This window comes from Nocardioides sp. R-C-SC26, assembly GCF_021246465.1.
Taxonomy (GTDB): domain Bacteria; phylum Actinomycetota; class Actinomycetes; order Propionibacteriales; family Nocardioidaceae; genus Nocardioides.
Window position 1 is genome coordinate 117,319 of record NZ_JAHRHK010000007.1, and the last position, 57,671, is coordinate 174,989.

The 57,671-nt window shown below is 71.3% G+C and carries 50 protein-coding genes and 1 pseudogene (1 of these 51 running past the window's edge); 20 read left to right on the forward strand and 31 right to left on the reverse strand.

Annotated elements, in window-relative coordinates:
- The 3 genes and pseudogenes from KSO97_RS08610 to KSO97_RS08620 form a co-directional block, all read right to left on the reverse strand.
- A pseudogene (locus KSO97_RS08610) lies at positions 1-613 on the reverse strand (CPBP family intramembrane glutamate endopeptidase); the annotation flags it as partial.
- Positions 600-2,093 carry a glutamate--tRNA ligase gene (gene gltX, locus KSO97_RS08615; RefSeq protein WP_232677921.1) on the reverse strand — a complete coding sequence of 498 codons (1,494 nt, stop codon included), beginning with the start codon at positions 2,091-2,093 and terminating at the stop codon, positions 600-602. The pseudogene KSO97_RS08610 and the gene gltX, both read right to left, overlap by 14 nt.
- A complete protein-coding gene (locus KSO97_RS08620; RefSeq protein WP_232677924.1) occupies positions 2,090-2,899 on the reverse strand; it encodes a fumarylacetoacetate hydrolase family protein in 810 nt (269 codons plus the stop codon). The genes gltX and KSO97_RS08620 overlap by 4 nt, the downstream gene beginning before the upstream one ends.
- Before the next feature lie 36 nt (positions 2,900-2,935).
- Between KSO97_RS08620 and KSO97_RS08625 the strand changes: the two genes are divergently transcribed.
- Positions 2,936-3,304, forward strand: a complete 369-nt coding sequence (locus tag KSO97_RS08625) for a YdeI family protein (protein ID WP_232677927.1) — start codon at positions 2,936-2,938, stop codon at positions 3,302-3,304.
- Positions 3,305-3,319: 15 nt separating this feature from the next.
- Here the strand turns inward: KSO97_RS08625 and KSO97_RS08630 are convergent, their stop codons facing one another.
- Positions 3,320-4,213, reverse strand: a complete 894-nt coding sequence (locus KSO97_RS08630) for a sulfite exporter TauE/SafE family protein (protein ID WP_232677933.1) — start codon at positions 4,211-4,213, stop codon at positions 3,320-3,322.
- Positions 4,214-4,346: 133 nt separating this feature from the next.
- Between KSO97_RS08630 and KSO97_RS08635 the strand changes: the two genes are divergently transcribed.
- Positions 4,347-5,222, forward strand: coding sequence for a 3-methyladenine DNA glycosylase (locus KSO97_RS08635; RefSeq protein ID WP_232677934.1), 876 nt, complete (start codon positions 4,347-4,349; stop codon positions 5,220-5,222).
- 174 nt (positions 5,223-5,396) lie between these two features.
- Here KSO97_RS08635 and KSO97_RS08640 read toward each other — a convergent pair whose 3' ends face one another.
- The 3 genes from KSO97_RS08640 to KSO97_RS08650 form a co-directional block, all read right to left on the reverse strand.
- Positions 5,397-6,335, reverse strand: coding sequence for a MetQ/NlpA family ABC transporter substrate-binding protein (locus KSO97_RS08640; RefSeq protein ID WP_232677938.1), 939 nt, complete (start codon positions 6,333-6,335; stop codon positions 5,397-5,399).
- Between the two features lie 81 nt (positions 6,336-6,416).
- A complete protein-coding gene (locus tag KSO97_RS08645) occupies positions 6,417-7,088 on the reverse strand; it encodes a methionine ABC transporter permease (RefSeq protein ID WP_232677941.1) in 672 nt (223 codons plus the stop codon).
- On the reverse strand, positions 7,085-8,107 hold the full coding sequence (locus KSO97_RS08650; RefSeq protein ID WP_232677943.1) for a methionine ABC transporter ATP-binding protein: 1,023 nt from the start codon (positions 8,105-8,107) through the stop codon (positions 7,085-7,087). The genes KSO97_RS08645 and KSO97_RS08650 overlap by 4 nt, the downstream gene beginning before the upstream one ends.
- A 163-nt stretch (positions 8,108-8,270) precedes the next feature.
- Here KSO97_RS08650 and KSO97_RS08655 point away from each other — a divergent pair, with 163 nt between their 5' ends.
- From KSO97_RS08655 to KSO97_RS08700, 10 genes are all read left to right on the forward strand, one after another.
- Positions 8,271-9,731: an aspartate aminotransferase family protein gene (locus KSO97_RS08655; RefSeq protein WP_232677945.1), complete on the forward strand. Its 1,461-nt coding sequence runs from the start codon at positions 8,271-8,273 to the stop codon at positions 9,729-9,731.
- Complete coding sequence (locus KSO97_RS08660) at positions 9,731-11,083, forward strand: lysine N(6)-hydroxylase/L-ornithine N(5)-oxygenase family protein (RefSeq protein WP_232677948.1); 1,353 nt, start codon at positions 9,731-9,733, stop codon at positions 11,081-11,083. The genes KSO97_RS08655 and KSO97_RS08660 overlap by 1 nt, the downstream gene beginning before the upstream one ends.
- Entirely contained in the window at positions 11,080-11,649 is a 570-nt protein-coding gene (locus tag KSO97_RS08665; RefSeq protein WP_232677950.1) for a GNAT family N-acetyltransferase, read from the forward strand. Before KSO97_RS08660 ends, KSO97_RS08665 begins: the two co-directional genes overlap by 4 nt.
- Complete coding sequence (locus KSO97_RS08670) at positions 11,649-13,457, forward strand: IucA/IucC family siderophore biosynthesis protein (RefSeq protein WP_232677953.1); 1,809 nt, start codon at positions 11,649-11,651, stop codon at positions 13,455-13,457. The genes KSO97_RS08665 and KSO97_RS08670 overlap by 1 nt, the downstream gene beginning before the upstream one ends.
- Before the next feature lie 62 nt (positions 13,458-13,519).
- On the forward strand, positions 13,520-14,605 hold the full coding sequence (gene bioB / locus KSO97_RS08675) for a biotin synthase BioB (protein WP_269782196.1): 1,086 nt from the start codon (positions 13,520-13,522) through the stop codon (positions 14,603-14,605).
- 5 nt (positions 14,606-14,610) lie between these two features.
- Positions 14,611-15,921: an adenosylmethionine--8-amino-7-oxononanoate transaminase gene (locus KSO97_RS08680; protein ID WP_232677955.1), complete on the forward strand. Its 1,311-nt coding sequence runs from the start codon at positions 14,611-14,613 to the stop codon at positions 15,919-15,921.
- The gene (locus KSO97_RS08685; RefSeq protein WP_232677956.1) at positions 15,918-17,051 is read left to right on the forward strand and encodes an 8-amino-7-oxononanoate synthase; all 1,134 of its coding nucleotides are present in this window, start codon (positions 15,918-15,920) and stop codon (positions 17,049-17,051) included. Before KSO97_RS08680 ends, KSO97_RS08685 begins: the two co-directional genes overlap by 4 nt.
- Positions 17,048-17,743, forward strand: coding sequence for a dethiobiotin synthase (gene bioD / locus KSO97_RS08690; RefSeq protein ID WP_232677959.1), 696 nt, complete (start codon positions 17,048-17,050; stop codon positions 17,741-17,743). Before KSO97_RS08685 ends, bioD begins: the two co-directional genes overlap by 4 nt.
- A 45-nt stretch (positions 17,744-17,788) precedes the next feature.
- Positions 17,789-18,562 (forward strand): MerR family transcriptional regulator, encoded by a 774-nt coding sequence (locus KSO97_RS08695; RefSeq protein ID WP_232677961.1) that lies wholly within the window; start codon positions 17,789-17,791, stop codon positions 18,560-18,562.
- A 64-nt stretch (positions 18,563-18,626) separates the two neighbouring features.
- Positions 18,627-18,914 (forward strand): hypothetical protein, encoded by a 288-nt coding sequence (locus KSO97_RS08700; protein WP_232677962.1) that lies wholly within the window; start codon positions 18,627-18,629, stop codon positions 18,912-18,914.
- 53 nt (positions 18,915-18,967) lie between these two features.
- On the opposite strand, the gene KSO97_RS08705 is transcribed toward KSO97_RS08700, so the two are convergent.
- From KSO97_RS08705 to KSO97_RS08715, 3 genes are read right to left on the reverse strand one after another with little or no spacing between them, the layout of a single operon-like run.
- Positions 18,968-19,501, reverse strand: a complete 534-nt coding sequence (locus KSO97_RS08705; RefSeq protein ID WP_232677965.1) for a GNAT family N-acetyltransferase — start codon at positions 19,499-19,501, stop codon at positions 18,968-18,970.
- A 20-nt stretch (positions 19,502-19,521) separates the two neighbouring features.
- A complete protein-coding gene (locus KSO97_RS08710; RefSeq protein WP_232677966.1) occupies positions 19,522-20,994 on the reverse strand; it encodes an amidase in 1,473 nt (490 codons plus the stop codon).
- Between the two features lie 58 nt (positions 20,995-21,052).
- Positions 21,053-21,595, reverse strand: coding sequence for an NADPH-dependent FMN reductase (locus tag KSO97_RS08715; RefSeq protein WP_232677967.1), 543 nt, complete (start codon positions 21,593-21,595; stop codon positions 21,053-21,055).
- A gap of 73 nt (positions 21,596-21,668) precedes the next feature.
- Between KSO97_RS08715 and KSO97_RS08720 the strand changes: the two genes are divergently transcribed.
- Positions 21,669-22,262, forward strand: a complete 594-nt coding sequence (locus tag KSO97_RS08720) for a TetR/AcrR family transcriptional regulator (protein WP_232677968.1) — start codon at positions 21,669-21,671, stop codon at positions 22,260-22,262.
- A gap of 74 nt (positions 22,263-22,336) precedes the next feature.
- On the opposite strand, the gene cimA is transcribed toward KSO97_RS08720, so the two are convergent.
- Both cimA and KSO97_RS08730 read right to left on the reverse strand, forming a co-directional pair.
- Positions 22,337-23,977 (reverse strand): citramalate synthase, encoded by a 1,641-nt coding sequence (gene cimA / locus KSO97_RS08725; RefSeq protein WP_269782197.1) that lies wholly within the window; start codon positions 23,975-23,977, stop codon positions 22,337-22,339.
- A 241-nt stretch (positions 23,978-24,218) separates the two neighbouring features.
- Positions 24,219-26,069, reverse strand: coding sequence for a serine/threonine-protein kinase (locus KSO97_RS08730; protein WP_232677973.1), 1,851 nt, complete (start codon positions 26,067-26,069; stop codon positions 24,219-24,221).
- An 83-nt stretch (positions 26,070-26,152) separates the two neighbouring features.
- Here KSO97_RS08730 and KSO97_RS08735 point away from each other — a divergent pair, with 83 nt between their 5' ends.
- From KSO97_RS08735 to KSO97_RS08745, 3 genes are read left to right on the forward strand one after another with little or no spacing between them, the layout of a single operon-like run.
- Positions 26,153-27,265, forward strand: a complete 1,113-nt coding sequence (locus KSO97_RS08735; protein ID WP_232677978.1) for an iron ABC transporter permease — start codon at positions 26,153-26,155, stop codon at positions 27,263-27,265.
- A complete protein-coding gene (locus KSO97_RS08740) occupies positions 27,265-28,374 on the forward strand; it encodes an iron chelate uptake ABC transporter family permease subunit (RefSeq protein WP_232677980.1) in 1,110 nt (369 codons plus the stop codon). The genes KSO97_RS08735 and KSO97_RS08740 overlap by 1 nt, the downstream gene beginning before the upstream one ends.
- Entirely contained in the window at positions 28,371-29,243 is an 873-nt protein-coding gene (locus KSO97_RS08745; protein WP_308188273.1) for an ABC transporter ATP-binding protein, read from the forward strand. The genes KSO97_RS08740 and KSO97_RS08745 overlap by 4 nt, the downstream gene beginning before the upstream one ends.
- 99 nt (positions 29,244-29,342) lie before the next feature.
- On the opposite strand, the gene KSO97_RS08750 is transcribed toward KSO97_RS08745, so the two are convergent.
- The 5 genes from KSO97_RS08750 to KSO97_RS08770 form a co-directional block, all read right to left on the reverse strand.
- Positions 29,343-30,386 (reverse strand): ABC transporter substrate-binding protein, encoded by a 1,044-nt coding sequence (locus KSO97_RS08750; protein WP_232677989.1) that lies wholly within the window; start codon positions 30,384-30,386, stop codon positions 29,343-29,345.
- A gap of 41 nt (positions 30,387-30,427) precedes the next feature.
- Positions 30,428-31,489: an iron-siderophore ABC transporter substrate-binding protein gene (locus tag KSO97_RS08755; protein WP_232677990.1), complete on the reverse strand. Its 1,062-nt coding sequence runs from the start codon at positions 31,487-31,489 to the stop codon at positions 30,428-30,430.
- 123 nt (positions 31,490-31,612) lie between these two features.
- Positions 31,613-32,698: a branched-chain amino acid aminotransferase gene (locus KSO97_RS08760; RefSeq protein WP_232677992.1), complete on the reverse strand. Its 1,086-nt coding sequence runs from the start codon at positions 32,696-32,698 to the stop codon at positions 31,613-31,615.
- Between the two features lie 81 nt (positions 32,699-32,779).
- Positions 32,780-33,844: a 3-isopropylmalate dehydrogenase gene (locus KSO97_RS08765; protein ID WP_232677994.1), complete on the reverse strand. Its 1,065-nt coding sequence runs from the start codon at positions 33,842-33,844 to the stop codon at positions 32,780-32,782.
- 11 nt (positions 33,845-33,855) lie between these two features.
- On the reverse strand, positions 33,856-34,038 hold the full coding sequence (locus KSO97_RS08770) for a hypothetical protein (protein ID WP_232677997.1): 183 nt from the start codon (positions 34,036-34,038) through the stop codon (positions 33,856-33,858).
- Between the two features lie 491 nt (positions 34,039-34,529).
- On the opposite strand from KSO97_RS08770, the gene KSO97_RS08775 reads away from it, so the two are divergent.
- Positions 34,530-35,114, forward strand: coding sequence for a class I SAM-dependent methyltransferase (locus tag KSO97_RS08775; protein WP_232677998.1), 585 nt, complete (start codon positions 34,530-34,532; stop codon positions 35,112-35,114).
- Positions 35,115-35,148: 34 nt separating this feature from the next.
- On the opposite strand, the gene KSO97_RS08780 is transcribed toward KSO97_RS08775, so the two are convergent.
- The 11 genes from KSO97_RS08780 to KSO97_RS08830 all read right to left on the reverse strand — a co-directional run bounded on the left by KSO97_RS08780 (position 35,149) and on the right by KSO97_RS08830 (position 50,523).
- On the reverse strand, positions 35,149-37,812 hold the full coding sequence (locus KSO97_RS08780; protein WP_232677999.1) for a helix-turn-helix transcriptional regulator: 2,664 nt from the start codon (positions 37,810-37,812) through the stop codon (positions 35,149-35,151).
- 65 nt (positions 37,813-37,877) lie between these two features.
- Complete coding sequence (locus tag KSO97_RS08785) at positions 37,878-38,627, reverse strand: FHA domain-containing protein (protein WP_232678003.1); 750 nt, start codon at positions 38,625-38,627, stop codon at positions 37,878-37,880.
- Positions 38,624-39,937, reverse strand: coding sequence for a VWA domain-containing protein (locus tag KSO97_RS08790; RefSeq protein ID WP_232678006.1), 1,314 nt, complete (start codon positions 39,935-39,937; stop codon positions 38,624-38,626). Before KSO97_RS08790 ends, KSO97_RS08785 begins: the two co-directional genes overlap by 4 nt.
- The gene (locus tag KSO97_RS08795; RefSeq protein WP_232678009.1) at positions 39,937-41,091 is read right to left on the reverse strand and encodes a protein phosphatase 2C domain-containing protein; all 1,155 of its coding nucleotides are present in this window, start codon (positions 41,089-41,091) and stop codon (positions 39,937-39,939) included. The genes KSO97_RS08790 and KSO97_RS08795 overlap by 1 nt, the downstream gene beginning before the upstream one ends.
- Positions 41,088-43,451: a serine/threonine-protein kinase gene (locus KSO97_RS08800; RefSeq protein ID WP_232678010.1), complete on the reverse strand. Its 2,364-nt coding sequence runs from the start codon at positions 43,449-43,451 to the stop codon at positions 41,088-41,090. The genes KSO97_RS08795 and KSO97_RS08800 overlap by 4 nt, the downstream gene beginning before the upstream one ends.
- Positions 43,448-44,638: a hypothetical protein gene (locus tag KSO97_RS08805; RefSeq protein ID WP_232678011.1), complete on the reverse strand. Its 1,191-nt coding sequence runs from the start codon at positions 44,636-44,638 to the stop codon at positions 43,448-43,450. The genes KSO97_RS08800 and KSO97_RS08805 overlap by 4 nt, the downstream gene beginning before the upstream one ends.
- A gap of 14 nt (positions 44,639-44,652) precedes the next feature.
- The gene (locus KSO97_RS08810) at positions 44,653-45,450 is read right to left on the reverse strand and encodes a glutamate ABC transporter substrate-binding protein (RefSeq protein WP_232678013.1); all 798 of its coding nucleotides are present in this window, start codon (positions 45,448-45,450) and stop codon (positions 44,653-44,655) included.
- A gap of 242 nt (positions 45,451-45,692) precedes the next feature.
- Positions 45,693-47,024: a hypothetical protein gene (locus KSO97_RS08815; RefSeq protein ID WP_232678015.1), complete on the reverse strand. Its 1,332-nt coding sequence runs from the start codon at positions 47,022-47,024 to the stop codon at positions 45,693-45,695.
- Positions 47,021-48,652, reverse strand: coding sequence for an AAA family ATPase (locus tag KSO97_RS08820; protein WP_232678018.1), 1,632 nt, complete (start codon positions 48,650-48,652; stop codon positions 47,021-47,023). Before KSO97_RS08820 ends, KSO97_RS08815 begins: the two co-directional genes overlap by 4 nt.
- 52 nt (positions 48,653-48,704) lie before the next feature.
- The gene (locus KSO97_RS08825; RefSeq protein WP_232678022.1) at positions 48,705-49,214 is read right to left on the reverse strand and encodes a hypothetical protein; all 510 of its coding nucleotides are present in this window, start codon (positions 49,212-49,214) and stop codon (positions 48,705-48,707) included.
- A 25-nt stretch (positions 49,215-49,239) separates the two neighbouring features.
- The gene (locus tag KSO97_RS08830) at positions 49,240-50,523 is read right to left on the reverse strand and encodes a toxic anion resistance protein (RefSeq protein ID WP_232678023.1); all 1,284 of its coding nucleotides are present in this window, start codon (positions 50,521-50,523) and stop codon (positions 49,240-49,242) included.
- A 108-nt stretch (positions 50,524-50,631) separates the two neighbouring features.
- On the opposite strand from KSO97_RS08830, the gene KSO97_RS08835 reads away from it, so the two are divergent.
- Positions 50,632-51,570, forward strand: coding sequence for an SPFH domain-containing protein (locus KSO97_RS08835; RefSeq protein WP_232678024.1), 939 nt, complete (start codon positions 50,632-50,634; stop codon positions 51,568-51,570).
- A 77-nt stretch (positions 51,571-51,647) separates the two neighbouring features.
- On the opposite strand, the gene KSO97_RS08840 is transcribed toward KSO97_RS08835, so the two are convergent.
- Positions 51,648-52,307 (reverse strand): YitT family protein, encoded by a 660-nt coding sequence (locus KSO97_RS08840; protein WP_232678025.1) that lies wholly within the window; start codon positions 52,305-52,307, stop codon positions 51,648-51,650.
- A 62-nt stretch (positions 52,308-52,369) separates the two neighbouring features.
- Between KSO97_RS08840 and KSO97_RS08845 the strand changes: the two genes are divergently transcribed.
- Positions 52,370-53,827: a PLP-dependent aminotransferase family protein gene (locus KSO97_RS08845; protein ID WP_232678028.1), complete on the forward strand. Its 1,458-nt coding sequence runs from the start codon at positions 52,370-52,372 to the stop codon at positions 53,825-53,827.
- A gap of 73 nt (positions 53,828-53,900) precedes the next feature.
- On the opposite strand, the gene serA is transcribed toward KSO97_RS08845, so the two are convergent.
- Positions 53,901-55,493: a phosphoglycerate dehydrogenase gene (gene serA / locus KSO97_RS08850; RefSeq protein ID WP_232678031.1), complete on the reverse strand. Its 1,593-nt coding sequence runs from the start codon at positions 55,491-55,493 to the stop codon at positions 53,901-53,903.
- A gap of 191 nt (positions 55,494-55,684) precedes the next feature.
- Here serA and KSO97_RS08855 point away from each other — a divergent pair, with 191 nt between their 5' ends.
- The gene (locus KSO97_RS08855) at positions 55,685-57,316 is read left to right on the forward strand and encodes an ABC-F family ATP-binding cassette domain-containing protein (RefSeq protein WP_232678032.1); all 1,632 of its coding nucleotides are present in this window, start codon (positions 55,685-55,687) and stop codon (positions 57,314-57,316) included.
- Positions 57,317-57,326: 10 nt separating this feature from the next.
- On the opposite strand, the gene efeB is transcribed toward KSO97_RS08855, so the two are convergent.
- Positions 57,327-57,671, reverse strand: partial view of an iron uptake transporter deferrochelatase/peroxidase subunit gene (efeB, locus tag KSO97_RS08860; RefSeq protein WP_232678035.1) — the final stretch only. It continues 915 nt past the right edge of the window; only the last 345 of its 1,260 coding nucleotides appear in the window; the start codon falls outside the window, past its right edge — the gene reads right to left on this strand; its stop codon occupies positions 57,327-57,329.

Consider the following 57,671-nt stretch of genomic DNA (forward strand, 5'->3'; position numbering starts at 1 on the left):
CCGCGTTCGGCGCCATCGCGCCGAACGCCTGGGTGAGCAGTCCTCGGAACACGTACTCCTCGGCCGCGGCCTGGAACGGCGTGAAGATCACCAGCACCAGCAGGAAGTCGAACGTGGTGCGCGTGAAGTCGTTGACGCCGCCGAACTCGTCGGCCGTCTGCAGCGGGAGGAACGCCGAGACGAAGATCGTCGCGAACAGCGTGAGGACCGACACGCCGACGCAGACGCCGAACCACGCCCACCGCACCCGTCCGCGCACCGACATCAGCCACCGTGGGCTCTGAGCAGCCACGAGCCGGGCGCCGAGCATCACGAACGGGATGGCAGCGCTGATCGCCACGAGCTGGAACAGCAACGAGCGTGGTCGGAAGTCATCGAGGTCGACCAAGGACGCCAGACCGTCCAGGGGATCCTCGCCCACGATCACGAAGTAGACGAGGAACCCCAGGACGACGAGCACCTGGGCGGCCAGGAAGCCGCCGATCGCCACCACCGCGGCGAGCAGCGACCACCACCCGCCGCGTCGAGTGGCGCGGTGGATGCGGTGATAGGCCCAGCCGTGCGTGCCCTCCGGGTCGCTCAGGGCGGCGGACCCCACTTCAGGCGTCGACACCGGCGAGCCTCGCGAGACTGCGCTCGCGGCCCAGCAGCTCCATCGACTCGAAGAGCGGCGGCGAGACGCGGCGTCCGCTGATCGCCACGCGCACCGGGCCGAAGGCAACCCGTGGCTTCAGGCCCCGCTCGGTGACCAGTGCGTGCTGCAAGGCGTCCTGGATCGCGGCCGTCGACCACTCGTCGAGACCGGCGAGCGCGTCGTGCGAGGCGCGGACGACGTCGCGGCCGGTCTCGTCGAGCAGCTTGGCGACGTCGGCCTCGTCCCGCGTGAAGTCGGCCTCGTCGACGAACAGGAAGTCGAGCATCGCGGGCGCCTCGCCGAGCTTGTTGATCCGTTCGGCGATCAACGGCATGGCGAGTTCCAGCAGCTGAGCGTCCGCGTCGGCGATCGGGTCGCTCACGACTCCGGCTCGCTGGAGGAAGGGCAGCACCCGGCGGGTGATCTCCTCGACCGAGAGGAGCCTCATGTGCGAGGCGTTGATGGCATCGCACTTCTTCAGGTCGAAGCGCGCCGGATTCTGATTCACGTCGGCGATGTCGAAGGCCTCGACCATCTCCTCCATGCTGAAGATGTCGCGGTCGGCAGCGATGGCCCAGCCGAGGAGTGCCAGGTAGTTCAGCAGCCCCTCGGGCAGGTAGCCCTGGTCGCGATAGCCCAGCGCGTCGGCTTCGGGGTCGCGCTTGGACAGCTTCTTGTTGCCCTCGCCCATCACGTACGGCAGGTGGCCGTACGCGGGCGTCGTCTCGGCGACACCGATCTCGCGGAGGGCGTCGAAGAGGGCGATCTGACGCGGCGTCGAGGAGAGCAGGTCCTCACCCCGCAGGACGTGGGTGATGCGCATCGTCGCGTCGTCCACCGGCGCCGTGAGGGTGTAGAGCGGGTCACCGTTGGCGCGGCAGAGCGCGAAGTCGGGCACGAACCGGGTCTCGAAGGTGACGTCGCCGCGCACGAGATCGTTCCAGGTGATGGAGCCCTCGGGCATCTTGAACCGGACGACGCTCGTGCGTCCCTCTGCCTCGAAGGCCGCGCGCTGCACGTCGTCGAGCGTGCGACAGAAGCCGTCGTAGCCCATCACCTTCGAGCCGGAGGCCTTGCGGCGCGCGTCGACCTCCTCGTTGGTGCAGAAGCACGGATACGTCGACGACGTCGCGGCGAGCTTGGCCAGGACGTCGCGATACAGCTCGCCCCTCTCCGACTGGCGGTAGGGACCGTAGGGTCCGCCGACCTCGACGCCCTCGTCCCAGTCCAGGCCGAGCCAGCGGAAGAGCTCGAGGATGCCGCGATAGGACTCCTCGGTGTTGCGGGCGGCGTCGGTGTCCTCGATGCGGAAGACGAACGTGCCACCGTGACGCCGCGCGAACGCCCAGTTGAACAGCGCCGTCCGCACCAGGCCGACGTGCGGGCTACCGGTCGGGCTGGGCGCCATCCGCACGCGGATGTCAGAGCCGGCGTGACCGGGGGCGGTAGGCGTGCTCATCGAGTCGCGATCCTGTTCGTGAGGGAACCGATGCCGGCGACGAAGACCTCGATCTCGTCACCGACCTGCATGGGACCGACACCCTCGGGGGTGCCGGTGAGGATGACGTCGCCGGGCAGCAGCGTCATCACGCTGGAGACGTGCGCCACCAGCGTCGGGATGTCGAAGATCATGTCGGCCGTGCTGCCGTCCTGGACGACGTCGCCGTTGAGGAAGGTCTGCACCCGCACGCCGTCGATGAAGTTCTGGGGATCCAGATCGGTCTCGATCCACGGCCCGAGCGGGCAGAAGGAGTCGAAGCCCTTGGCCCGAGTGAACTGGACGTCGCCGCGCTGCAGGTCGCGCGCGGTGACGTCGTTGGCCACGGTGTAGCCGAAGATGACGTCGGTCGCCTGCTCCGGCGGCACGTCGCGACAGATCCGGCCGATGACGACGGCGAGCTCGCCCTCGTAGTGCAGATCCTGGGTCTGGCGCGGGTAGAAGACCGGATCGTTCGGGCCGACCACGCTGGTGTTCGGCTTGAGGAACATCAGCGGCTCGGGCGGGACGTCCTGTCCGAGCTCGGCGGCGTGCGCGGCGTAGTTGCGCCCGATGCCGACGACCTTGCTGCGCGGCAGCACCGGTGCGAGGAGCCGCACGTCGGGGAGCCGGTACTCGGTGTCGAGCACCTTCATGCCCACGTACAACGGATCACCGGCGAGTGCCACGATCACGGCATCCTCGCTCAGTTGACCGTGCTCGTCCAGATCGCCGGTGACCACGCCGAACTGGGGCTCTTCACCGGTGGTGAATCTCGCGATGCGCACTGCTCGACCCTATCGAGAACTGCCTACGCTGGGCCCATGGCGTCCTTCGACGACAAGCCGGTGGTGTTCTTCGCCGATGCCGATTCCTGGGATGCGTTCCTGGCTGCATCTCCCCCGTCCAACGGCGTCCGACTGCGGCAGCGCAAGAAGTCGTCTGCGGCCCCGGGGCTGACCTACGAGGAGGCGCTCCTGGTGGCGCTGTGCCACGGGTGGATCGACGGGATGATGCGATCCGAGGACGCCGACTACGTGCAGCAGTCCTTCACTCCGCGACGTCGCCGCAGCCCGTGGTCGGCGACGAACAAGGCGCGGGTCGCGACACTGATCGAGACAGGCCGGATGCGGCCGGCCGGCCAGGCCGAGATCGATCGAGCGAAGGCGGATGGCCGGTGGGATGCCGACTGAGGAGCCGGTGTCGGCTCAGCCGGCAACCGCCGGTTCGACCGCGGCAGCCCGCTCGGCGCGCTCTCGCGACCAGGCTCGGCGCGCGATCTGCGCGACGAGGCTCAGCCAGAGGAGGATGAGTGCGGCGTCGAGCCAGCCCGGCAGGTCGGTGATCGAGCCGATGACGGCGACCGCGTTCACCAGGATCACCAGGCCTCCGACCATCGCACCCATGGGGGCGTGCGGGAGCCGTCCGGCGAGTCGAGCGGCGATCGGAGCGACGATCACGCCGCCGACCATCAGGCCGATCACGGGCATCCACGGGATGTCCTGGTGCGCTGCGCCGGTCACGAATCCGGTGGAGACAGAGACGGCGACGGCGAACTCGGCGGCGTTGGTCGTGCCGACGACGTAGCGAGGCTCGTGCTTGGTGACCGTCATCAGGCTCGGCGTCACGACGGGACCCCAGCCGCCGCCGCCGGTCGCGTCCACGAAGCCGCCGAGGAGGCCGATCGGCGAGAGCCACCGGGCGGTGTGACCGTTCTTCGGCGTCGGGATGATCCGCACACCGAAGCCGAAGCGCGCCAGGATCACCACGCCGAAGAAGATCAGCAGGCCGGCCATCGAGCCCTTGGCCGCCTCCAGGCTGATGGAGGTGAGGACCACCGCGCCCAGGAAGCCGCCGACCATGCCGGGGAGCGCGACGCGCACCAGGATCTTGGGGTCGACGTTGCCGGCGCGCCAGTGCGACAGGCCTGAGATCAGCGTCGTCGGCAGCTTCGCGGCATGCGTCGCGGCACTCGCGGTGGCCGGCGCGACGCCGAGCGCGAGCAGGACAGTCGCCGAGGTGACGCCGAAGCCCATGCCCAGCGTGCCGTCGACGAACTGCGCGAGCCCGCCGGCGAGGGCGAAGGCGGCGACGAGCCACATGGTGAGTACCTCCAGTGAGACAGCAACTCCGATAAAGTCTACCTATCACCTACTATAACCTGAAATTATCACCTAGCGCGTCCTACTCGAGCCGCCGGCATGGCGCGCAGGCGGCGACTCCTACGCTGAGCAGGTGCATGGCGAGGTGGAACGTGACGTGTGGACGCGGCGCGCCGCCCTGCACGTCGCGCGGCTCGAGCCGTATGTGGCTCCGCACCTTCGACGTCGCGACGAGGGCATCAAGCACCCGGTGCACGACTTCCTCTTCACCTACTACTCGTTCCGGCCGGCACAGCTGCTGCGGTGGCACCCCGGTTTCGGCGTCCGGTTGATCGACGCTCCGGAGTACGACGACTCGCGCGGGTATCAGGGCGGAACCGTCGCCGCTGCCTACGTCGCGCAGCAGCGCCCGCTGATCGAGTCGCTCCATCGGGTGCTCACGGCGACCGCCGGTCGCACCGCCAACTTCGGCTGCTTCGGCCTCCACGAGTGGGCGATGGTGCACCGCGCCGACGAGACCCGGCACCCGGTCCCGCTTCGGCTCGGCGCCGCCGGCACCGACGCGGTGGTCGAGCAGCACCGGATCGCCTGCTCGCACTTCGACGCCTACCGGTTCTTCACGCCGTCCGCGCGCCCGTTCAACACGCTCAATCCGGGCCGCGACGACCGCGCCGAGTTCGAGCAGCCCGCCTGCCTCCACGCGGGCATGGACCTCTACAAGATGGCGTTCCGGCTCTCACCGCTCATCGACTCCGACCTGGTCGCCGACTGCTTCGAGCTCGCCTGGGACATCCGCATCCTCGACATGCGCGCAGCGCCCTACGACATGACGGGATGGACGCTGGATCCGACCGGCGAACCATGGACGCCGGTGCCGATCGAGACCGCCGACGGCAAGGCCGAGTACGTCGAGGCGCAGCGAGGGTTCGCGGCGCGCGGGGAGCCGCTCCGCCGGCGCCTCATCCGGTCCTGCGAGGCGCTACTCGACCTGCCCGTCGCGGCATCGTGAGGGCGACGAGACCGCACCGCCCCTGGTTCCTCGTTCGACTCACGGGGTTTCGAGACACTCGCTGCGCTCGCTCCTCGACCACCGGCGACGACGGCGCTCGCTGCTCGCCCCCCGGTGGCGCCGAGCCGGCGGCCGACCGGGTGCGCGGCCGCCCGCCGGGGCGGGTGAGCAGGGTCAGTTCGCCGAGACCGGCGCCAGCTGTCCCTGCAGGTTCGGGTCGTCGTTGGTCTCCAGGTACTCCTGCACGCGCGGGTCGAAGAAGATCTCCTTCAGCTTCTCCATCTGCGGGTCGTCGACGTAGTCGGTGCCGATGACGAGCTGGCCGGCGAACTCGAGGGGCGCCGGTGCCGAGTAGATGCGGTACTCCTCGGGCGTCCCGGCGTCCACGAACGACATGTTGTAGTCGATGACGGCGTCCACCGACTCGACCGTGCGGGGACCGGCTCCGTACTCCATGTACTCGAACGTGTAGCCGCCGATGTTGTCGGCGATGTCGTTCTCCGTGGCGGCCCACGGGTCGACGCCGTCCTTGAAGGTCAGCTTCCCGGCACGCTCGAGGATCCACAGTGCCTGGGCGGTGTTGGCCGGGTCGTTGAGGAGCGCGATCGTCGCACCCTTCGGCAGCGCGTCGATGGAGTCGTACTTCGTGGAGTACATCGAGTACGACCACTGGAAGACCGGCCCGAGCGCCGTCAGCTTCATGCCGGTGGAGTCGATCACCTGCTCGAGCCAGTGCTTGTGCTGGTAGATGTTCGCGATGTACTCGCCGTCAGCGGTGGCCTGGTCGAGCTGGTTGCCGTCCTCGATGCCGACGGGCTCGATCTCGACGCCGTGCTCGGGCGCGATCTCGGTGTCGAGGAACTCCAAGAACGCCTGCTCGCTGGCCGAGCTCGCCTGGAAGGCGATCTCGAACGTGTCGGAGAAGTGACTTCCCTCCACCGCCTTCTCCGAGCCGCCCCCGGCACTCACGCACCAGACGACGACGCCCGCGAGCACCAGCGCGAGGCCGATCACGAGGGGCACCCACCACGAGCGGCCCGAGCCGCCGAGAGCGATGTCCGCGTGCCGATCGTCGGATCCTGCCGAGCTGGGGGGCTGCTGGGTGGTGGTCATGAGGGTTCCTTCCGGTTGGTCCCGAGACGAGGGGGTGGCGCGATGCGCGCCGGGCGGGCGGACGTGGGAGACCCGCGTGCGTCAGTGCGTGACGGCGCGGACGGCGCGATCGCCGGTGAACTGGATGGCCTGGACGAGGACGACCAGCAGCACGATGCAGGCGATCATGATGTTGTCGTCGAAGCGTCGGTAGCCGTAGTTGACGGCCAGGTAGCCGACGCCGCCCGAGCCGATCGCCCCGGCGATCGCGGAGTACTCGATCATCGCGATCACGTTGAGCGTCAGCCCGGCGAGCAGGCCCGGCAGGGCCTCGCGCAACTGGATGCCGACGACGATCTGGCGCGTGCTCGCTCCTCCGGCCAACCCGACGTCGAGCAGCTCGCGAGGTACCTCGCGGACGGCGTTCTCGGTCAGCCGGGCGAAGAAGGCCACGCCGGCGATGGACATCGGGATGATGGCGGCCTTGAAGCCGATCGTGGTGCCGAACACCAGCTTGGTCACCGGGATCACGGCGGCCATCAACACCAAGAACGGGAGCGAGCGCCCCAGGTTGGCCACCCAGCTCACCGAGACGTGCACGAGACGGTGCGGCGTCAGCCCCAGGGGCGAGGTGTTGTGGATCAGCAGGCCGAGCGGGCCGCCCAACGCGACGACGATCGCCATCACGACGCCGACCATGCGAGCGGTCTCACCGACGACGGGCAGCATCAGATCCGGGACGTCGGGCCACGGCGTGGCCAGGAGCGCCGTCACGCCGCCGGCTCCGCACGACGCCCGGGCACACCGACGAACCCGACGACTGGCGCCGGGGCAGGCGCGGCGCGCAGGCCGAGGTTGGTGAAGACCTCCGCGACCCGGATGTCGTCGAGATGGGGCGGCAACGCGATCGCGAGCCTGCCGACCGTGGTCGACGACGCGTCCTCGACCGAGGCTGCGAGCAGCGCGATGTCGACGCCGAGCGCCGACGACGCCAGCGAGAGCCACAGCGGCGAGACGTGCGGGCTGTCGTAGCGCACCGTCCACACCCGGAGGCCGTCGACGGTCCCCGCGGAGGGCAGCGGCAGGAGGGCGCGCGAGAGCGCGGAGTCCGACCGCAGCACGACGTCGGCGACCGCACCCTGCTCGACGATGCGGCCCTGGTCCAGGTGCGCGACGTGGTCGGCGATGCTCCGCACGACGTCCATCTCGTGCGTGATCACCACGATGGTGACGCCGAGGTCGTCTCGCAACTCGGTGAGGAGACCCAGGATGGCGCGGGTGGCATCGGGGTCCAGGCCCGAGGTCGCCTCGTCCGAGAGCAGGACGGCGGGCTGCAGCGCGAGACTGCGGGCGATGCCGATCCGCTGCCGCTGACCACCTGAGAGCTGGGCGGGGTAGTGGTTCGCCCGATGCAGCATGTCGACGCGGTCGAGCAGCTCACCCACCCGCGCACGGATCTCTGCGTCGCCGACCCCGGCATTCCGCATCGGCAGGGCGATGTTCTGGGCCGCGGTCAGCCGTCGCAGCAGGTTCGCGGACTGGAAGACGGTGCCGATCTGCCGTCGAGCCCGCTGGAGCTCGCGACCCGAGAGCCCGGCCAGATCGCGGCCGCCGACCCGGATGCTGCCGCTCGTGGGCCGCTCGAGCAGGTTGATGCAGCGGGCCAGCGTGCTCTTGCCGGCTCCGCTGGGCCCCACGACGGCGGCGATGCGCGCGTCGTCGACGCGCAGGTCGATCCCCTCGAGCACGGTGGCGGCGCCGTACGCCTTGGTCAGGCCGGCGATCTCGATCATCGGATGTCGTCTCTCCTCGTCGATGTAACTCGACTGACTTTATTGACTATCGCCGATCGCCCGTGCGGCCTGCGCCACATTCGGCGATCGGACTTGCCGATCACCCCCTTCGGCGTAGATCTTGGATGTAGGTAAGCCTTACCTATCTTTTGGAGGAATCTCGGTGAACCCCACTCCCCCGCTCGACCACCTGTTCCACTCCTCGCAGTCCGGCCGATACGCGCAGGCGATGCATCTGGGGGTCAGCGAGCTGAGCGCGGCCCTCGCCCGGACGGTCGGGCGCCCGGCGACCGGACGTGCCCCGGAGCAGGCATCGAAGCCGATCGCCGACGTCGATCTGGACAACCCGCTGGGCGACATCCCCGCCGCGCTCGCCGAGATGCGCGCCCTCTACCTCGACGACGCCGTCTGGTTCCACGAACCGGCCTACGCAGCCCACCTCAACTGCCCGGTGGTGATCCCTGCACTCCTCGCCGAGCTCTTCGTGAGCGGCGTGAACTCGAGCCTGGACACCTTCGACCAGAGCGTCGGCGGCACCTACATCGAGCGCCACCTGATCGAGTGGACGGCGGGACGCATCGGCTTCGGGACAGGCGCGGACGGCGTCTTCACCAGCGGCGGCACGCAGTCCAACCTGCAGGCGCTCCTCCTGGCCCGAGATCACACCCACCTCGCATGGCCGGGCACGCCGTCGGCCGCGCTGCGGATCTTCGCCTCCACCGACGCGCACTTCAGCGTGCAGAAGTCCGCGCGCCTCCTCGGGCTCGGCGAGGAGGCGGTCGTCGCCGTCCCGGTCGACGAGCACCGACGGCTGGACGCCGTCGCGCTGGCCCGTGCCCTGGCCACCTCGGCCGAGCGTGGCGAGGTGCCGATGGCCATCGTGGCGACCGCCGGCACGACCGACTTCGGCGCGATCGACCCGCTCGCCGACATCGCTGTGCTCGCCCGGGCCTATGACACTTGGATGCACGTCGACGCGGCCTACGGCGGCGGTCTGCTCGCCTCCTCCACGCGACGCGACCGGTTGAGCGGGATCGAGCACGCACGCTCGGTGACCATCGACTTCCACAAGACCTGGTTCCAACCGGTCAGTGCCAGCGCGCTCGTCGTCGCCGACGGCCGGGACCTGGGGCACGTCACCTGGCATGCGGACTACCTGAACCCGCGCGACGCCTTCGACACCGACTCTCCCAACCAGGTCGACAAGAGCCTGCAGACCACGCGGCGCTTCGACGCCCTCAAGCTCTGGTTGACGCTGCGCATCATGGGGCCCGAGCAGATCGGCACCTACGTGGACACCATCGTCGACCTGGCCAACGCGACCGGGTCCACGATCGCCGCCCGCAGTGACGTCGAGCTCGCCGCCGTGCCGCAGCTGAGCACGGTCGTGTTCCGGTTCCGGCCGCCCGCGATGAGCGAGGACGCCGCCGACGATCTGGTGCCGCGCATCCGCGCCGCGCTCTACGAACGCGGGCTCGCGATGGTCGCGGCGACGCGGGTCGACGGACGGCGGTGGCTGAAGCTGACGTTGCTGAATCCAGCAGCCACGCCGGCCGACATCGAGCGGATCGTCGATCTCGTCGTCGAGCTGGGCCGCGAGCTCGGCACCGAGGCGGTCGCGTGATGACGACGCAACGCCGCGTCGTGCCGACCGACGGGCCGGCCGACGGGCCGATCCACGACGTCGTCGGCATCGGCGTGGGGCCGTTCAACCTCGGCCTCGCCTGCCTCGCCGCACCGATCGCCGACCTCGACTGCGTCTTCCTCGAGGCCCGGCCCGAGCTGTCCTGGCACCCCGGGATGATGCTGGACGACGCGACCCTGCAGGTGCCCTTCATGGCCGACCTGGTGACGATGGCCGACCCGACGTCGCCCTGGTCGTTCCTGAACTATCTCAAGCAGACCGGGGCGCTCTACCCGTTCTACATCCGGGAGTCGTTCTATCCGCTGCGGCGCGAGTACGACGAGTACTGCCGCTGGGCCGCGGAGAACGTCGGTTCGGTGCGGTTCGGGCGGCCCGTGCACGCCGTCGCCTACGACGAGAGGGCCCGCTGCTATCTCGTGCGCGCCGAGACCGGCGAGATCTTCCGCGGCCGCCGTCTGGTGCTGGGCGTCGGCACCCGACCGCGCATCCCCGCTCCTCTGCGCGACCTGGTTGGGCTGAGCCACGATGCCGACGTCCTCCATTCCGCGGACTACCTCGCCCGCAAGGCAGCACTCCAGAAGCGCGACCAGATCGTGATCGTGGGCAGCGGGCAGAGCGCCGCGGAGATCTACTACGACCTGCTCTCGGAGAGTCCCGACCACGACTATCGGCTGACGTGGCTCACGCGCAGCCCTCGGTTCTTCCCGATGGAGTACACCAAGCTCACGCTCGAACTGACCTCCCCGGAGTACACCGCCTACTTCCACGACCTGCCCGAGGCCACCCGCGAGGCACTGCTGCGTGAGCAGCGGTCCCTCTACAAGGGGATCAGCGGCGACCTGGTCGACGCGATCTTCGACCTCCACTACCAACTGCGGGTCGCCGGGCACGGCCCCCGCAGCACACTGATCACCAACAGTGAGGTGGTCGGCGCGCGCGGCGTCGTCGGCGCCGGTATCGAGCTCGACCTGCACCACCGCGAGACCCACGAGGACTTCGGTCTCACCACCGACGGCCTCGTGCTCGCGACCGGTTACTCCTCCCAGGTTCCGACGTTCCTCGACCCGATCCGCGATCGCCTGCGGCTCGACGACCGCGGCCGCTTCGATGCGACGTCGTCCTACGCCGTCGACGTGACGGGCGCGGGGATCTTCGTGCAGAACGGCGAGGAGCACACCCACGGCTTCGTCGCCCCGGATCTCGGCATGGGTGCCTACCGCAACTCGGTGATCCTCGCCGCGATCACCGGCCGCGAGCCCTACCCGATCGAGAAGCGCGTCGCCGTGCAGAGCTTCGGGGTACCCGAGCACCTGAGGAGGGCGGACCGATGACGGTGCCGTCCGCGATGCCCGGCGACATCACCCTCGAACCACTCGTGCTCGCCCGCGACGTCGTCCTCCTCCACGAGTGGGTCACCCATCCCCGCTCGGTGTTCTGGATGATGCAGGAGGCGTCGCTCGACGACGTGCTGCGCGACTACGCCGACGTCGTGGAGCACCCGCACCACGACGCCTGGCTCGGCCGCGTTGGCGGACGCCCGACCTTCCTCGCCGAGACCTACGACCCGGACCGCGCGCCCCACGTGGGGTTGGCCGGGTTGCCCGAGATCGCCGAGGGCGACGTCGGCATGCACCTGCTCGTCGCTCCACCCCGGGACGGCACTCCGCCCGAGCACGGCCTGACGCGACGGATCTTCGCGGCCGTGCTCGCCCGCTGTTTCGCAGACCCCGCGGTGCGCCGCGTGGTCGTGGAGCCGGACGTCGAGAACGCCAAGATCGCGACCATCAACGCGGAGGCGGGGTTCGTCGTGGCGCGCGAGATCGATCTCCCCGGCAAGCGCGCCGCACTCTCGTTCTGCACCCGGGAGGCGTACGCGGCACGGCTGGTGGTGCCGTGATGACCACCCGGCACGAGGCGACCGACCTGGCCGGGGCCGCCGCCCACCTCAATCCCGAGACCCTGGCCCGGGCGCAACGACACCTGGTGGCGAAGGCGATCGCGGAGTTCGCGCACGAGCGTCTGCTCGCGCCGGAGCAGCGCGACCACCACGGCGGGTTCACCCTGCCGACCCCGGACGGCACCACGTCGTATGAGTTCTCGGCCGAGCGCCTCGCGCTCGACCACTGGGCCGTCGACGCGTCGAGTCTGCGGCGACTGCGCAACGGCGCCGACGCGGCGCTCGACGTGCAGGACTTCGTCGTCGAGTTCGCCGCCGACCTCGGCATCCCGGACCCGTTGCTGCCGGTCTATCTCGAGGAGCTCGCCGCCACGCTCGCGTCGTCGGCGTGGAAGCTGCAGCACCACGCCACGACGTCGGACCAGCTCGTCGGCGCCGACTACCAGGCGATCGAGGCCGCGATGACCGAAGGGCATCCGAGTTTCGTCGCGAACAACGGCCGGGTCGGCTACGGCCTCGACGACTACCTGGCCTATGCCCCGGAGACGGGCTCGCCCGTCAGGCTGATCTGGGTCGCCGCGCACCGGTCGGCGACGCGTCTGTCCCTCGCCCACGACCTCACCGAGCCCGACCTCTACGCCGGCGAGCTCGACGCCGCCACGCGTGGTGCGTTCGCCTCCCGCCTGCGTGACCTCGACCTCGACCCGGCGGACTATCTCTACCTGCCCCTGCATCCGTGGCAGTGGCAGAACAAGGTGACCATCACCTTCGCCCCCGACGTCGCCCGACGCGACCTGGTGCTTCTCGGCGAGGCTCCCGACGCCATGCGGGCACAGCAGTCGATCCGCACGTTCTTCAACACCAGCAGACCCGACCGGCACTACGTGAAGACGGCCCTGGCGATCCAGAACATGGGGTTCCTCCGCGGCCTCTCCCCCGCCTACATGGGGCCGACTCCCGCGATCAACGACTACGTCGCCGGCGTGGTGGCGAGCGACCCGACCCTCCTGGGCTGCGGCTTCGGCGTCCTGCGCGAGGTCGCCGCCGTCGGATACACCGGCGACGCTCATCACCGCCTCGCCGACACGCACGGCGTCAGGTCGCCGTACCAGAAGATGCTGGCCGCGCTGTGGCGCGAGAGCCCGATCGGCCGCATCGGCGACGGCGAGCGGCTCAGCACGATGGCCGCCCTGCTGCACCGCGACGCCGCCGGACGCTCGCTCGCCAGTGCGCTGATCCAGGCATCGGGACGGACACCGCGATCGTGGCTGGCCTCCTACCTCAACGCCTACCTACGACCGATCGTGCACTGCCTGCTGGCCCACGACCTGGCATTCATGCCGCACGGGGAGAACCTCGTGCTGGTGCTGCGCGACCACACACCGGTGCGGGCCTTCATGAAGGACATCGGCGAGGAGGTCGCGGTGATGGGCGACCAACCCCTGCCGATCGACGTCGAGCGCATCCGACTCAAGACCACCGACGACGTCAAGGCGTTGGCGCTGCACACCGACGTCTTCGACGGCGTCCTGCGCCACCTCGCGGCGATCCTGCACGTGGACGGCGTCCTGCCCGAGGCCGAGTTCTGGGCCGAGGTCGCCCACTGCATCCGTCGCCACGCCGAGGATCACCCCGAGCTCGCGGAGGCCGCGTCGCGCTACGACTTGTTCCGACCCGAGTTCGACCACTCCTGCCTCAACCGTCTCCAGCTGCGCAACACGCTGCAGATGGTCGACCTGACCGACCAGGCGGAGTCGTTGATCTACGCGGGCACCCTGCGCAACCCGATCTCGGACGTGGCGTCGTGACGTCGGCTCCCGGCCTCCGGACCGCGGACGCCGCCCCGCGCGGGCGGCGGCATACTGGAGCCATGACTTCGTCGTTCGACCAGTTGGCCACCTCGATCCTCGACGGCAAGCCCGCCACCGAGGACGACGCGCTGGCCGTGCTGCGCGCCCACGACGACGAGCTGCTCGACGTCGTCGCAGCGGCGTCCCGCCTGCGCCGGGAGTACTTCGGCAACACCGTCAAGGTGAACTACCTGGTCAACCTGAAGTCGGGGCTGTGCCCGGAGAACTGCAACTACTGCAGCCAGTCGCTGGGCTCGACCGCCGACATCCTCAAATACAAGTGGCTCAACACCGAGGAGGCCCTCGAGCAGGCCGCCGCGGGGCTCAAGGGCGGCGCCACCCGCGTCTGCATGGTCTCGAGCGGACGCGGTCCGACCAACAAGGACGTCGAGCGCGTCGCCGACATGGTCGGCTCGATCAAGGCCGAGCACCCCCAGGTCGAGGTCTGCGCCTGCCTCGGGCTGCTCAAGGAGGGCCAGGCCGAGAAGCTCCGCGACGCCGGTGTGGACGCCTACAACCACAACATCAACACCGCCGAGAGCCACCACGACAACATCGTGCAGACCCACACCTACGCCGACCGCGTCGACACCGTCGGCAAGGCGCAGGCGGCCGGCCTCTCCGCGTGCAGCGGCCTGATCGCCGGCCTGGGCGAGACCGACGAGCAACTGGTCGAGGCGCTGTTCGCGCTCCGCGACATGGGCTCGGACTCGATCCCGGTGAACTTCCTGATGCCCTTCGACGGCACCCCGTACGAGAACACCTGGGAGCTCGCGCCGACCCGCTGCGTGAAGATCCTCGCGATGGCACGCATCGTGTGTCCCGACAAGGAGATCCGCATCGCCGGCGGCCGCGAGATGCACCTGCGCTCGCTCCAGGCGCTCGCACTGCAGGTCGCCAACTCGATCTTCCTGGGCGACTACCTCACCTCCGAGGGGCAGGCCGCCGAGGCCGACCTGGAGATGATCCGCGACAACGGGTTCGTGGTTCTCGGCTCCCCCGAGGAGACCGCGCAGGCTGCCCGGGGCGCCGCACGTCCCGTCGGCTCGGTCGACCCCGCCAAGCGCCGTCGCGGCGCCGGCACCGAGCTCGCCCCCAACGCCTGACCGCGGTGGGCAGCGCCGCGGATCGCGCCGACACTCCGCTGCTCGCGTTCGACCGCGAGCACGTCTGGCATCCCTACACCTCTCTCAGCGCGCCGTCGCCGGTGCGGATGGTCACCGGCGCCCGCGGCGTCCGGTTGAGCCTGGACGACGGCAGCGAGCTGATCGACGCGATGTCCTCCTGGTGGGCCGCCATCCACGGCTACGGCGTCCCCGAGCTGGACGCCGCCCTGCGCGAGGTCGACTTCGCCCACGTGATGTTCGGCGGCCTCACCCACGCCCCCGCGATCCGACTCGCCCAGCGCCTGGTCGACCTGGCCCCGGCGGGCCTCGACCGCGTGTTCCTGGCCGACTCCGGCTCGGTGAGCGTCGAGGTGGCGCTCAAGATCGCACTGCAGTACCAGCGCGGACGCGGCCGGCCCGAACGCACCAGGCTCCTGACCGTGCGCGGCGGATACCACGGCGACACCTTCGGTGCGATGAGCGTGTGCGACCCCGTCGGCGGCATGCACTCGATGTTCACCGACGTCCTCGCACCGCAGGTCTTCGCGCCGCGGCCCCCCGCGCCCGGGGGCGACGTCGAGGGTTGGGCGACGGAGTTCCGGTCGCTGGCCGACGATCATCGTGACGAGGTGGCCGCGATCATCGTGGAGCCCGTGCTCCAGGGCGCCGGCGGCATGTGGGTCTACGACCCGGCCTGTCTGCAGGTGATGCGCGAGGTCGCCGACGAGCACGGCCTGCTCCTGGTGCTCGACGAGATCGCGACCGGCTTCGGCCGGACGGGCGAGCTGTGGGGCGCCGACCATGCAGGCGTGCGCCCCGACCTGATGTGCGTCGGCAAGGCCCTGACCGGGGGGTACCTCACGTTGGCCGCGGTGCTCTGCACCGACGAGGTCGCGCGCGGCGTCGCGGCCTCGGAGTCCGGCGTGCTCATGCACGGCCCCACCTTCATGGGCAACGCGTTGGCGTGCTCGGTCGCGCTGGCCAGTCTCGACCTGCTCCAGGCCCGCGACTGGCGCGCCCAGGCCGCCAGGATCGAGGCCGGCCTCCGCTCCGGGCTCGCGCCGTGCGCCGACCTGCCGGGCGTGACCGAGGTCCGCGTGCTGGGTGCGGTCGGCGTGGTGCAGCTCGACGAGCCCGTCGACGTCGTCACCGTCACCGACGCCGCCGCGGAGCACGGCGTCTGGCTTCGGCCCTTCCGCGACCTCGTCTACACGATGCCGCCCTACGCCTGCACCGACGCCGATGTCGCTCGCATCGGCGAAGCCGTGACGGCCGGCGTCACCGCGGCCGTGCCGACGGCAGGGATGCTCGCATGACGCTGTGGAGCAGCTGGCTCGCGGAGCAGGCCGCCCACCGCGACGAGGCCGGGCTGACCCGATTCCTGACACCGCGCGGAGTCGCCGAGCCGGCCATCGACCTGGCCGGCAATGACTACCTCGGCCTCGCGACCGACCCCGACGTCGTCGCGGCCGCGGCCCAGGCTGCGACCACCTGGGGAGCCGGTGCCACGGCGTCACGCCTGGTGAGCGGCTCACTGGAGCTCCACACTCACCTGGAGTGCGCGCTGGCCGACTACTGCGGCCAGCCTGCCGCGCTCGCCTTCTCCACCGGGTACCACGCCAATCTGGGGCTGGTGACCGCGCTCGCCGACCGCGACACCGTCGTCGTCTCCGACGCGCACGTGCACGCCTCGCTCGTCGACGCAGTCCGGCTGTCCCGCGCCGACCTCGAGATCGTGCCGCACAGCGCGGTCAGCGCGGTCGACCAGGCCTTGCGCCAGGCCGGACTGGAGGACGGCCGGCGGGCGCTCGTGCTCGCCGAGTCGATCTACTCGGTGCTCGGCGACGCAGCACCGCTCTCCGAGCTCGCCTCGGTGTGCGAGGCGCACGGCGCGCTGCTCGTCGTCGACGAGGCGCACGGGCTCGGCGTCCACGGGCCGGGGCTGGTGGCGCGATCCGGCCTCGCCGGCCGCGCGCATGTCGTCGTGACCGCGACGCTCTCCAAGGCTCTGGGATCACAGGGAGGCGCCGTCCTCGGCAGCCCGGCGATCATCGAGCACCTGGTGAACCGTTCGCGGCCGTTCATCTTCGACACCGGGCTCGCGCCGCCCGCCGCGGGCGCGGCCCTTCGGGCGCTGCAGGTCATGCAGGAGCGTCCGCAGCTCGCCGCGCTGGTCCACAGCCGCATGCAGGACCTCGCGTCGGCGCTGGGTGTCGAGCCGAGCCAGGGCGCTGTGCTGTCGGTGCCGATGCCCTCGACGCGGGCCGCCGTCGCCGCTCAGGCCGCCGCCCGCGCCGCTGGCGTGCGGGTGGGCTGCTTCCGGCCGCCCTCGGTGCCCGACGGCATCTCGCGTCTGCGCGTGACCACCAGCGCCGGGGTGCCGGACGCCGAGTGGTCCCGCGCCGTCGAGGTGCTCGTCGCCGTGGTCAAGGAACACGCGCGATGACCTCGGCGACGACGGGCGCGCGCCGTGTCGTGGTGGTCACCGGCACCTCGACCGAGGTCGGCAAGACCATCGCCACCGCGGCCCTGGCAGTGAACGAGGCCGCGAGCGGCGCCCGGGTGTGCGTGGTGAAGCCCGTCCAGACCGGGGTCGTCGACGGCGAGCCCGGCGACGCCGACGTCGTCGCGGCGCTCGCCGGCGTCGACACGATCGAGTTCGCGCGCCTGCCCGACCCGCTCGCGCCCGACACCGCGGCTCGTCGGGTCGGCGTCACGCTCCCGAGCGTCGGCGAGATCGCCGAGCGGATCACCGACCTGTCCGCGCGCTACGACGTCGTCCTGGTCGAGGGTGCCGGCGGACTGCTCGTGCGCATCGACTCCGGTGGGCAGACGCTCGCGGATCTGGCGGTCGCGCTCGGCGGCCACCTGGACGTCGAGGTCGTGCTCGTGTGCGCTGCCGGCCTGGGCACGCTCAACCACACCCAGCTCACCGCCGAGGCGCTGATCGCCCGTGGGCTCACGGCGTCCGGCCTCGTCGTCGGGTCCTGGCCCGAGCACCCCGGACTCGCCGAGCAGTGCAACCTGGAGGACCTGCCGTCGGTGAGCGGCCTGCCGATCCTCGCCGTGATCCCGGCCGGTGCCGGGGCGCTCGACGGCGCGGTCTTCCGCGCCTCTGCGCTGTCGTGGTTCGTCTGACGCGCACTTGCGCCTGACGTGGCGTGAGGTCCTAGCGTCGCGCGCATGGACTTCACCATCGGCGACGTCGCCCTCCGCACCGGGCTCACCGAACGCACTCTGCGCTACTACGAGGAGCTCGGCCTCCTCTCCCCCGCGCGAGACGCGGCCGGACGACGTCGCTACGACGCCGACACCCTCGACCGGCTCTCGCGGATCCGGCTTCACCGCGATCTCGGCACGCCGCTCGTCGAGATCGACGTCGACGCCGACGGCCTGGCCGCACTCGCCCGTCGTCACCTCGCGGACCTCGACGATCGCCTCGCCGCGCTGGCCCGCCGACGCGAGCGGGCGCGCGCCGTCGACGAGCGCCTGCAGATGGGCGAGAACGTCTCGCCCACCGCCCTGCTCGACCTGCTGGCGGGCCTGGGCGACGAATCGCTGCGTCCGACGCGCCGGATCACACTGCTGGTCTATCGAGATCTGGCGGCCGCGCACGCCTGGCTCGTGGAGGTCTTCGGGTTCGCCGCCGGCGAACTCACCGTGCACGAGGGTGTCGTCGTCCATGGTGAGGTCTTCGCCGGCGACGGCGCGATCTGGCTGCATCCCGAGTCCGGCGACTACGGGCTCGCGTCGCCTCGCTCGACCGGTGGGTTCGCGACGGCGTGCCTCGCCGTGCATGTGGACGACGTGGACCAACACCACGACCGCGTGCGCGCCGTGTCAGGCGTGGAGGTGCTCGGCGCCCCGGTCGACCAGCCCTACGGCCTGCGGGAGTACAGCGTGCGTGACCTCGAGGGTCACCTCTGGTCCTTCCAGCAACCGATCGACGACGCGTGAACCGGCTCAGGGGACGACGCCCACCTCGTCAGCCCCTCACCGTGCGATCTCTAGTCTCGACAGCATGAGCAGTGCTGCGGAGGTCTATGCCGTCGAGTTGGAGCCGCGTGAGCGTGGACCGGTCAAGCGGGTGCTCGCCGGTGCGGCCGATCTCGCCACTGCCCTGGTCGGCGGCGGACTGGAGCTCAGCGCCGCGGGTGATCTCGTGGTGCGCCACCGCTCCGGCGCGGAGGTCGGACGCATCCCGGTCGACGGGACCGAGGAGGCGGGCTCCATGCTCACCCAGGTACGCGACCAGATGGCGACGATGAGCGCCGAGGAGTTCCGCGCAACCTGGAACCTGCGCGGCTGACTCGAACGGGTCCGATCGAGCGGACGAGCGTCAGCCCGCGCCGGTCGAGGCACTCACCAGACATCGCCCTCGCGCCAGTCGCAGGCGATCGGGGCGTCGAGGTCCAGCCGGCTCCGCTGGTGCGGCCGGCCGGCGAGCACGTAGATGCCACCGTCGTCCTCCGGGGTGGCGACCAGGCCCTGAGGCGTCATCGAGGACGACGGACCGCGCCACAGCCGCCAGCCACGCTGCCGGTACAGCGCGGCGCCCGCGTCCGAGGCACTCAGGGCGAGAAGGTCGTACCCCTCGGCCAGGCTCTCCAACGCCTCCATCACGCGGCCGCCGAGCCCCCGTCGCTGCCGGGTCGGACACACAGCGACGGACTCGACGTAGCCGCACCGCAGCGTGCGGCCATCGACGAGGACTCGGCGCATGACCACCGCGCCGTGCGCGACCAGAACGCCGTCGAGCCGGACGAGGGCGTGCAGGCCGCCGAGCGTGTGGTCCCAGTCCTCCTCCCCGAACTCGTCGAATGCTCGCTCCAGCAGCTTGCGTACCTCGAGCAGGGGCTGCGTTCCGAGCCGGGCCGTGGGTGCGAGCGTGGTCACCGCTGCACCGGAAGATCGGTTCACCACTGCGGCGGCCGCCGGGCGTGCCACGGCCGCGCCGTCTCGACCTGAGCCGCGAGGGCGAGCAGCACCTGTTCCTCGCCCGGTCGCGCGGCCAGCATGACGCCGATCGGCAACGGGGGTTCGCCGATCGAGGGATCCCCGTCCGTCCAGTGCAGAGGCAGCGAGATCGCCGGCATGCCGGTGACGTTCCACGCAGAGGTGTAGGGCGTGAACGCCTTCTGCAGCTCGAAGTCGCGCGCCGGATCGGAGTCGTCGCGCAGCGCGCCGACCGGCAGCGGCCGACTCGCCAGCGTCGGCGTGAGCACGGCGTCGTACGGTGCGAGCGTGCGCAGCGCCTCGGCCGCGAACCGACGCATCGCTCCCACGGCGAGCCCGAAGGCCGGGCCGCTCACCGCCTCCCCTCTCTCCGCCAGCCATCGGGTGAGCGGGCGCAGCAACGACCGCTGGGCGGTGTCGAGCCCGGTCGTCGAGAGCGCGGTGAGCACCGACCAACAGGTCTCGAAGACGGTGACCGCCTCGGGCGGAAGGGGCACCGCGACGTCCTCGACGTGATGGCCGAGTCTGTCCAGGAGAGCCGTCGCCTCGTCGTAGGCCCGTCCACAGGCCGGATCGATCGAGGAGACCGGAATGTCGGCGATGACCGGTGTGATGAACCGCGCGATCCGGAGACGCCCGGGGTCTCGGTCGCATGCCGCCAGAAAGCTCTCGGAAGGAGGCGGTGCCCACGACGGATCCCCGACCCGATGACCGGCCATGACGTCGAGCAGCGCGGCGGCATCACGCACCGTGCGCGCGATCGAGCCGGCCGTGCCGAGCCCGACCGGGTCGCCGTACATCGGCGCGGCACTGATCCGACCACGGCTGGGCTTGAGCCCCACCAGCCCGCAGCACGACGCCGGGATCCGGATGGACCCCCCGCCGTCCGAACCCTGGGCGACCGGCACCAGGCCCGCCGCGACGGCCGCAGCGGCGCCGCCTGAGGAGCCACCCGCCATCCTGCTGCGGTCCCACGGCGTCACGGCGGGCGGCGCGTCGTCCGGCTCGGTGTAGCAGGGCGAGCCGAACTCGGGCGTGCTGGTCTTGCCGAGACTGACCATGCCGGCAGCCTCGAGGGCGAGCGTGACCGCGTCGGAGACCGTGGGGACGTGGTCGGCGAAGACGCGCGAGCCGAACCGGGTCGGTGTCCCCGCCGTCAGGTTGAGGTCCTTGATCGCCGTCGGGACGCCGGCCAGAGGCGAGGCACCGGCGCCGGACGGGCCCACGGCACCCACGTCGCGTGCTCGCGCCCGAGCGTCGTCGGCGGTGACCTGGACGAACGCGCCCAACGGCGCGACACCGCGGGTGGCATCGCCGCCGTCGTGACGGGCGATGCGGGCCAGGTAGTGCTCGGTCAGTTCGAGGGGGGTGACCTCGCCTCGGCGGACGAGGTCACCCTGCTCGAGTGCGGTCAGGTCGTGGAGTGCGGCCACGCTCCGACGCTACCGAGTGGTGCGTCAGGCGTGGTCGAACCGCGGTGAGGCGGCGGCGTCAGGCGGCGGCGCTCTGCCGCGCCTCGGCGAGCGTGCGCACGACCTCGGTGAAGCGGGCGAAGATCTCCGGCGCGAGCACGTCGACGTCGATTCCCGTCTGGGAGTGCACCGCCGTCTCGACGACGGACGCACCCGCGATCCCGGCCGAGCGGGCGGCATCGGCGTGAGCCCACTTGCCGCCGTACGGCGTCGGCGTGGTGCCGAGCACGCCGAACGGCTTGCCGACGATCGCGCCCTCGCCGTACGGACGCGAGAGCCAGTCGATGGCGTTGTTCAGCACGGCCGGCATGGTGCCGTTGTACTCCGGAGTCACGGCGAGCACGACGTCGGCCGCGGCGACGCGCTCACGCACGGTGACCGCCGCGGCGGGCGTCGAGGCGGCGTCCAGCGACTCCTCGTAGAACGGCAGCTGGCCGATCTCGTCGATGATGTCGAGCTCGACGTCGGCCGGGGCCTGGTCGCGCAGGGTCTCGGCGACACGACGGTTGAGGGAGTCGGGACGCAGGCTGCCGACGAGGACGGCGATTCGGGTCGTAGTCATGACGGGTTAAACGGACCACAGTCCGCTTATATTCCACCCGAGCGAGGATTTCTCGCCGCTACGCTGCCACGCCATGGAGTCCCCGCACCTGCTGCCGCTGGTCGGCGAGCCGCCGCGCGAGCGTGCGGACGCCGTCCGCAACCGGGAGGCGCTGCTGCTCGCGACGTCGGAGCTGATCGATGCGAGCTGCGTGGAGAACGTCACCATGGACGCCGTCGCTCAGCGTGCGGGGGTCGGAAAGGGAACGGTCTTTCGTCGCTTCGGCAGCCGCGAGGGCCTGATGACCGCCGTCCTGGACCACTCCGAGGCGCAGTGGCAGGCCGCGGTCATCGGCGGGCCCCCGCCCCTCGGACCGGGAGCACCCCCGCTCGATCGCCTGCTCGCGTTCGGCCGCTCGCGCGCGCGGGCGACCGTCCACCACACCGCCCTGATCCGGGCTGCCGGCCACGCCGGCACGCGGTCCTACGCGGCCATGTCGTTCGTCGCCATGCACGTGCGCTACCTGCTCGCCGAACTCGGCGTCGAGGGCGACCTCGGCTACCTGGCGACCGCCCTGCTGGCACCGCTCGAGGCAGTCGTCCTCGAACAGCAACTGACCCACGACGGCCTCGACTGGGACCGGATCGACGCCGGCTGGGCCGACCTGGTCGCCCGCATCACACGTTGACCCGTCTTTGTCTGAAGACGGGTCAACGGTCGGGTTCCCGTTGCCCCGTCTTGAGACAAAGACGGGTCAACGCCTCAGTCGGAGTGGTGGCGGCGGAGGCCGTAGGTCAGCCCGTCGACCAGGGCCCCCCAGGACGCCTCGATGACGTTGTGGCCGACGCCGACCGTCACCCACGACGAGGTGCCGTCGGTGGTCTCGATGAGGACGCGGGTGATCGCGTCGGTGCCGTGCCCCTGGTCGAGGATGCGGACCTTGTAGTCGATCAGCTCGAACTTCGCGACCTCGGGGAAGGCCTGGCCGATCGCCTGTCGCAGCGCCGAGTCGAGCGCGTTGACCGGACCGTTGCCCTCGCCGGTGACGACGTAGCGGACGCCGGCCGCCTTGAGCTTCACCGTGGCCTCGGAGACCGCCTCGTCCTCCGCACGCGCATAGGAGAGCGTCTCGGTGATCACCCGCCACGACTCGACCTCGAAGTAGGTCGGCCGGTGCCCCTCGACCTCCTCGACGAGCAGCAGCTCGAAGGAGGCGTCGGCCGCCTCGAAGGTGTAGCCGCGCTGCTCGAGCTCCTTGACGCGCGCGGTGACGCGGGTGACGAGGTCCCGATCGCCAGAGAGGTCGTAGCCGAGCTCCTTGCCCTTGAGCTCGATCGAGGCCCGACCGGCCATGTCGGAGACGAGGAGGCGCATGTCGTTGCCGACGCCCACCGGGTCCATGTGCTGGTAGAGGTTCGGGTCGACCTTGATCGCACTCGCGTGAAGTCCCGCCTTGTGGGCGAACGCCGACACTCCGGTGTAGGGCTGGCGCGAGGCCGGCGGGAAGTTCGTGACGTCGGCGACGGCGTGCGCGATCCGCGTCGCCTCGCGGAGCAGCCCGTCGGGCAGCACCGCGCGGTCGAGCTTGAGCTGGAGGTTGGCCACGGTCGTGATCAGGTCGGCGTTGCCGGTGCGCTCGCCGTAGCCGTTCATGCATCCCTGCACGTGGGTGGCCCCGGCCTGCACGGCAGCGAGGCTGTTGGCGACCGCGCACCCGGTGTCGTTGTGGGCGTGGATTCCCACCCGCGCGCCGGTCGTGGCGATCACGTCGGCGACGATCTCGCCGACCCAGTCGGGCAGCATGCCGCCGTTGGTGTCGCACAGGGCGACGACGTCCGCTCCGGCCTCCGCCGCCGCACGCACCACCTCGAGCGCGTAGTCGCGGTTGCGGCGGTGGCCGTCGAAGAAGTGCTCGGCGTCGACGAAGACGCGCTGTCCCTCGGCGCGCAGATGGGCGACCGTGTCACGCACCATCGCCAGGTTCTCCTCCAGCGTGGTGCGCAGCGCGAGCTCGACATGGCGGTCGTGCGACTTGGCCACGAGCGTGACGACCGGAGCCCGGCTCTCGCGCAGTGCGGCGACCTGCGGGTCATCCGCCGCGGCGACGCCGGCCTTGCGGGTCGAACCGAACGCCGCCAGGACGGCGTGATCCAGGCTCAGCTCGTCGGCGGCACGACGGAAGAACTCGGTGTCCTTGGGGTTGGCCCCCGGCCAGCCGCCCTCGATGAAGCCCACCCCGAGCCCGTCGATCAGCCTGGCGATCGTCAGCTTGTCGGCGACCGAGAAGTTGAGCCCCTCCTGCTGAGCGCCGTCGCGCATCGTGGTGTCGTAGACGTGGAAGGCGCCCTGGAGGTCGAGCGGTCCTGTCGCAGTGCTGGTCTGCGACGACGGGAACGAGGACATCGGGTTCTGCTTTCTGCTGGTGGGGTGCTGCGTCAGCCAGGTCGAGGCACAAAAACACCTCTCGGCGGGCGAGAGGTTGGCGCACCGGCGGGGCCGGTGCGCTAGCGAATGATGATCGCGGTGGCGGCGCGAGCGGTGTGACGCATGCCTCCATAGTGCCACGCCCGCGCCGTCGGAGGACAGGGTCGAGCCAAGCTGAGACGGCGCGATCCTGAGCCCGACGTCGGTGCTCGCGACGCTCTCAGCGCGAGACGGAGGGCCGCGAGTCCCAGGGCAGCCAGTTGACGCCGTAGGTCTCGGTCGCCAGACCGCCCGCGAGCGCGAGCACTCCGACGACGGCGACCGCGAGCAGCCACGGCCCGGTGCTCCGCGCCAGCGGCATGGCGGCTCGGCTCACCGGCAGCCGGACCCGCCGACCGCCGGGCCCCCACCAGAGCGAGACGGCGAACGTCGCGCCGCATGCGACCAGCGTTCCCGCGATCCCCGCGCGGACGGCGTAGCAGAGCAGCCCGGCGCTCGCGCCGAGGCCGGCGCTCCACAGCAGTAACAGGATCGTGCTCGGAATCGACTGCACCAGGTGCCACGGAGCGTGCACCAGCAGCTGGACGCCGTCGTACCAGCGCCGGCCGCGCAGCTCGCGCCGCGCCCGGGCGCCGCTTGCCGCCATCGAACCGCTGCGCAGCAACCAGGTGGCTACGCACAGAAGGGCCAAGGTCACCCAGGGCACCGCCGCCGTCGCCGAGGCGATCGCGACGACCAATGCGAGCAGGAGCACCCCTCGCCGCACGCGCTCGGCGGCGCTCACCTGCTCGGGTGGGGGCGCACCGTAGCCGTACAGGTCGGCATCGCCGACGCCGTCGTAGCCGGAGTGATGCGAGGCGGGATAGGCGCTCGGCGGCCCCCACGGACCAGCTGATCCTGTCGTTGGGGGCACGGGCGGAGCCGGCGTCGACGGACGCGGCGGCGCCACCGGCGCGGCGGGCGACATGGCGAGCGCGGCCCCCTGCGACAACACAGCCGTCGACTTCTGCGGGGCCGGATCGACCAGCGTCGGCGCCGGCGCAGCCGACGCGAGTATCGGCCCGGCGGATGCCAGACCCACCGCCAGACCGGTACCCGCCGCAGGCTGCACCAGCGTCGGCGCGGCGTGGGAAGGAACGGCGGGAGCCACCTCGTCGGCCAACCCGGCGCCTCGCGCCTGGGCTGCGAGTGCCAGCGGGATGGTGAAGGGATCCTCAGCCTCGGGCGCGATCTCCTGGCCGGGTGGCGGCGCGAGGACGGGCCCGGGCCGGGTGGTCTGAGGTCGCAACCAGCTGAGCAACTGGTCGAGTGTCGGACGTCGCGCCGGCTCGGGATCGAGCGCCGCTGTCAGGGCGCCGCGCAGCGCCTCCGGCTCGACACCGGTGAGGTCGAACTCCCCGCGCCGCACCCGATCCATGATCGCCATCGAGGGACCGCCCCCGAACGGCGCGCGCCCGGTGCCGGCGAACGCGACGGTGGCCGCCCAGGAGTGGACGTCGGAGGCCGCCGAGGCATCCTCGCCGTAGAGGATCTCGGGCGCGAGGTAGCCGGGTGTGCCCAGCAGCCAGCCGGTGTGGGTCAACCGCGGGTCGTCGGCGACGCGGGCCAGGCCGAAGTCGATGAGGATCGGCGTGCGGCCCTCCATCACCACGTTGGCCGGCTTCACGTCACGGTGCAGCACTCCGACGGCGTGCACCGCCGCCAGCGCCTCGGCGAGGGATGCGGCGAACCACAGGAGATCCGGCCCGGCGATCGGTCCCTCGTGGTGCACGTGGTCGTGCAGCGAGTGGCCGGGCACATAGCGGGTGGCGACGTAGGGCACGGGCGCCCACGGGTCGGCGTCCAGTACCTCCGCGACCCACCGACTGCGCACCCGTCGGAGCGAGGAGACCTCGCGCTCCAACCGACGTCGGGACTCGTCGTCGCCGACGATGTGCGGACGCAGCACCTTCAGCGCCACCCGACGTCCGTCCGGATGGCGCGCGAGGTGGACGATGCCCATGCCACCCTCGCCGAGTTTGGCGAGCAGCACGTACTCGCCCACCCTCGAGACGACCGGGTCACTGCTCACTCCGGAAGCGTACGAGATCGCGGTGCCCGGATCGGGGATGGGACGATCTGCACTCTGGGGCCGATGAGGTTAGCCTTACCTATGTGAGTTCTCAGCACGCGTCCCCGTCGATAGGGACCGAGGTCGCGCCGTCGTCCCCGGACGCTGGCGCCTCCCGCGCCGGTAGCCTGTTCCGTCGCGGTCGTCCCGGCGACGTCAGCCCCCTTCGCACCGGTTCGGTGGTCGGCATCGTCGCGCTCACGCTGCTCCTGGTCGGAGCGGCTGCGCTCAGCCTGGCGGTCGGCAGCCGGTCGATCCCGCTGGGCACCGTCATCGACGTGCTCTGGTCCCCCGACCAGAGCGAGGCATCCACGATCGTGCACACCCTGCGGGTGCCGCGCACGGCTCTGGCGATCATCGTCGGCATCGCCCTCGGCGTGGCGGGCGCGCTCATGCAGGGCCACACCCGCAACCCGCTGGCCGAGCCGGGGCTGCTCGGCGTCCAGGCCGGAGCGGCGTTCGCCGTCGTGCTCGCGATCTACCTCCTGCGGGTCGACGACCTCGCCGTCTACGCCTGGTTCTCCCTCCTCGGGGCGGGCATCGCAGCGGCTTTCGTGTTCGCGATCGGATCCACCCGGGGAGGCCCGGACCCCGTCACCCTCGTGCTCGCCGGGACGGCGGTCAGCGCGCTGCTCTACTCCCTGGCCCAGGGCTTCGTCCTGCGCGACCAGACCACCCTGGACGCGTACCGCTTCTGGGCCGTGGGCTCCACCTCGGGCCGCGACATCTCGATCTTCTGGCAGGTCCTGCCGTTCATCGCGGTCGGCCTGGTGCTCGCGGCGGTCAACGCGCCGGGCCTGAACCTGCTGCAGCTCGGCGAGGACGTCGCTCGCTCGCTCGGCATGAGTCCGTGGCGGCACAAGGTCCTCGGCGTCGTCGTCGTCATGCTGCTCACCGGTGCGGCGACGGCGGCCTGCGGGCCGATCGCCTTCCTCGGCCTGGTCGTGCCGCACATCGCACGCTTCTTCGCCGGCGTCGACTACCGGTGGGTGGTGCCGTACGCAGGTCTGCTCGGCGGACTGCTGATGACGCTCGCCGACGTGATCGGCCGCCTGGTCGTACCGCCCGGCGAGCTCCAGGTCGGCATCGTGATGGCGCTGGTCGGCGGCCCGGTATTCATCCTGCTCGTGCGCCGCCACCGGATGGTGAGGATCTGATGTCCCTCCTCCTCGACAAGCCCGACGCCCCGCTCGCGCAGAGCGTCGCCCACCCCCGCGTCCGGTTCGGCCCGGTGTCGTTCCAGGTGCCGGTGCGCGCCGCCGTGGTCTCCACACTCGCGGCCGCCCTCCTGGCGCTGCTGTTCTGCTTCGACATCTCCCGCGGCGAGATCGACCTGCCCCTGAACACGGTGTTCTCCACCCTGCTGGGGGGAGGCGACTCGCTGAGCCAGTTCGTGGTCAACGAGTTGCGGCTACCTCAGACCGGGGTCGCGGCGCTGGTCGGCATCGCACTCGGTCTCTCCGGCGCTCTGTCCCAGACCTTCGCCCGCAACCCCCTGGCCAGCCCCGACATCCTGGGCATCTCCGACGGTGCGGCCGCGGCCGCGGTCGCCGTCATCGTGATCACGGGCGCCGGGGGGTGGGGCGCCGGGAGCGCGACCGGAGCGCTGCTCGACGTCGGCGTTCCGATGGCGGCGCTCACCGGCGGCCTGCTCGCCGCCGCCCTGCTCTACGTGCTGGCGTGGCGACGCGGTATCGACGGGCAGCGTCTCGTGCTGATCGGCATCGGGCTCGGCGCGGTCCTCACCGCACTCACCCAGTGGCTGCTCGTCAAGGCGCGCATCCAGGACGCTGCCAGCGCCGCGGTCTGGCTCAACGGCTCCCTCAACGCCCGTAGCTGGGAGCACGCGCGGCCGGTGATCATCGCCCTGGTCGTGCTGGTGCCGGTGGCCTTCATGCTGGTGCACCGACTCAACGTGCTACAGCTCGGCGACGATCCGGCCCGCGGCCTGGGGCTGCGACTGCAGACCACCCAGTTCCTGATCCTGCTGGTCGTCGTCGTGCTCGCCGCGGTCTCGGTGTCCGCCGTCGGACCGCTCGAATTCGTCGCGTTCGTGGTGCCCCAGGTGGCACTGCGCCTGACCGGCGGCTCCCGCCCGCCGCTGCTCGCCTCGATGCTGCTCGGCGGCTGCCTCGTCGTCGGCGCCGACATCATCGTGCGCGTCGTCCTGCCCTTCACGGTGCCCGCCGGGCTCGTGACGGCCGCGATCGGCGCGCCCTACCTGATCTGGCTCCTGGTCCGCACCAAACGGAAGGTCACCGCATGAACGCCGCGCCCGCCCAGACGACCGGTGTCGCGCCGTCGGGTTCGCCCGCGACGATGACGACGTCCGACATGTCGACGCCCTCCGTCTCGCGCCTCCGCGCCGAACGGGTCACCGTCGGCTACGGCGAGAAGCCCGTGGTCTCCGACCTGTCGTTGGCGATCCGCGACGGCGCCGTCACGACGATCATCGGGCCGAACGGATGCGGGAAGTCGACCATGCTGCGCACGATGGCCCGGCTGCTGAAGCCGACCGAGGGCCAGGTCATGCTCGACGACGAGCCGATCACCTCGGTCGCCACACGTGACATCGCGCGCCGGCTCGCCCTACTCCCGCAGACCCCCGTCGCGCCCGAGGGGCTCCGCGTGCGCGACCTCGTGGCACGAGGTCGTCATCCGCACCAGCGCTGGTTCAGCCAGTGGTCGCAGGACGACGAGGGGGTCGTCGCCGCGGCGCTCGCGATGACCGACACCACCGACCTCGCCGACCGCGCTCTCGACCAGCTCTCCGGCGGCCAGCGCCAGCGCGCCTGGATCGCGATGACGCTGGCCCAGGACACCGACCTGATGCTGCTGGACGAACCCACGACCTACCTCGACCTGGCTCACCAGGTGGAGGTGCTGGACCTGGTGTCACGGCTGAACCGCGAGCGCTCGCGCACCATCGTGATGGTGCTGCACGACCTCAATCTCGCCGCGCGCTACAGCGACGTCGTCGTGGTGATGAAGGCCGGTCAGATCGTCGCGCAGGGCGACCCTGCCGAGGTCTTCACCGAGCCTCTGCTGGCCGAGGTCTTCGGCCTCGACGCCGACGTGCTGCCCGACCCGCGCACCGGGCTGCCGATCATCGTGCCGCGCCTGCGCACCCGCTGACGAGGCATCCGCGACTCTCCGCACCGACCCGAACGCACGTCGGGCCCGGCCCCCCGAGGGGAGCCGGGCCCGAACTCGTGGTGGAGCAGGCGCTCGACGTCAGTCGGTGACGGCGGGCACCTTCGTGGCCGGGTCGCCGTCGACGGCGGCCGCGAGCTGCGGCACGTAGCGCTCGAGCACGTAGGGCAGGGCGAGCGTGTTCGTGAAGCTGTGCGCCACGTAGTAAGCGCCGTCGTCGGCGCCGATGTCGACGTAGGAGCCGTTCTTGAACTGGTCGGTCCCCTCGTAGACGGAGAGCACCGTCTTGTCAGCGGACAGGTCGTACCAGACGGCCATGTCGAGGTTGCCGACGTCGGCCGTGCGCTCGGCGCTCAACGAACCGCCGAACTCGTTCTGGTCGTTGAAGAGCGAGGAGGTCCGGGTGTCGAAGCCGAGCGACTCGAGCAGGCGCGCCCGCGGGTCGTCCGGGCCGTAGACGAAGAGGCCCTCGTACGGCGTGACCAGTGCGACGGTCTTGCCCTCGAAGTCGGGGTTGTCGGAGGCGTACTGAGCGAACTGCGCCTCGACCGCGTCGATCTTCTCCTGGATCTCCTCGCCCTGACCGACGGCCTGGCCGACCTTCAGCGCCATCTCCTGCCACGGCATCGAGTAGTCGGCGTACTCACCGGACTGCGCCAGGGTGGGGGCGATCGCGGAGAGCAGCTCGAACTCCTTCTCCGTCATCGCCGAGTACTCGCCGATGATCAGATCGGGCTTGAGCGCCGCGACCTTCTCCACGGGGATGCCGTTGGTGGCGTCGAGCACCTCCGGCATCTCCGCACCCTCGGGCAGGGCCTCCTCGGCCCACGGGTTGATGCCGCTCTCCTCGCCGAACCAGAAGGTCACGCCGACCGGCACGATGCCCAGGTCGATGAGCGTGTCCTGCTCCTGGAGCCCGACGACGACGACGCGCTCGGGCACCTCGGTGAACGTCGTCTCGCCGTACTTGTGCTCGATCGTCACCGGCAGCTGCTCGGAGGTCCCGGCGGAGCCGGCGGAGCCGCTCGTCTCGCCATCGCCGTCGTCACTGCCGCAGGCGGCCAGGCCCAGGCCCAGCACCAGCGCGGAGGCGCCGATCGCGAGGCTGCGTCGTGTGGTGCGCATGTTTCTCTCTTCTTCTCGGGTGGGTGATGCGATTCGGAAGGTCAGGACGTCGGGAACTCGCGCGGCTGCTCGCCACGTGAGGCGCCGACCAGCGACGGCGTGAGGTGCTCGAGCACGTACTCCAGGCTGAGCGGGGTGAGGAAGTAGATCGCTCCCGCGAGCGTCGCGTCGGTGTAGACGGACCGGTTCTCCTCGACCGCAGGCAGCTGGGAGACGGTCGCGAAGTCCTGCAGCGTCTCGAACATCCCCTGGTCCTCGGTGGCCCAGACGATGACGTCGGCCTCGAGGAGGTTGACGTTCTCGGCGCTGATCAGGGCCTGCTCGCCCGGCTTGGCGTACTTGTCCAGCCCGGGGGTGATCGTGAAGCCGAGGTCAGTGAGGAACGCCGTACTGAGGTCGTCGGGGTAGACGTAGAGCTGGCCGTCATAGGGCCCGCCTTGGGAGAAGGTCGCGGTCTTGCCGGCGAAGTCCTTGCGGTGGAACTCGGCGACGGCGGCATAGTCGGCCTCGACCCGCTCGACGAGCTCCTGCCCGTCGCCCTCGCGACCGAGGGCTCGCGCGACCTGGAGCACCTGGTCCTGCCACGGCGAGAAGTAGGGCAGCGAGTCCGGGACGCTCGACACCGTCGGTGCGATGGCACTCAGCAGCTCGTAGTCGCGGTCGGTCATGCCGGCGTTCGTGCCGACGATCAGGTCGGGCTGGAGGTCGGCGATCTTCTCGAAGTCGATGCCGTTGGTCGTGCGCAGCACGACCGGCTCGTTGTCGCCGAGCAGGTCCTGCGCCCAGGGCCAGGTGGCGGAGGGCTGGTCGCCGTACCACTCGGTCACCGCGATCGGGACGACGCCGAACTGGAGCAGGATGTCCTGCTCGGTGAGGCCGACGCTGACGACGCGCTCGGGCACGCTCTCGATGGTCGTCTCGCCGAAGCGGTGCTCGACGGTGACCGGGAACGTGCCCTCGCCCTCGATCACCTCCGCGCCGATGGCTCTCGGCGGCGTGGCGACGGCGGGCTCGTCGGGACCGTTGCTCCCGCAGGCGCCGAGGCCACCGAGCAGCAACGAGACGACGAGCGCGCCGAGGACGGCGTGGGGGTGGGAACGCACGGACGCTCTCCTCTCTTAGGTGAGCCTCACTTTAGTAAGGCTCACCTAAGAGGCTGCACGCGGGTCATCAGATGGACGCCGCGTCCGCACCGAGGCGCTCGCGGGCCGTACCCGCCGGTCCGGTCAGACGATGCGGTGCATCCACCCCAGCTCGTCGGCCTCGCGGCCGAACTGGATCCCGACGAGGTGCTCGCGGATCCGGGCCGCGACACCACCTTCGGCCGGAGCCGGCGCGCTCGGCGTGGAGCCGCCGTCCCACTTGAGCTCTCCGACGGGCGTGATCACCGCCGCGGTGCCGCAGGCGAAGATCTCCACGATCTCACCGCTCGCGACGCCGTCACGCCACTCGTCGATGGAGATCCGACGCTCCTCCACCTGGTAGCCCAGGCGGCCGGCAAGCTCGATGATGCTGGCGCGGGTGATGCCCTCGAGGATCGTGCCGGTCTCCGGCGTCGCGATGCGACCGTCGGCGTACACGAAGTACAGGTTCATCCCCCCGAGCTCCTCGATGAAGCGCCCGTGCTCGGCGTCGAGGAAGACCACCTGGTCGCATCCGTGCTCGGTCGCCTCCTGCTGCGCGACCAGCGAGCTGGCGTAGTTGCCACCTGTCTTGGCGGCGCCCATGCCGCCGCGACCCGCCCGCGTGTAGGTCTCGCTCAGCCAGAGCGAGACCGGCTTCACTCCGCCCTTGAAGTACGCGCCGGCGGGGCTCGCGATGACCATGAAGGTGACGTGCTGACTGGGACGTACGCCCAGGAACGCCTCGGAGGCGAACATGAACGGACGCAGGTAGAGGCTCTTCTCCCCCGTGCTGGCGTCCGGGACCCAACGCTGGTCGACGGCGACGAGCGCGTCCACCAGCTGCACGAAGTCGTCGGCGTCGAGGACGGGCAGGGCGAGCCGGTGGCTCGACCGCACCATCCGCGCCGCGTTCTGCTCCGGCCGGAACGACCAGACCGAGCCGTCGGGGTGGCGGTAGGCCTTCATCCCCTCGAACGTCTCCTGGGCGTAGTGGAGCACCGCCGTCGCCGGGTCGAGGGTCAGTGGACCGTAGGGAGTGATGCGGGCGTCGTGCCACCCCCGGTCCGGGGTCCACTCCACCGTGAGCATGTGGTCGGTGAAGTGGTTGCCGAACCCGGGGTCGGCGAGGATCTCGGCCAACCGCTCCTCGCTGGCGGGGTCGGTCGCGAGAGTGGTGCTGATGTCCATGGCGGGCAATCTAGTAGACCTTCCTCGTACGTGGATCGGTGCGGAAGGACACCCGGCGCGGACGTTCGTCGTCCGGGGGCCCTACCCCGCTACTCGGGCGGCGATCGCGTCGCCGACCTCGGACGTCGTGCGCCCACCGGTGGGGCCGGTGCCGGCGGGGCGGTCGGCCAGGTCGGCGATCGCCGCAGCCTCGACGGCGGCCGCGGCATCGGGGTAGCCGAGGTGGTCCAGGAGCAGGCCCACCGACAGGATCGCTGCCGTCGGGTCGGCCTTCTGCTGCCCGGCGATGTCGGGCGCGGAGCCGTGCACCGGCTCGAACATCGAGGGTGCGGTGCGGTCGGGGTTGACGTTGCCCGAGGCCGCCAGTCCGATGCCGCCGGTGATCGCGGCGGCAAGGTCGGTGATGATGTCGCCGAAGAGGTTGTCGGTGACGATCACGTCGAAGCGGGCCGGATCGGTGGTCATGAAGATCATCGCGGCGTCGATGTGCATGTAGTCGACGGTGACGTCGGGGAACTCCGCGGCGACGGCCTGGGTCAGGCGCCACCACACGGAGCCGGCGTTGACCAGCACGTTGGTCTTGTGGACCAGGGTGAGCTTGCGGCGCGGACGACGCTGCGCGCGGGCGAAGGCGTCGCGCAGCACACGCTCGACACCGAAGGCGGTGTTGACCGAGACCTCGGTCGCGACCTCGTGCGGCGTGCCGACACGCAGGGCGCCTCCGTTGCCGGTGTAGGGGCCCTCGGTGCCCTCGCGGACGACGACGAAGTCGACGTCGCCGGGGTTGGCCAGCGGGGAGACCGAGCCCGGGTAGATCCTGGACGGGCGCAGGTTGACGTAGTGGTCCAGCTCGAACCGCAGGCGCAACAGCAGACCGCGCTCGAGGATGCCCGGGGGCAGGTTCGGGTCGTTCGGCTTGCCTCCGACGGCGCCCAGCAGGATCGCGTCGTGCTCGCGCACCTCGGCGAGGACCGAGTCGGGCAGCACCTCGCCGGTGGCCAGGTAACGCTCGGCTCCCAGGTCGTACCGGGTCTGCTCGAACTTCACCTCCGACGGCGTGACCGCCTCGAGCACCTTCAGTGCCTCGGTGGTCACCTCCTGGCCGATGCCGTCGCCGGGGATGACTGCGAGCTTGAGGGAGGTCATGGACACGAACGTTAGTTGTCGTCGGGGCGCTCGCCCGCGCCGTCTCGCAGGTCGACGGCGTGCCTGGGGCCGTGCGCGGCATCGGCTGGAGCGACCTCGTGGTCGCGGCGGTGCTTCGCCGGCCCCCACTCGGCGGTGGACGTCCTGGCTCCCCGCTGGAAGGCGGTTCGGGTCGTGGCAGTTGCGGTGTTCATGTCGGTTCCTCTCGCTGCGGACGGCGCGACGTCGTCCGCTCTCGGCGGCGTGGGTGGGATCTGCATTCCGGTGCTTCGCGTCCGGAGATGTCCCCACGGAGGAACCGAGTGGCGAGCCGTGCATCGTCCCTCGGATCGCAAGGGACGGTCGGGCGAGCCTGGCCTCAGCGAGCGGATCCGCGCGTCACCTGCGCCCTCCACCGTGGAGACATCACCGAACGTGATGCGGATCGTCGGGAATCCGACGGTCCTGACGAGGCCATGCGCTGGACTACGGGAACTTCAGCGCGTGCGAGCCACCACGACGAGGTGGCCTCACTCGCAGGATCAAGCCTGCTGGGCCTCGCCGCGGCGCTCAATAAGTACGCACAGGTTCCGCATGGTGCGTCGATGATAGCCACGTTCGACGCCGTCGCGCCCGCATTTGCTCCGACTCGTTCGGATGGCGAGACGTCAGTGGCCCCGCGGCACGGCGCGGCAACACTCATCCGGTGAGCGCCTCCCCCGAACTCCCCGAGATCGTCGCGCGTGCGTTCGACGTGTCGCGTCGGGCGGGGTACGTCTCGTTCTGCCGCAACGAGACCGGCCGACTGCTGGCCATGCTGGCCTCCACCCGCGACGGCGTGATGGCCGAGTTCGGCACCGGCTGCGGCGTCGGGACCGCCTGGCTGCGCTCCGGCGTCCGGGGCGAGAAGGCGACGATCGTCACCGCCGAGCTCAACCCGAAGCTCGCCCGTGCGGCCGCCGAGATCTTCCAGGACGACCCGCAGGTCGAGGTGCTCGCCGCCGACTGGTCGACGCTGCACACGCTGGGGCCCTTCTCCCTGCTGTTCCTCGACTCCGGGCAGAGCTCGGGCGGGTTCGGCGACGACGTCAGCGTCGACGCCATCGCCGACCTGGTGGAGGACGGCGGGATCGTGGTGCTCGACGACTTCGTGCCGTGCGAGAGCTGGCCTCCGGTCTACGGCGGTCGGGTCGACACCCTGCGCGAGCAGTGGCTGACCGACGAGCGTTTCACCGCCGTCGAGGTGATGGTGGCCGCCGACGCGAGCACGATCATCGCCACCAAGCGCTGATCCCGCGGCGTTCCGCCCCGGAGGTCCGCAGGAGTCAGGGCATCGCGGTGCCCAACGCAGATGCGAGCTGGCTGCGGCGTCGGATGCCGAGCTTGCGGTAGGTGGCGGACAGGTGCGACTCCACCGTGCGGGCCGAGACGCCGAGCCGGGCGGCGATCTCGGTGTTGGTCGCACCGGAGGCTGCCAGCTCCGCAGTGCGCCGCTGCGACGGCGAGAGGCCGAGGTCGTCCTCGTCGGAGACCGTCGTGCCCATGCGTCGGGCGTCATCGGCACAGCGTTCGCGCCAGGCCGCCAGGCCCGCGCGTTCGAAGAGCGCCGCCGCGTCGGCGAAGGCCTCGGCCGCCTCACGACGTCGGCGTGCTGCGCGATGCACGCGGCCCTCGGCCCAACGCGCCCGGGCGTGGTGGGTGACCAGCCCGGCGTCGCGAGCCATCGCTATCGCCGCGCGCGCGTGAGCCAGGGCAGCCTCGAGGTCGCCGGCGTCGGTCGCCAGCAGCGCCGCAACCCGCCGGCGGGAGCCCTCCAGGTGCGGTCGCTCGACCCATGGGTCGGTGCCGAGCGCTGCGAACCATCGGCGCGCGAGCTCCGCCTCGCCCGCGAGCACGGCGGCCTCGGCTCCCGCGACGACGCTGGACTGCATCGTCGGCTCCGGCACCACCGAGCCGAGCACCCTCTCGACGTGGACGCCGAGCAGCGCCACGGCTTGCGCGGCGCGGCCGCCGAGCTGCCAACCTTCGCAGATCGCCTCGCCGAAGAGGGCGAGCATCTCCACCTGCGACTGGGTGCCGTCGACGGCGATCTCCAGCACCGACGGCTCGAGCAGTGCGACCGCGGCGTCGTCGCCGGCGTCGAGGGCGCGGACGTAGCCGAGCAGGAGACTCAGTCCGTCGGCGGTGTCGTGACGGAACTCGCGGGCCCGACGCTCCACGAGGTCCAGCAGCGGCTCCAGCTCGACGACGCGCCCCGTCGCACGCGCGGCGAGATAGGCCAGCACGACGTGGAAGGCGCTGTAGGCGAGGTCCCCGGACTCCAGCGACGTCGTGGTGCGTTCGGTGCTGATGGCGTAGGCGGTGTCGAACTCGCCTCGCACCCAATGACAGGTGGCGAGCATGAAGGCGGGGTCGACGACCGGGTGCCGCGCGATCGACGGGTCGAGCTCGCCGACCACGGCCGATACCGCGTCCAGGTCGACCGGCTCACCTGCGAAGAGGGTGACCACGGCACTGCCGGCCATGGTGAGCCCGACGTGCTCGCGTGACCCGGAGGCCTCGGCGTGGTCGCGCGCCCGGCGCATGATCTGCGGCATCTCGCCGAACCTGAAGTCCCGCGCTGCTAGGAACGACTCCCACGTCGCGAGCTCGGCCCGCAGGTCGGACTCGCCTTCCCCGCGTCCGAGGGCGGCCTCGGCGCGCTGCAGTGCAGCGCCGGCCGCGGCCGCGTCGCGTTCGAAGACGAGCCGGAACTCCACCATCGCGATCTCGGCCACCTGACGGGTCGTCGCCGGCTCCGCGGCAGCCAGCTGCTCGGCGGCCCTGGTCAGGTCACCGAGGCCGATGCCGGCCTCCGCCGCGACCACTAGCGCCCGGCACCGCTGCTCGGCCCCCACCGCGACGTCTGCCGCCACGCGGGCGCTGGCCGCGGCGAGAGGGAGCGCACCTCGCGCGAGCGCCGCGTCCGCGTCGGCGAGGAGCTCCTCCGCGACGTCCCGGTCGGCGCCCACCACCGACGCCGCGCGCGTGCGCAACGACTCGCCGGGTCCCGCCGTCGGCAGCAGCGCGCTCCGCACCGCACGCGCCTCCTCCGCCCCCACCGCCGCTCGCAGGCTCCGCCCGACGAACGGCGAGCGGAAGTGGACGGCATCGTGCGCCACGACGCGCACGGGATACGGGAGATGAGCAAGCTCGGCTCTCACCTCGGCCTCCGAGACACCGGCGGCCGTCGCGATCCTCGCGACGCCACGGTCTTCGGCGAATGCCACGAGCAGGAGGAGCCGGCGCGCGCCGACGCCCAGGCGCGCGAGCGCCTCGACCTGACGATCTCCCAGCCGCCGGGAGACGTCGTCCAGCGCGCCGTCGGCGGAGACGGCGTCCGCGAGCTCGACCGCGACGCCCGGGGAGCCGTCGGCCCAACCGATGAGCCGTCGCAACGCGCGACTGCGGACGGCCGCGGTCGCCGTCCGCTCGATGAGCAGGCCGATCTGATGGTCGGTGAGCCGCGTGAGCAGCCGGTGGTCCCGAGGCCAGGGATCCCCCGGGTCGGCGACGTCGCCCGCCGTCGCCAGCACGACGTCGCCCGTGACCAGGCGGAGCCCGCGGTGCAGGACGCCGCCGCTCGCGCTGTCGACCCAGGCGAGGTCGTCGATCACGAGGGTCGTCGGCTCGTCGTCGAGCGCGGCCGCGATCGACGCGGCAAGGCCCACCGACGTCGTCCCTGCCGGCACGGGGACACCGAGTGCGCGCGCGACGTCGTCGGCGACGCCGAGGTCCACCATCCGCTCCGCCTCGATCCCCCGCACGGCGACCACCCGCCGTCCGGCATTGCGGGCATGCGCCGCGACCTCGGCGCACCAGCGGCTCCGTCCGGACCCGGGTTCCCCACGGACGTGGAGCGCGCGCGAGCCGCCCGCGGCGACGTGGAGTGCGGCGAGCTCTGCAAGCAGGGCGTCGCGCCCGATCAGGGGCGGTCCTGCGGCCAGCACGGCATCAGCGTACTGATATCGGACCGACGCACCGGGGCGTCGCGGATGTGGATCGACGAGTTGGCCTACACCTCGCCCGGCGCCGCCTGACGGACGACGATGCGGGTCCAGGCTCCGAGGTAGACCCGGTCTCCGGCGGCGATCTCGGTCTTCTGTCCGACCGGGATCGGGGTCTTGGGGAGCAGGCCGGTGGCGCCTCCGACGTAGGTGCCGTTGGAGGAGCCGAGGTCCTCCACGAACCACCGGCTCCCGTCCGTGGTGAGCTGCGCGTGCCGGCGGCTGATGCCGTTGTCGGTGCCCAGATCGATGTCGGGCGCGATGCCCCGACTGCGCGAGGCTCGGCCGATCAGCACCGAGGTGTGCCGCAGCGCCACGACACTCGGCAGGCCGGGCGAGGGCAGCGGGTCGGTGCTCTGCTGGTCGGCGTACCAGTCGGGGTCGATCCAGACCTCGGCCACCCACGCGTCAGCCGGGGCCGGTGAGGGGTTGGGATCGGTCGCGGTCTCGACAGGCTCGGCCGTCGGAATGCTCGGGCCTGCACCGTGCGAAGGCGGTAGGTCCAGGCCGGACGGCGGGGTCATCGGCCGCGGCATCGCGCCGGTGGTGAAGTCGTACCCGCAGCTCTCGCAGAACAGAGCGTTCGCCGGCGTGGGCGCCTGGCAGTTCGGGCAACTCGTCGCCTGCGCCGCGCCGTCGGGCGGCGCGGGATCGGTGGTGGCCGCGGGCGAGCCGGTCTCACCGGCGTCGGGCATGGCGACGCCGCAGGTGTCGCAGTAGTCGGTAGCCGTGGAGTCGTGGCCAGCTGGACACTTCACGTCGTCGTGCCCCCTGCAGTACTCGGGTCGGTCTGCTTCTTGATCCGCGTGGTCTTGGTCGAGGCCGTGTCGAGAGCCATCTCGTCGGCCTTGTCCACGGTGCGCTTGAGCCGCACCGTGCCCTCGCGCTCGTTCTCCACCTCGACCACCTTGCGCAGCTTCGACGTCGCCTCGTCGTTCCCGGTCGAGGCGGCGAGCTGCACGGCGCGCCCGAGCTTGGTCGTCGCGGTGGCCTCGTCGCCGGCCGCCTTGGCTGCCAGACCCTCCTGGATCATCGCCGCGAGCTCGGTCTGGCCGGTGTAGTGGGCGACCTGGGCGTCGATCTTCGCGGTGAGCTCGGAGTTGTTCGACCACGTCGCCTTGACCAACGCCTGCGCGAGGACGTCGTCGCCGATCGCGATCTGCACACGCGCGGCGAGTTGCTCCTGGCCGATCGCCTTGGCCGCCACCCGCACGGCCACGTGATAGTCACGCGACTCGTCGGCCCACGCCCCGGTCGGGTAGCCGCCGGTGAGGGGGTTGACGGCGACACGGCGCGCGGTGAGGTCCTCCACGCTGGGCGAGACCTGCCGCACGAAGAGGATCTGAGCGCCCTGCGGAGCCCAGACCCGCAACTGCGCGTCGGCGATGCCACGCGCCATCGAACTGCGCATCATGTCCTGGAACTGGGCGCGCATCTGGTCGGGGCTCGGGATGATGTCGACGGTGCCGAGCAGCGCCTGGGAGATCCGGCGCAGCTCGGCGACCTGCCAGTCGGTGCCGGCACCCCGACAGTCGCACTGGAAGTAGCCCGTGGCTCGCGCGATCGCCTCGTCGAGCATGTTCGCGCCCTCGCGGTTCTCACCGTCGGTGAGCAGGATGGCGTGACGCTGGGTGACGTCGGGCACGGAGGAGAAGAGCCGTCCGGCGAGATCGAGCCAGGTCGACATCGCCGTGCCGCCGCTGCCGACGAAGCGGCTGATCGCCTCGCTGGCCTCCTGCCGGGTGCGGTCGTCCATCCGCACCATGCCGGGCCCGCTGCTGACCTGGGGGTAGGCGAGCATCGCTCGGTCCGAGCCGGCGACGATCGCGAACCACGTGCCGTCGACGATCTCCGCCACAGCGGCCTGGGCGGCGTCCTTCGCCGCTGCCATCGTGGCCGGCCCCATCGAGCCGGAGGTGTCGACGATGATGATCTCGCCCGCGGCGCCCGCCCCGGACTGGCCGGCCGTGCCGGCACCCGAGCAGGTGATCGTGACGATCGCGTTGACGTCGGTGCCGCCGTCGGGCAGGAACTCGTTCTGGTAGACGCTCGCGGTGAACTCGGCCATCAGGTCTCCTCGGTCGGGTCGATGAGGGCATTCTGCCCGGGGGGCGTAGGCGCTCGTCCCGATGGCGCCTCCGCCCTCTCGACGCGCGCAAGCGCCACGGTGATGTTGTCCCTACCCCCGCAGCCCTTCGCGAATGCCAGCAGCCCCAGCGCGATCGCCATCGGATCTGGCGTGGGCACAGCGGCAGCGTCGACCTGGGCTCGCAGCGCCTGCGGGTCCGAGGCGTAGTTCCACAGGCCGTCCGAGCACGCCAGCACCCACCCGGGCACCGACACGGTCGCCTCGGCGACCCGTGGAGCGAGGTCGGGGGCATCGCGGCCGAGCCAGCGCGTGATCGCGTGCGCCTGCGGTCCGGACTCCGCGGCCTCCCGGGTCGCGCCCGCGGCCATCTGCATCTGCGCCACCGAGTCGTCCACGGTGAGCTGGACGCCGTCCGCACCATCGGGCAGCCAGTAGACGCGCGAGTCGCCGATGTTGGCGACGACGAGACGCTCACCCTCGACGACGGCGACGGCGAACGTGGCCGAGGCCGGGTTCGCCGACTCCTCCGGCGTGGTCGCGTCGATGGCGTCGTTCGCCGCGCGAACGGCCTGGGCCAGCAGCGCGGTGGCTGCCGCGTGCCGGCTCTCTGCCGTGCCCATGCCCTGCGGGAAGGGCGCGCGCAGGGCCTCGCACGCGGCCCGTGCCCCCGCTTCGGAGGCGAGGTGGGAGTCCTCCGCGCTCGAGACGCCGTCCAGCACGACGAGGACGGCGCGCTCACCCGACGTCGGCGAGCCGAGCAGCGCCATCGCGTCCTCGTTGCGGTGGTGCACGATGCCGCGATCGCAGACGCCGGCCACCCAGCCGCCTTCGCCGGCCGGTTCCTGCCGGTAGTGGTCGCGCTCGCTCGGCTGCTTGGCCCCGCAGAGCTGGCAGTACGCGTCGTCGTCGACCGCGCCGCCGCACTCCACACAGGGACGGCGGCCGGAGTCGGCCACGATCTCGGCGGCCGCGGAGACACGGACGGAGTCGAACGGCGCCGCCTCCTCGCTCACCGGCGGCGTGACCGCGGCGCCAGGTCCGCCGGCTACCGCGGCGCCCTGGCGTGCCCCACAGGCCTCGCAGAAGGCGGCGCCGCCGTCGAGCGCCGCGCCGCACGCCGTACAGGCGCTCACGTCAGGCTCCACGCGCGGACGGCGTTGGCCCGGTTGACCAGCTCGATCCGCTCGGGCATCGCGACGGCGTCGCGCGCGAGCTGGCGACAGCTGCGCTCGATGCCCTCCCGGATGCCGGCCTCGGTCGCCGGAACCGACCCGATCTGCGCGGCTGTGCCGGCCGGCGAACTGCCGCCGGTCGTCACGATCGCCAGGGCCTGCTCCAGGATGCGCACGCTGTAGCGCCCGTGCGTGGCCGGGTCCATCGAGGCCGACTCGATGGACCGCATCGCCTGATCCAGCACCGCGAGGTCGCGCGTGCCCTGGCTCAGCAGCACCTCGGCACGCAGCTGACGACTCTCGGGATACCCGCGGCTCGTGCGCGGCACCAGGTCGAGGGCCTCGACGGCGCCCGCGGCGTCACGGCGTTCCGCACGCACCCGCGCCAGCCCGAAGGCAGCCGGAGCGACGTAGGCGGCGTCCGTGGCCGCGCAGGTCAGGTAGAGGCCTTCGGCGACCTCGGGCTGCCCGCCCTTCTCGCACGCGACGCCGAGCGCGAGCTTGGGCGCGAGCTCGCCCGGCACCTGCTGGTAGACGGCGTTGAACGCAGCCTGCGCTCCGGCCCAGTCTCCCTCGTGCATCGCCGCGAGGCCGTCCACCCACAGCGCACGCCACTCCCACGGGTCTGTCCCGAGCATCTCCGAGGCGACGGCGTGCGCGCGCCGAGCGTCGCCGAGCTCGAGGGCGGTGCGGGCGATGGCCAGCTGCACCTCCGCCGTCCGCTCGGGCGCCTCGGTGTCGAGCACCCGCAGCCGCTCCGCCAGCTCGTCGCTGCCGATGCCCGAGAGCCAGCCGTGCTGGGAGTCGGTGGTGTCCTCCCGGAGCTTGGGCAGCTGCGACCATTCCAGGACGCCCCGCGAGGTCGTCGGCGGCGCGAACAGCGGGGAGGCAGCCGAGGTGAGCGAGGTGCCCGGCGTCCGCTCGGCCACCACCTCGCGCAGGACACCGAACAGTTGGCCGCGTAGTTCGTCGACCGAGGCGAATCGGTCGGCCGGGTCGGGCGCACAGCACTTGGCGACCAGCCAGTAGAGCGAGTCGTGTTCGGCGAAGAGCGGGGTGGACTCCGGCGGCGGCAGGGTGTGCAGGTAGGTGCCCTGGTAGCCACGGAACTCCATGCAGAGCACGACCAGAGTGCGCCCGATCGTGTAGATGTCGGAGGCGATGCTCGGCCCGACCTCGGCGACCTCGGGCGCCTGGTAGCCGACCGTGCCGTAGATGGCGGACTCGTGGTCGTCGATGCGTCGCACGCCACCGAGGTCGATCAGCTTCATCGAGTCGCCGACCTGGATCATGTTGTCGGGCTTGAAGTCGCAGTAGAGCAACCCGAGATCGTGCAGGTACTGGAAGGCCGGGAGGATCTCCAGGATGTAGGCGATCGCCTGATCGACGGGCAGCGCGTCGTAGGCACCGCCGGCGGCCTTCATCCGCTCCTTGAGGATCTGCTTGAGAGACTTGCCGCCCACGTACTCCATCACGATGTAGCCGGCGCCGTCGTGGGTGACGAAGTTGTAGATCTCCACGATCAGCGGGTGCTCGACCTGGGCGAGGAACTGCTGCTCGGCGATGGCGGCGGCGAGCGCATCGGGGTCGCCGGAGTTGAGCAGGCCCTTCAGCACGACCCAGCGATTGGAGACGTTGCGGTCGCGCGCGAGATAGATCCACCCGAGTCCGCCGTGTGCCAGGGCACCGGCGACCTCGTACTGACCGCCGACCAGATCCCCGGCCCGGAGCTTGGGGGTGAAGGAGAAGGCTTGGCCGCACTGGGGGCAGAAGCCCTCCTCGCGACCTGGTTGGCCATCGCGAGAACGGCCGATGGCACTGCCGCACTTGGAGCAGGAGCGCTTGTCCTCGGGCACGGCCGGGTTCGGGTTGATCGCCTTGGCGGGGTCGACCGCCGGCGCGGGTGGCACGCTCGTCAACCCGGCACCGATCCGGGCCGCTCGCAGGCGCTGGGATCCTGCGCGTGCCTGACGCGTGGCCACCGAGTCCGCGCCCGCGCGACGCGACCCGAAGGCCGCTGACTGGACGCGGCTCGCCGACGTCGCCACCGAGACGTCGTCCGGCATGCCGGGTCCCGCGCCCGTGGCCGGGACGGCGCCCGGCGTGGCCGCCATGCCGCAGGTGTCGCAGTAGCCGTCCGCGATCGTGCCCGCGCATCCGGGCTGGTCGCAGGACGCACCGTCGGGGGTCGCGACAGGCTCGACCACCGGCGACCCAGCCTCCGGGGTCGAGCCGGGAGCTGCGGCCATGCCGCAGACATCGCAGTAGCCGTCGGCGATCGTGCCGGAACAACCAGGCTGGGTGCAGGTCGTCGCGCTCATGGCTTCTCCTCGTGCTGCGGGTGCGGAACGTCGGTGGGAGCTGCGAGAGCGAGCCAGCTCTGATAGGTCGCGACGAGCTGGCGGCACACCGCCATCGGGGCCGGGCGTCGCTCCAGGACGGCGCGCGCCTGCTGCTCGCTGACCCTCAGGTCGTCACGGTCTGCCACACCGAGGGCGCGAGCCTTGGCCAGGTAGGCGTCAAGCAGTGCGATCAGGTCGGCGTGCTCGGCCAGCGCCGCGGCGTACTTCTCCTGGGCCCAGCCGAGCGCCTGCCCGACCCGGTCGAGACGGTCGCGGTAGCCGGCCAACTCCTCGGCGGTGTTCGGGACCGGGCCGAGCATCTCCACGTCGGGGATCGCGTAGTGGGGCGCGGGGTCGACGGTCGCGACGCACCGCGCGGCGAGCTGCTCGAGCGCCGCCTCGCGGGCTTCGAGGTCGGCGCGGAGTTCCCGCACGGACGCGAGCGCATCGCGCGCGTCGCGACGTCGGGCGTTGCCGACGATGAGGTCGCGCTCGAACACCGAGGCGTCCTGTTCCAGCGGCGCGAGCAGGCCCCCGACGTCGGCCCCGCGCTGAGCCCGTTCGGAGACGTCGGACAGGCGTGCCATGAGCGCGGCGAGCCGGTCGACCGCCGCATCGCGCTGGGTGGCGGGCTCGAGCCCGACCTGGTCGCGGATCCGCTCGAGCTGGGCGCGGAGGTCGGCGATGTGCGCTGCCGCCTCGGAGGCACCCGGAGCCAGGGAGATGCGTGCGCGCAGCTGGCTCGCCAGGGCATCGGAGAGCCGGCACGCCTCGGGCAGGGAGACGGCCATGCCGCCGGGGATCTCGGCCGCACCGTCGAGGCGGCCCCAGATGAGCGCCGCGATCCGCTCGCGCTCGGACTGCAGGACGCGGCCGCCGTCCCAGGTGGCGAAGACGAGCTGGTACCGGTCGGCGACGGCCTTCCATACCGACATGGCCAGCGCCATGTCGGTGGCCACTTCCACACCGTGCCCCGAAGCCAGCGCCATCGCGTCGAGATCGGCCAGCTCCTGCTGGCGACCGCGCACCCAGGCCTCGAGATCGACCAGGTAGCGCTGCAGCGCCGCCGGCTCCGGCGCGGCGCCCATCGCCCCGGGCGCCGCGGGCGCGACCGGGGAGGCGCCGAGTACGCCCGGCGAGGGTGAGTAGGCGTCGGAGACGGACATCGGCGATCGCAGCCTCAGCGCCCGTACCGAGCCGGCGGCTGCTCGCCACGCCCGAGGTAGGGGCGTAGCCAGGTGTCGTAGGACTCCTGCCAGCGGCCGTCGCCGCGCATGTCCTCGAGCGTCTGGTTGATCAGGCGCACCAGGTCTTGGTTCTCCGACTTCACACCGATGCCGTACGGCTCCTGGGTGAGGAACTGAGTGTCGAGCACCTCGGCGTAGGGATCCTGCGCAGCCAGGCCCGCGAGGACGGTGTCGTCGGTGCTGACGCCGTCGGCCTCGCCGTTCTGGAAGAGGATCATGCACTCGGAGTTGTCGCCAGCGGTGACCGGGATCGCCTTCGGCGCAATCTTCTGGATGTTCTCGATGCTGGTCGTACCGGCCGGGGCGCAGATCCGCTTACCGTCGAGGTCCTCGATCGACTCGATGCCGGCGTCCTTGCCGACGAGCACCTTCTGCCCCGCCCGGTAGTACTCCGTGGAGAAGGCGATCTGCTGCCAGCGCGTACAGGTGATCGTCATGTTGCGCGAGACGATGTCGATCGTGCCGTTCTGGAGGAACGGGATGCGGTCGGCGGCGGTGATCACGCGGAGCTCGACCTTGCTGCGGGCCTGCTCGGCACCGACGCCGAAGAGCTTCTGGGCGATGGCGTAGACGAAATCGATGTCGAAGCCCTCGATCTGTCCCGTCTCGGCATTGCGTGCGCCGAGCAACAGGGTGTCGGCGGCGATGCCTGCGATCAATCGGCCACGCTGCTTGATCGCGTTGACATCAGGGCCGTCCCCGGAGTTTCCGGCGGGTGCGTAGGAGTCCAAACGCGCGGGATCCTCGTTGTCGCACGGTTTCGTGGTTGCCGGCGCCGCAGGCGCGGAGGTAGTGGTGGGCGGCTTGGGCACCGTGGTGTCGGCATAGCCCCCACACCCAGCAAGCCCGAGGGTCATGGCGATCACCGTCGCGACGGCGGCGGCCCGAGCGCGCCTCAGTGCCGCGGGGTCGTTCCTTCCTGGGGTCCCTGCGGGCTTGCTCGCGGAGGAGCGAAGCGAAGAAGGTCGGGTGGTCATGCGTACTCCCTCCGTCGCTGGTTGACTCCCCAGGTCGCGGCCCCGGCAGCGGCCAAGGCGCCGAGCAGGGTGAGCACGATCAGGACCAGCGAGATCACGCCACCGGACCGGAACGCGTCGGCGGCGTCGGTCGCCGCCACCGCGCTCACGCGATCGGCAGAGGCGTCGGCCTCGTCGAGCAGGGCGGTGGCGGCCTCGGTTTCGTCGGTCGTCGCCAGTCGGACGGCACGGTCCCAGTCGCCACTGTCATCGGCCGCGCGGATCTGACCGTGCTGCTCGGCGTACCGCTCCCACAGCGCGAGCGTGCGGGGTGAGGCGTTCGCCTGCACCACCTCGGCGGCAGCAGTCCAGGACTCCTCGTAGGCGGCGCCGGAGCCACGGTTGATGAGCCCCTGGCTCTCCTGCGCCTTCGCGTCGTTGAGCGCCGAGCGTGCCCGCGCCTCCTGGACGGCGTCCGCGTAGGGCCCGGCGCGCGTCTCGGCGTTGTCGGAGTGCTTGGAGGAGGCGTGGTACGCGCCGAGCAGCGCCACGACCAGGACGATCCCGCCCGCCGTGGCGATGCCGACGTTGATGCGCCGGTGGAAGCGGGTGGCGATCGACCGGTTCACCAGGAACAACGAGCCCACCGCGAGCAGGCCCATCCCGGTGAGCCACCAGGGATGCTGGGACTCCATCTCCTCCACGGCCCGGTCGGAGTTCGCGTCGACGAGCGCGCGCACGATCGGCAGCGCGTCGGCACGCAGACCGTCGCCGGCGCGGTTCAGGTAGGCGATGCCGATCGGGAACTGCTGCCGGTTGTAGTCGCGGGCCTGGGCGACGGCGGTCGTGTAGTCGGTGACGGCTGCGTTGAGGTCGGCCAGGACGTTCCTGTCCGCGGGCTGTGCCTGCGCGGCATCGGTGATCAGGCGGAGGACGTCCTCGATCGAGCTCTGGTAGGCCGCGCGCTGGTCGGCCGGCTCGAGCCCGCCGATCAGGAAGCCGTTGGTGGCCAGGGCGTCCGCGCGCAGGAGCAGCGACTGGATCTTCTGCACCCGCACGACCTGCTCGGTGTTGTCGGCGGCACGGCCACCGGCCTGCCAGGAGAGCACCTGGATCAGCGCCGAGACCACGCCGAAGATCACGACGGTCGCGACCGCCAGCACCTGCAGGCGGTTGAGCAGGCCGGGCACGTCCTCGGCGAGGTTGCGGGCGCCGTCGGAGGTCACCAGTGGGGCGGGTGTGCCGGGCGCGGGGATGTCGAGGCCCACGACGTGCGCGGTCGGCGTCCCCGCAGCGGGGCCTGGAGTGGGACCGGAAGTGGGGCTGGGTGCGGACGCCGTCTGGCTCACGGTGCCTCCTCGTTCGGGCTGGGCTCCACGGGACTGGTCGACTCGGTGGGGATCGGGGCCTGCGCTCCCCCGAGGTCCACCGACTCCAAGGGGATCGCGTCGGCGTCCTCGGGCGGGACCAGCGGCTCCGGTTCCCCGAGATCGTCGGCCACGATGCGTCGCAACTGTTCCAGGGTGGGCGTCTCGACGTCACGCAGCCTCCAGGCGTGACGGCCGATCGAGGCCTCCAGCACGTTGCGCACGTACCGCGCGTTGCCGAACGTCGGCCCGCGCTGCACCACCCTCAGCAGCTCGCGCAGGCGGTCGAGCACCGTGTCGTCGACGTCGAACTCCGCCTTGGCGGCCATCGAGGCGAAGATCCTCACCAGCTCCGCGTCGGTGTAGTCGACGAAGTCCAGCGTGGTACGGAATCGCGACTCCAGGCCGGGGTTCTGGCCGATGAAGACCTCCATCGGCACCGGGTATCCGGCGACGATCACGACGAGGTCGTCGCGGTTGTCCTCCATCTCCTTGACCAGGGTGTCCACCGCCTCCTGGCCGTACTGGTCACCCGCGAGCGCATAGGCCTCGTCGATGAACAGGACGCCGCCGATCGCCGAGGCGACGACCTCGGCCGTCTTCATCGCCGTCTGCCCCAGGTAGCCGGCGACCAGCTCGGAGCGGTCGACCTCGACCAGCTGACCCTTCGAGAGCAGGCCGAGCGCGCGGTAGATGCCGGCGACCAGGCGCGCCACCGTCGTCTTGCCGGTGCCGGGGTTGCCGTTGAAGATCAGGTGCCGGGTGATGGTCGGCGAGTTGAGGCCCGCGTCGCGGCGCAGCCCCTCGACCCGCAACACCGCCGCCTGGCGGTGGATCTCGGCTTTGACGTCGGTCAGGCCGACGAGCTCGTCGAGCTCGGCCAGCAGCTCTTCGACCGACTTCTGAGGTTCGGCGGGCACCTTGGGCTCGGCCGGCGCGGGGTCCGCGGGCGGGGCCGCCTGCGTGGGCGTGGGGGTTTCCGAGACGGTGCCGCCCGTTCCTCGCGCAGCCTCCTCGACCACCGGCGGGCCGGTCATCGAACCTCCCGCCTCCTCCTCGGCCGGCGGCGGCCCGGTCATCGAGCCTGTCGAGATGCCGCCTGCCAGGCCGCCGAGGTCGAGTCCTGCCAGCCTGCGCTGCACCGCCGAGAGCTGTTGCACCAACGACTGCGCGACCTCGTCGCCCACGGTCGGCGCGGGTGGACGCACCGAGGCGGACTCGCCGAGCTGCGCAGCGGCCGCCGTCGCCGCGTTGCCGGTGGCTCGTGGATCGGGCGTGCCGAGTTCCGCACCGGCCAACGCGACGTCGCCCAGCGCGGCGGCGTACGTGGGCGCGTGCGGCGACCCGGTGACGGCGAGCAGGCTCATCGTGGCCGTCGGCGCGGCCCGATATCGGCGGCCGCGCGAGGCCGCGTCGAAGAACTCCTCGGCAGAGCGGGCGCGGCCGGTCTGGGCGCACCAGTCGACGAAGGCGCCGGTCGATGGTTCGGACACGGTGGCCGCGAGCGCCTCCCCCTCGCGCCGGGCCGTCGTCGCGTCCTGCCCGGCGGTCTCGGCGACGGCGGCCAACGCGTCGAGTGCTGCGGCGAGCGTGCGCGGCGTCGCGCTCATCGGATGCTCCTTCGAGATGGCGTCGGCGGCTGGGGAGCCTGCCGGGGCGGTGTCATGTCGGGCTGTTCAGGGAGAGGTCGGGGCCGCCGTCTGCGGTATGCCCGAACTTGGCCTCCAAGAACATGCCGTGTGCGAGCAGCGCCTGTGCGTCGGCGCGGTTGGCGGCGTCCAGGATCGAGTCCATCGTTCCCGCGAGCAGCTCGAGCTGTTCGACGAGCACCATCAACGAGGTCTTGTAGCCGTCGATCGGCCGGGTGTCGGCCCACTGGCGTGGGAGCCGGAGATAGGCGCCGACCGACTCCGGCAGGTAGGTCGTCGCCGTCGCCACCACCGAGTAGGCCTCCTGGCTGCCCAGCCCCAGGTTGCGCAACCGGGGCAGCGTGGCGTTGATCGTGCGCGCGATGCGCACCACCCGCGACGTCACGACCGGCGGTGCGTTGCCGTCGCTGAGCATCGCGTTGACCCGGTTCAGCGAGGCCAGCACGTCCTGCTCGGTGGGCGGCGCCGGCGCGGCCGGCGCATCCGTCGCACTGCGCGATCGCCACCATGATCGAAGACCCATGCGCAGACGTGACCTGAGGCGTCGATCAGCTCAGCGGCTGACCGGAGAGATCCAGCGTGCCGGCTGCGTTGCGGGCGTCGTGCTGCTGGACGCGTGCCAGGTAGGACTTGGACTTCTCGACCTCGGTCTCCAGCACGCCGATGGTCTGCGACATCGAGTCGAGCGCCTTGAGCTTGAAGTCGTCGATGGCGTCCATCGTGGCGTAGATGTTGGCGAACGCGGCCTGCAACTGCTCCATGCCGATCGTCGAGGACGCCGCCTGCTCCTGGATCGCCGCGGAGTTCTCCTTCAGCATCTCCGAGGTCCGCTGGATCATCGTGGAGGTCGTGGTGTTGAGCGCCGAGATCTGGTCGAGCACCAGCTTCTGGTTGCTCAGTGCCTGCGCCACGATGACGGCGGTGCGCAGCGCGGAGATGGTCGTCGTGGTCGCGCGGTCGACGCCCTTGATGAGTTCGATGTTGTTCTTGATGATGATGTCGATGGCGAGGTAGGCCTGGATCGAGACGGCGAGCTGGGTGAGCAGGTCCTGGTGCTTCTGACGCACGTAGAAGAGGACGTCCTGGCTCAGCGTCTTCGCGGCCTCGGGGTCGGTCAGCTCGAGCTCGGCGATGCGGGCCGACAGCTTCGCGTCCAGTCGCTCGGCCACGTAGACGTACTGGTTGAGCCGGCCCATCACGGCCCAGAGGTTCGTCTTCTCCAGGTTGAGGGCGACGTTGTCGCGCGTCAGCTCGTCCTGGCCGTTGCGCAGGCTGTGCAGGATGCCGTTGAGCTGGGTCTGGGCCGACTGGTACTTGCGGAAGTAGTCGGTGATCTTGTCGCCGAAGGGCAGCAGGCCCATCAGCTTGCGGGTGCCCTTGGCCTCGCTCGGGTCGAGGTCCTCCACGGTCCGCCGCAGTTCGAGCAGGGTCTTGCCGACGCTGCTTCCCTGCGCGATGCCGCCCTCCTTGAGCGCGGTGACCGGCTTGTCGAGCATCCGGTTCGACGTCTCAGCGGCCTTGCGGATGTCGGCGTCGCCCATCGTGCGCACGTTCTCCGCCTGGGCGGCGAACTCCGGACTGCCGACCTGCGCGGTGGACAGGGCCCCCATGAAGGAGTCGACCTTGGCGTCGAGCTCGGGCATGACCTCGGCGGCGACGGCCGGCGCCATCTTGGGCGCCGCCGTGGCGGACACCGCGGCGGGGGCCTCGGGCGCCGTCAGGGTGACGACGGGCTCGGGCGGCGCGAGGGGCGCAACCGCGGCACCGCCCGCGGAGTCAGAGGCGGCAGCAGTCTCGGCAGCGCTGGGCTGCTCGGGCGTCCCGGACGTCATGGCGCCGAGTCTGGCATGCCGGCGGGTGGGCGGGAACTGCAAGGATGGGCGAACTGGCCCGGCTCTCGAGGCCGGGCTTAGCCCGCGTCGCCGTCGTTGGAGGAAGTCATGCCCGGTTCGATGATCCTGATCGCGATCCCCGTCGTCGTGGTGCTGCTGCTCATGCTCTCGGTGCGCACCATCGACCAGGCCCACGTCGGCGTCGTGACGATGTTCGGCAAGTACCGCCGTGTGCTGCAGCCGGGCCTGAACTTCCTGATGCCGCTCTTCGAGCACATCCACTCCAAGGTGCCGGTGCAGAACCAGACCCGACAGTTGCAGTTCGCTGCGATCACCAACGACCAGGCGAACGTGCACTTCACCAGCACGATCATCTTCACCGTCTCCGATCACTCCGAGGAGACGGTGCAGAAGGTCGCGTTCAAGTTCATCGACATGCAGAGCTTCCACATCGCGTTGACCTCCGCGGTGGAGGCCTCGGTGCGCGAGTACGTGGCGAACAAGCGGCAGGCCGAGGTTCTGGGCCTGCGCGGCACGATCGTCGAGCATGCCAAGACCACGCTGGACGAGCAGCTCGCCTCGTGGGGCTACATGCTCGTCGACCTCACGGTCAACGACATCACCTTCGACTCCGAGGTCATGCTGTCGATGTCGAAGGTCGTCGCGGCCAAGAACGCCCAGACTGCCGCGGAGTTCGAGGGACAGGCACTGCTGATCCGGCGCACCAAGGAGGCAGAGGCCGAGGGTGCCGCGATCAAGATCGGCGCCGAGAACGAGGCCGAGGCGGCTCGGCTGCGAGGCGTCGGTCTGGCCAGCTTCCGCAAGGCCGTGGCAGAGGGTGTCGCGGAATCCGCTCAGGAGCTCACCAGCCACGGCATCGACCCGAGCCTGCTGGCCTTCGTGATGTGGACCGAGACCATCCGCGAGACCGCCCGCGACGGCCAAGGCAACGTGATCTTCCTCGACGGCTCGGTCGACGGCTTCACCGACACCACCAAGCGCCTGCAGGCGATGCTCGCCGGCGGCGTCCCCGACAACGCCCGCTGATCTCGCGTTGACCCGTCTTGAGACAAAGACGGGTCAACCACCCATCGCGCGTTGACCCGTCTTCAGACAAAGACGGGTCAACGCGTGGCGACGACGAACCGTGGCATCAGGGCCTGGGCCATCGGGCCGATCAGCAGCGCGAACGCGACGGTGCCGACGCCGACGACGCCGCCCAGCACGAGCCCGATCAGGACGACGGTCACCTCCAGACCGGTGCGCACGAGCCGGATGGAGAGCCCGGTGCGACGCGCCAGCCCCGTCATCAGCCCGTCGCGCGGCCCGCGACCCAGCTGAGCGCCGACGTAGACGGCGGTGGCGAACGCGCACAGCGCGATGCCGCCGAACATCAACGGCACCTCGATCAGCAGTCCGTCAACCGGGTCGAGGAGCGCCAGCGTGGCATCGGCGGAGAAGCCGACCACCAGGGCGTTGGCGATCGTCGCGAGACCCGGCTTCTCCCCCAGCGGGATCCAGAGGAGCAGCACGACGAAGCTCATCACCACCACGGCCTGCCCCAGAGTGATCGGCACGTGCTGGATCAGCCCCGAGTGCAGCACGTCCCACGGCGCGAGGCCGAGGTCGGCGCGCACCATCAGCGCCAACGAGGCGCCGTAGAGCACCAACCCGACCGCGAGCTGCGCCAGGCGGCGCGGAAGCCGACCCGCTCGCAGCTGCTCGATCGGCCCGAGGTCGGTCAGCAACGCGACGGCGGGAGTTGGGACGGCGGTCTCGGTCACGACCTCACGATGCCTCGCGATTGGCCTGGTCCTCAATAGCCAATCGTGCAACAGTGGCCTGCATGAACCAGTCCACTCTGTCGGCGCGACGTCTCGCCGGTCTGGTGGCCGGCTTCGATCGCGCGCCGGCCTACGTCGGGCTCGCCGACGCCCTCACCCTCCTGATCGGCGACGGCCGCGTCGGCCTCGACGTCCGGCTGCCAAGCGAGAGGGACCTCACCGAGGCACTCGGGATCTCCCGCACCACGGTGACGCGCGCCTACTCGCTGCTGCGTGAGGCGGGGTACGCCGAGGCGCGTGTGGGTGCGGGCACCTTCACGCGCGTTCCCGGCGGCCGATCCGCCGTCCACGACCGGGCTCTGCTGCCCCGCGCCGGTGACCACGACGCGATCGATCTCAACTGCGCCGCCGCCAGCGCTCCCCCGGGCATCGCCGCCGCCTACGCCGACGCCGTCGCGGAACTGCCTGCCTACCTCAGCGGGCACGGCTACTACCCAGCAGGTCTTCGCCCGCTGCAGGAGGCGATCGCTGCGACCTACGCGGCCCGCGGCCTGCCGACCGATCCCGAGCAGATCCTGGTGACACCGGGCGCGCTGAGCGCCACGACGATCGTGGCGAGGGCATTCCTCGGGGCCGGCGATCGCGCCCTGGTGGAGTCGCCGGTCTATCCGAACGCGATGCAGGCGATCGCCGGCGCCGGCGCGCGGCTGCGACCGCTGCCGGTCGACCCGCAGGGCTGGGACCTCGACGTCGTGCGCTCGACCGTGCGCGACGTCGCGCCCCGCCTGGCCTACCTGATCCCCGACTTCCAGAACCCCACCGGGCACCTGATGGACGATGAGCAGCGCGCGGCGACGGCAGCCGCCCTCCGCCGCGCCCGCACCGTTCCACTCATCGACGAGGCCCACCAGCCGCTGGCGCTGGACGGCCAGCGGATGCCGATGCCGTTCGCCGCGCACGCACCGGCGGCGATCACCGTCGGCTCTGCGAGCAAGGCGTTCTGGGGCGGCATGCGCGTAGGCTGGATCCGCAGCCCCCACGAGCATCTGGACCGGATCACCCAGGCGCGGCTGGGTCTCGACCTCGGTGTGCCGGTGATCGAGCAGCTCGCGGCCGCGCGCCTGCTGGCCGACCCCGCCGCGGTTCTCGGTGCGCACCTGGCGCGATTACGCGCCCAGCGCGACGCTCTCGTGGACGCCGTGGCGACGCACCTGCCCCAGTGGCGCTTCGTGCGGCCCTCGGGCGGCCTGGTGCTGTGGTGCGAACTGCCCCGCACCCCGCGGACGTCCGCGGTCCGGCTCGCAGCGGAGGCGGAGCGGCGCGACGTCATCGTCGCTCCGGGGCCGGCCTTCGCCTTGAACGGCGGGCTCGACCGCTTCGTACGGATCCCGTGGACGCGACCCGAGGCCGACCTCGTGCTCGCGGTCGAGCGGCTCGCAGAGGCCTGGGAGGGGTTGACCGCGGCCGGCTCGCGCGACGTCGTCGCCGATCGACGTCCTGGCCGCGCGTTCGTGGCCTGAGCCCGGGTCCACCGATGCGCGCCGGCTGTGCGTCGATCGGGGGGAATCGGGCTGAGACGGTCCGGGCGAGCAGTCAGGTCAGATCGACCGCGCGCGCCGCGTGGGCGTTCATCGCCGACTCGATCTCGGCGAGCACCTCCGCGGAGATCGCGGTGTCGACCGAGAGCGCGACCAGCGCCTCGCCGCCCAGCGCATCGCGGGAGACCTGCATGCCGGCGATGTTGACCCCCGCCTCGCCGAGGATGCGTCCGACGGTGCCGACCATGCCCGGGCGGTCTCGGTAGCTGAAGAAGGCCAGGTGCGTGGTGGGCTCGAGGTCGATGTCGTAGCCGTTGACCTCGACCAGGCGCTCGCGGTGGGCGATCCCGATCAGGGTGCCGCCGACCGAGACCTGCGATCCGTCGGCCAAGGTGCCGCGCAACGTGATCAGGTTCCGGTGGTCGGGGCTCTCGGAGTCCGTGACCAGCCGCACCGAGGTGCCGCGCTCCAGAGCGAGCAGCGGGGCGTTGACGTAGGACACGGTCTCCTCGACGACGTCGGTGAAGACACCCTTGAGCGCGGCCAGCTCGAGCACCTTGACGTCGAGGTTGCCGATCTCTCCGCGCACCTCGACGTCGATCTGCTGGGCGACCTCGCCCGCCACACCGGTGAAGATGCGACCGAGCTTCTCGGTGAGCGGGATACCGGGGCGCACCTCCTCGGCGATCACCCCGCCCTGCACGTTCACGGCATCGGGCACCAGCTCGCCGGCGAGGGCCAGCCGCACCGAGCGCGCGACGGCGAGGCCTGCCTTCTCCTGGGCCTCGTCGGTCGAGGCGCCCAGGTGCGGCGTCGCGACGACGTTGTCGAGCTCGAACAACGGACTGTCGGTGCACGGCTCGGAGGCGAACACGTCGAGCCCGGCCGCGGTGATCTGACCGGAGACGAGTGCGTCGTAGAGCGCCTCCTCGTCGACGATGCCGCCGCGGGCAGCGTTGACGAGGACGAGCTCGGGCTTGGCCCGGGCCAGCTCGTCGGCACCGATCAGCCCGACCGTCTCGGGCGTCTTGGGCAGGTGCACCGACATGAAGTCGGCCTCGGCGAGCAGGGTGTCCAGGTCGACCAGCCGGACGCCTGCCTGCGCGGCACGCCCCGCCTGCACGTAGGGGTCGTAGGCGATGACGGTCATGCCGAAGGCGGCGAGTCGCTGCGCCACGAGCACGCCGATGCGCCCCAACCCGACGATGCCCACGGTCTTCTCGTACAGCTCGATGCCGGTGAAGGCGCTGCGCCGCCACTGGCCGGCGCGCAGTGCCGCGTGCGCCGGCGAGACGTGGCGAGCGGCCGCGAGCATGAGGGCGACCGCGAGCTCGGCGGCGGAGACGATGTTCGACGTCGGCGCGTTGACCACCATGACGCCGTGCTGCGTCGCGGCCCGGACATCGACGTTGTCCAGTCCGACGCCGGCGCGTGCCACCACGCGCAGCCGACGTCCGGCCTCCAGCGCCTCGATATCGATCCTGGTCGCCGAGCGCACCAGCACCGCATCGGCATCGGCGACGGCAGTCAGGAACGCCACGCGGTCGGTGCCGTCGACGTGACGGATGTCGAAGTCCGGCCCGAGCGCCTCGACCGTCGCGGGGCTCAGCTCTTCGGCGATCAGGACGACGGCACGCTCGAGACTCACGACCGTGACAGTAGCGAAGCCGACCGCCGTCGACGGCGGTTCGCCGCGGGGGCGAGGCAGCGGGAAATTCAGGTGACGCGACGCGCTCGGCGATCTACGGTCGAGGGCGTCACATCGTCCAACAGAGGGAGCACCGGTGGAGCTCTGAGGTCTCGCCATCACGACACCTCGAACCTGAACAGGGATCCGCCATGCCCGCACACCCTCCACCGACCCATCCCGGCGACGCGTCGGCCACCTTCGTCGCCACGGGTCTCGTCCACCGATGGCCCGATGGCGCGCCGTCGTTCGACGGCCTCGACCTGGTCGTCCCGCCCGGGCGGACTGCACTCGTCGGGAGCAACGGCAGCGGCAAGTCGACGTTGCTGCGACTTCTCGTCGGCGGCCTGACGCCCGCGGCCGGCGTCGTGCGACGCCCCGAGAGCCTCGGCTACCTGCCGCAGAGCCTGACCCGTGCCGCGGAGACCCCGGCCGCCGACGTCCTGGGCATCGGCGAGATCCTGCGTGCGCTGCGCCGCATCGAGAGCGGATCGATCGCCACCGCCGACTTCGACATCGTCGGCCAGGACTGGGACATCGCCGAGCGCTCCTCGGTCGCGCTCGCCCGCCTCGGTCTGCCGGCCTCGGTGCTGGAACGTCGACTCGGCGAGCTCTCCGGTGGTGAAGTCGTCCAGCTCGGTCTCGCCCGACTCGTACTGCTCCGCCCTCGCACCCTGGTGCTGGACGAGCCGACGAACAACCTCGACGCCGATGCTCGCGCACGACTCGCCGAGATGGTCGACACCTGGCACGGGTCGGTCCTGCTCGTCAGTCACGACCAAGCGCTGCTCGGCGGGGTCGATCATGTCGGCGAGCTCCGCAGCGGCGCCGTCCGCTGGTACGGCGGCAACCTCGACGACTTCCGCGCACAGGTCGACGTCGAGCAGGGCGCCGCTCGGCAAGCGGTCACCGCCGCGCGTGGCGACCTCCGCCGTCAGCAGGCGGACCGGGTCGAGGCGGAGCGCATGATCGCCCAGCGCAAGCGCCAGGGCAGCGCGAACGCCGCGCGCTCGAACATGCCACGGGGAGCGCAGGACTTCTGGAAGAACCGCTCGGAGAAGCACGCCTCGCGCTACCGCGACCTGCACCGGCGCCGGCTCGACGAGGCGCGCGACCGGCTGGCCGAGGCGGAAGAGCGCGTGCACGCGGACGACGCGCCACGCATCGACCTCCCGGACACCGTGGTCCATCGCGGCAGCCAGGTGGTGCACACCCGTGGACTGGTGCTCCGCACGGGGCGTGCGATCGACCTTGAGGTGACCGGGCCCGAGCGGATCGCCGTGCTCGGCGCCAACGGCAGCGGGAAGACCACCCTGCTGCACACGCTGGCCGGGCTGCTCGAGCCGCGATCGGGCCAGGTCGGCACGTTCGTCCCGGTGGGCCTGCTCACCCAGCGGCTCGACGACCTGGACGACGCCCTCAGCGTGGTCGACACCGTGCGCTCGGTCGCCCCCGACGCGGCGGCGAACGACGTCCGCGCGACCCTCGCGCGGTTCGGTTTCCGAGGGGCGACCGCCGAGGCGCGGGTCGCCTCGCTCTCAGGCGGGGAGAGGCTCCGCGCAGCGTTGGCCCGCGTGCTGCTCGCCGAGCCGACCCCGCGCCTGCTGCTGCTCGACGAACCGACCAACAACCTGGACTTCGACGCCTACGACGCCCTGGTGTCAGCCATCGACGCCTACGCCGGCGCCCTCCTGGTCGTCAGCCACGACAGGGCGTTCATCGAGGAGGTCGGCATCGACCGCGTGATCGATCTCGACGACGAACCGTCATCGGCAGCGCCGTGACGAGGAGGGTTCAGGCGAAGAGCGCCTGGCCGAGGTACTCCCCCGAAGCCGCGCCGGGCGGCACCGCGAAGAGGGCCGAACCCGTCGTCTTGAGGTACTCCATCAGGGCGTCGGACCTGGCCATCGCGCTCTGGATCGGGATGAAGTGGGTCGCCGGATCACGCACGTAGGCGATGAAGAACAGGCCGGCGTCGAGCCCGCCGAGCGCATCGGAGCCGTCGACGAAGTTGTACCCGCGCCGCAGCATCCGCGCCCCGTCGTGGAAGTCGGGGTGGACCACGCGCACGTGCGCGTCGACCGGGATCGAGGGGGCCGTTCCGGTCACGGCGTCGAAGTCCATGTCCGCGAACTCGCC

Coding starts and splice junctions, on each gene's coding strand:
- gltX (WP_232677921.1), bottom strand. CDS start 2,093: ATGAGCACGCCTACCGCCCCCGGTCACGCCGGCTCTGACATCCGCGTG.
- KSO97_RS08625 (WP_232677927.1), top strand. CDS start 2,936: ATGGCGTCCTTCGACGACAAGCCGGTGGTGTTCTTCGCCGATGCCGAT.
- KSO97_RS08630 (WP_232677933.1), bottom strand. CDS start 4,213: ATGTGGCTCGTCGCCGCCTTCGCCCTCGCCGGCGGGCTCGCGCAGTTC.
- KSO97_RS08640 (WP_232677938.1), bottom strand. CDS start 6,335: ATGACCACCACCCAGCAGCCCCCCAGCTCGGCAGGATCCGACGATCGG.
- KSO97_RS08650 (WP_232677943.1), bottom strand. CDS start 8,107: ATGATCGAGATCGCCGGCCTGACCAAGGCGTACGGCGCCGCCACCGTG.
- KSO97_RS08660 (WP_232677948.1), top strand. CDS start 9,731: ATGACGACGCAACGCCGCGTCGTGCCGACCGACGGGCCGGCCGACGGG.
- KSO97_RS08665 (WP_232677950.1), top strand. CDS start 11,080: ATGACGGTGCCGTCCGCGATGCCCGGCGACATCACCCTCGAACCACTC.
- KSO97_RS08670 (WP_232677953.1), top strand. CDS start 11,649: ATGACCACCCGGCACGAGGCGACCGACCTGGCCGGGGCCGCCGCCCAC.
- bioB (WP_269782196.1), top strand. CDS start 13,520: ATGACTTCGTCGTTCGACCAGTTGGCCACCTCGATCCTCGACGGCAAG.
- KSO97_RS08685 (WP_232677956.1), top strand. CDS start 15,918: ATGACGCTGTGGAGCAGCTGGCTCGCGGAGCAGGCCGCCCACCGCGAC.
- bioD (WP_232677959.1), top strand. CDS start 17,048: ATGACCTCGGCGACGACGGGCGCGCGCCGTGTCGTGGTGGTCACCGGC.
- KSO97_RS08695 (WP_232677961.1), top strand. CDS start 17,789: ATGGACTTCACCATCGGCGACGTCGCCCTCCGCACCGGGCTCACCGAA.
- KSO97_RS08700 (WP_232677962.1), top strand. CDS start 18,627: ATGAGCAGTGCTGCGGAGGTCTATGCCGTCGAGTTGGAGCCGCGTGAG.
- KSO97_RS08715 (WP_232677967.1), bottom strand. CDS start 21,595: ATGACTACGACCCGAATCGCCGTCCTCGTCGGCAGCCTGCGTCCCGAC.
- KSO97_RS08720 (WP_232677968.1), top strand. CDS start 21,669: ATGGAGTCCCCGCACCTGCTGCCGCTGGTCGGCGAGCCGCCGCGCGAG.
- cimA (WP_269782197.1), bottom strand. CDS start 23,977: ATGTCCTCGTTCCCGTCGTCGCAGACCAGCACTGCGACAGGACCGCTC.
- KSO97_RS08740 (WP_232677980.1), top strand. CDS start 27,265: ATGTCCCTCCTCCTCGACAAGCCCGACGCCCCGCTCGCGCAGAGCGTC.
- KSO97_RS08745 (WP_308188273.1), top strand. CDS start 28,371: ATGAACGCCGCGCCCGCCCAGACGACCGGTGTCGCGCCGTCGGGTTCG.
- KSO97_RS08750 (WP_232677989.1), bottom strand. CDS start 30,386: ATGCGCACCACACGACGCAGCCTCGCGATCGGCGCCTCCGCGCTGGTG.
- KSO97_RS08760 (WP_232677992.1), bottom strand. CDS start 32,698: ATGGACATCAGCACCACTCTCGCGACCGACCCCGCCAGCGAGGAGCGG.
- KSO97_RS08765 (WP_232677994.1), bottom strand. CDS start 33,844: ATGACCTCCCTCAAGCTCGCAGTCATCCCCGGCGACGGCATCGGCCAG.
- KSO97_RS08770 (WP_232677997.1), bottom strand. CDS start 34,038: ATGAACACCGCAACTGCCACGACCCGAACCGCCTTCCAGCGGGGAGCC.
- KSO97_RS08790 (WP_232678006.1), bottom strand. CDS start 39,937: ATGGCCGAGTTCACCGCGAGCGTCTACCAGAACGAGTTCCTGCCCGAC.
- KSO97_RS08800 (WP_232678010.1), bottom strand. CDS start 43,451: ATGAGCGCGACGACCTGCACCCAGCCTGGTTGTTCCGGCACGATCGCC.
- KSO97_RS08805 (WP_232678011.1), bottom strand. CDS start 44,638: ATGTCCGTCTCCGACGCCTACTCACCCTCGCCGGGCGTACTCGGCGCC.
- KSO97_RS08820 (WP_232678018.1), bottom strand. CDS start 48,652: ATGAGCGCGACGCCGCGCACGCTCGCCGCAGCACTCGACGCGTTGGCC.
- KSO97_RS08825 (WP_232678022.1), bottom strand. CDS start 49,214: ATGGGTCTTCGATCATGGTGGCGATCGCGCAGTGCGACGGATGCGCCG.
- KSO97_RS08830 (WP_232678023.1), bottom strand. CDS start 50,523: ATGACGTCCGGGACGCCCGAGCAGCCCAGCGCTGCCGAGACTGCTGCC.
- KSO97_RS08835 (WP_232678024.1), top strand. CDS start 50,632: ATGCCCGGTTCGATGATCCTGATCGCGATCCCCGTCGTCGTGGTGCTG.
- KSO97_RS08845 (WP_232678028.1), top strand. CDS start 52,370: ATGAACCAGTCCACTCTGTCGGCGCGACGTCTCGCCGGTCTGGTGGCC.
- KSO97_RS08855 (WP_232678032.1), top strand. CDS start 55,685: ATGCCCGCACACCCTCCACCGACCCATCCCGGCGACGCGTCGGCCACC.